This is a genomic window from Limnohabitans sp. MORI2, from assembly GCF_027925025.1.
GTDB lineage: Bacteria > Pseudomonadota > Gammaproteobacteria > Burkholderiales > Burkholderiaceae_C > Limnohabitans.
This window is the reverse complement of record NZ_AP027058.1, coordinates 450,016-507,686: the sequence shown is the minus strand read 5'-3', so window position 1 is coordinate 507,686 and position 57,671 is coordinate 450,016. Positions and strand designations below refer to the sequence as shown.

Here is a 57,671-nt window from a genome sequence, read left to right as displayed (position 1 = left end):
CACAAATGCTAGTTGCTACCTTATCAGTTTAGATGCACGCGAGGATCGTCGAGCACTGTTTGTTGCCAACACTGATACGCAAGGCTTTGCACTCAATACATTTGAGTGGATTCGTGCAATCGAAGATCAAGATTTTGGAGGCTTAGGATGCGCCAAGTCGCATTTGCTCGCCATGACTAAATTTATGACGGAAACTGAGAATGAATGGTGCTGCATCTTTGAGGATGACTTCAACTTTCGCGACACAAGAGAAACTACCGAGCAAACGATTGACTACACACTAAAGAAATTTTCTGATCTCGATGTATTTTTACTAGGTGGAACAAAGTTGGTTCCAATGCCTACCAACGCCGAAATCGGGATGTATAAAGTGAATCAAGTATTTGAATCTGCCACAACTTCAGGCTATATCGTGCGACGTCGGTATGTAAAACAGTTGATGATTAACTGCATGGACTCGATCATTGGAATGGAAAAATTCAGAGCAGCTTCTCCACGAAGTGTGATTTATCACAAATTTGCAATCGACCAAACATGGAAAAAGCTACAACGCACGGACAATTGGTACTGCACCACACCCATGTTAGGCGCTCAAATTCCTTCCTACAGCGACATTGAAAAAACTGACATTGACTACACCCATACATCAGCTTAATTTACAAAAATAAATACTATGAAACTTGCCGCGCTAGAAGTTAGTTTTGGAAATAAGCCCATTAGGTTCTCATACCGAAATCAAAGCCTTGGAGACAAGGGCGTCGTTAAACAAATTTTTCAAAACTCAGACTACAACATTGCTCATTGGCCCCAAGGAAAACGTTTTGTGGAGTACTTCCATGAGCACACGCAAAATCAGCAAGGTCTGATCATTGATGCTGGCGCAAACATAGGTGCATCAGCTGTCTATTTTTTAGAAATTTACAACAACTCATATGTTTATGCGATTGAACCAGATCGTGAGAATGTAAGCCTTCTAACCTTGAACACTCAGCCGTACGAAGCTGTTCATATTTTCCACGGAGCGATTGCTGGACAAGATGGTGACCTTTATCTAGAGGATCCTGGACATTCAGACTGGGGGTTTAGGACACGCAAAAAGGATCAGGCGAACTCTGAAAGCGTGAAAGTTTCTGCGATTTCACCGAAAACCATCCTTCAAAAAACTAAACACATGAAACCTATGATGTTCAAAATTGACATCGAAGGAGGTGAAGAGAGTTTGTTTGAAGGTGACACATCTTGGATGCGAGAGTTCCCACTGTTAATCATCGAACTGCACGACTGGATGCTTCCGTTCTCAGGATCATCTAAAAACTTCTTTAAGGCTATCGCTCAATATGAATTCGACTTTGTTCATAAAGGCGAAAACATATTTCTATTCAATCGAGAACTACTATGCTGAGTGATTGACGGCGTTTAAATAGCCGCCAATCACACAGTCATCTCAAGCCCTACTAATCAAACCGTACAGCTGAGTTGCAGTCAACGAACTAATCTGCGTCGTTGTCAAAGCCCCTACCTGAGCGCTAGTCAGTGATGCCAACTGTGAAGTCGTCAAACTGCTGACTTGATCGGTCGTCAAGTTTGTCACTTGGTCGGTCGTCAAGGCTCTCACCTGAGTTGAAGTCAAGCTTCGCAACTGAGTTGTATCGATGATCGCCACTTGATCGGTCGTCAAAGCTGCAACCAACGCAGTCGTCAGGGCGCGCATTTGATCAGTCGACAAAGCAGCAATCTCATCCGTTGCGAAGGCTGCAATATCTGCCCCCTCCAAAGCTTTGATTTGATCAACTGTCAGTTTGGCCACCTGATCAGAGGTCAACGCCGTCAACTGCGTATCAGACATAGCCCTGATATTTGTTGTACTCAGCTTAGTGATTTGATCGGTCGTCAAAGCAGCCACTTGGTCCGTGGTCAAGGCTTGTGCAGAGACAGTCGTCAAATCTTGGACTTGAGAAGTCGTCAATGCAGCTACCTGATCCGTTGTCAACGCCGCTGTCTGAGCCGATGTCAATGCCTTGATTTGAGTCATGGCATTGATACTGGTGGTCAAGGCAGTCACTTGATCTGTGCTGATGGCTTTGACCATAGCAAAGGTCAAGGCGGCCACTTGATCTGTGGTCAGTGCGCCAACCTGATCAGTAGACATGGCTGTGACATCCACCACATCCAAGGCAGCGATTTGGTCTGTACGCAACGCCACCACTTGGTCCGTACTCAAATTCGTCACAGAAGTGGAGGTCAATGCACGAACTTGTGTTGTGGTCAACGCATGCAGCAGCGCAGTATCCAAGTTAGAGACTTGGGTCGTATTCAAGGCTGCAATCACTGGATCAGACAAATGCTGAACTTGTGTGGTTGTCAAATAGTTCACTTGATCAGACGTCAGCGAAGCCACCGTGTTGTTTGTCAAATTCGCCACTTGCGAGGTGGTCAAAGCTTGAACTTGATCTGAGGTCAATGCAGCAACGCCGCTAGAGGTCAACGCTTGAATTTGCGATGAGCTCAGCGCTCTGATCTGCCCCGTGGTCAATGCAGCAACTTCGTCGGTCGTAAAGGCATTCAGCTGATCCGCAGAGAGTGCTCCAATCTGTGTCGTGTTCAATGCAGCCAACTTAGACGTATCCAACGCAGCAACCACTGCTGCTGAGATGGCCGCTATTTGTGCAGTTTCCAGCAAGTTCAAATTCGTTGAACTCAGGGCGTTGACCTGGTCAGAACTCAAACCAGCCACATTTGTGGTGCTCAATGCACGTAATTGTGAGCTATTGAGCTTCTCAACTTGACCCGTTGTCAACTTGGAGACTTGATCCACATTCATCGCTTGGATCTGCGCCGTGCTGATGACTTGGATCTGGTTAGTGCTCAGGCCCACAATTTGATCAGACGACAAGGCCGCCACTTGTGCTGTGGTGATCGCTTGAATCTGGTTGGTCGTATCAAAGCCAGCAATTTGCGTGGTGCTCAATGCCGCCACGTTACCCGTCGTCAACGCTTTGATTTGCCCAGTTGTGAGCTTGCTGATTTGCGTTGATGTCAGCGCTTCCACTTGTGCTTGTAACAACTGACTGACAGCAGCAGTGCTGAGAGCAGCCAAGTTGCCAGTCGACAAATTAGCCATTTGCGTGGTGGTCAAGGCCACGGCTTGTGCTGTGGTCAACGCGCCAATTTGCCCAGTGCTCAAAGCATTCACTTTGGTTGAACTCAACGCAGCCAAATCTGCGGTTTCAAGCGCTTGTACCTGTGTTGTGTCTAGCGCACGTAATTGATCTGTGGTCAGGTTTGCCACTTGATCAGTGCTCAAGTCACGTACCAGGGCGGTGGTCAACGCACCAATTTGCCCAGTGCTGAACTTCGCGACTTGGCTGGTGCTCAGGGCTGCAAGCTGCGTGCTAGTCAGACCTGCAACAACAGACGTATCCAACTTGTCAATTTGTGTGGTGGTGATTGCCTGCATTTGCGCAGTAGAAAGCGCTGCGGCTTGCGATGCGCTCAACTTGGCAATGTCGGCTGTTTCCATATTGGCCACTTGCGATGTCGTCAACGCCGCCACTTGGTCATAGGTCAAATGGCTGACTTGATCGGTGGTCATCTTGGCAATTTGATCGGTGCTCATCGCCGCGATTTGATTGCCGCGCATTGCTGCCAACTGAGTCGTGGTCAAGCGAGCCACATCGCTGGTAGACAAGCCTTGCAACACTTGTGAGGTGGTCAACGCACGAACTTGACTTGTGGTCAAAGCATCAATGTCCGCATTCTCCAGCGCCACCACCCCATCGGTGGTCAACGCTGCCACTTGCTCAGTCTTCATGCTAGCAACCTGCTCGGTGGTCAATGCCACCACTTGGTTGGTACTGAGCGCAGCAATTTGAGATGTAGTCAAGGCATTGATTTGCGCAGTAGACATTGCCGCCACTGCGTCCGTATTGACAGCAGCGGTCTGCGATGTCGTCAAAGCCGCCACCTGGGCAGTACTCAAATTCTTCACCTGATCACTTGAAAGCTTGGGCACTTGTGTGGTGGTCAGTGCTGTCAACTGTGTCGTGTCAAACTTAGAGACAGCTGTTGTAGTCAATGCGATCACTTGGTTTGTTGTCAAGGCAGCCACTTGGTCTGTCTTGAGTGCTGTCACTTGGCTGGTCTTCAGGTTCGCGATGACCGAAGTATCCAACTTAGCTACTTGCGTAGAGGTGAATGCTTGCAACTGTGTGGTGGTCATTGCCCTGACTGTGTCGCTCGACAAGCCAGCCACCTGTGTGGTGCTCAATTTCTCTAGCTGAGAAGTGGTCAAGCTCGCGACACCAGAAGTCGTCATGGCGTTGATTTGAGCCGCCAACAAGTCCGTCACTTGAGAAGTAGTAATGGCACGAATCGCATTGGTTGACATTGCACCCACTTGGGTTGTTGTCAATGCTGGTAGCAAGGTGGAACTCAGAGATGCAACTTGTGTCGTGGTCAAACGAGCCACTGCTGATGTAGACACTTTCACCAATTGCTCAGTGGACAGTGCATTGAGTTGTGCCGTGCTGAAACCAGTGACTTGGTCAGAACTCAGAACCGCCACATGCGCTGTCGTCAACGCCTGCACCTGGCTTGTGCTGAATTTATCTAAGCGATCATCCAAGGCTTGAATGTCACCATCTTCTAGCTTCGCCACTTGCGCTGTGGTCAGCGCCCCAACTTGCGCATCATCCAAACGGGCAAAGTCTTCTGTCTCGAGCGCACGAATTTGATCAGTGGTCAATGCTGCCAATTGACCAGTCCCCATGGCAGCAACACTAGTGACAGTCAGAGCTGCCGTCGCACTTGTGCTCAATTTTTTGATTTGATCGGTGGTGAACGCAAACACTTGTTCAGCACTCAGCGTGGATGCGCTGGCTGTGGTCAATTGAGCCACTTGGGTAGTCGTCATGGCCGCAATTTGTGCGGTGCTCAGGGCTGCTATTTGTGCCGTACGCAATTCAGCAATGCTGTTGGTGGTGAGCTTAGCAATTTGCGCTTCGGTCAAGGCAGAGACTTGATCCGTGGTCAACGCTTTGACACTGTCTGTCGTCAGCTGTCCCACTTGTGTAGTGGTCAAACCTTTCACTTGATCGGTCGTCAACGCCACCACTTGGGCTGTGCTGAGTGCTTGCAACTTCGCTTGATCAAAAGCTTGCAACTGCGCCGTCGTCAGCGATTGAATTTGCCCCGTGGTCAAGGCGACCACCTGATCGGTAGTCATCGCAGTAATTTGGTCTGTATTCAGCGATGCAACATCCGCAGTCTCCATCGCCTTGACCAAGGTGGTGCTGAGCCCATGCACAACCGCTGTATTCAATGCAGCCACCTGTGATGTGGTCAGTAACTGAATTTGGCTGGTCGACAAACCACCCACTTGTGTCGAGTTCAGTGCATTGAGCGCCGCAGTCGTCATGGCTTGCAGCTGACTGCTGCTGAGTGTGCGCATACTCGCTGTGGTCAAACCTGCAACCTCAGAAGAGTTCAGTGCAGCCACCTGATCAGTTGCCAAACTGGCAACCTGAGCCGTGGTCAGAGCACCAAGTTGTGTGCTACTCAAAACAGCCACATCCGCAGTTTCCATGGCACGTACTTGATCGGTACTCAGCGCAGCCACTTGAGTGCTGGTCAAGTGGTTCACTTGATTGGTGTTAAGTCCTGCCACTGCCCCCGTCGACAAGCTAGCCACCTGTGCGGTTGTCAATGCGGCCACCTGATCTGTGGTCATGCCAGCCAGGGCGCTGGTCCCCAACGCTTGCAGTTGCGAAGTACGCATCGCAGCCACGCGATCTGTGTTGATCTTGGCCACTTGTGATGTTGTCAACGCTTGCAACTGTGCACTACCCAATGCCAAAACTTGGTCTTTGCTCAAGGTCTGGATTTGGTTGGTGTCCATCGCACGCACATTCGCAGTCGAGAATGCGCTGATTTGATCTGTCGTCAGTGCCGCCATCAAGCTGGTGGTCAACGCCTGAGTTTGTGTACTGGTTAAGTTGGCAATCGCCGCTGTGCTCACACCTTTGATTTGCGAGGTGGAGAAGTTAGCAACTTTGGTTCCCAGAGCCTTGATGCTATCGGCAGTCAAGGCGTTGATTTGATCGGTCCCGAGCTCAGCCAATTGGTTGGTAGACAAACTGCCTGCTGCAGTCGTTGTCAACGAGGCGATTTGATCAACCGTCAAAGCTTTGACTTGTGCTGTGCTCAACGCGGCCATCTGTGTGGTGTCTAACGAAGCAACAGCAGAGGTGTTGAGGTAGCGAATTTGTGTTGTATCCAACTTGGCCACTTTGGCAGCCAACGCATCCACATGACCAGCAGTCAAGGCACCTACGGCACCATTAGACAGAGCTCCCACTTGATTGGTGTCAAATTTCGCCACTTGCGCGGTGCTCAATGCGGCAATGTTGGCGGCTGAAATGACAGCCACTTGGTCTGTCGTCAGTTTTTCAATCTGTGAAGTTTTCAATGCTGCCATGTCTTCGGTCGACAAGGCTTTCACTTGGTTGGTGGTCAAGGCCTGCAACTGGGTCGAATTCAAGCCTGCAATTTCATCAGCTGCCAAGGCTTTGACGTGGGCCAAACTCAAAGCGCGAAGTTGCGTTGAGCTCATGGCAACAACTTGCGCAGAGTTCAAAGCTGCGATGTCATCCGTTGCCATAGCAGCCAACTGATCGGTCGTCAGCGCATGAACCTGAGCCGTTGTCATGGCTGCGAAGTCAGAAGCCTCAAGCCCCGTAATTTGGGCGGTTGTCAAGGCCGCAACCTGATCGGAGCTCAGTGCTGCAATTTGTGAACTCGACAAACTATTGACTTGGGTTGTCGTCAGTGCCGCAATTTGATTGGTATCCAAAGCCTGCAGCTTGGTGGAATTCAAAGCGTTCAAGCCCTCAGCGGTCAGCCCTTTCACTTGCGCTGTGGTCAGGGCTCCTAACTGTACAACGCTCATGGACGCCAACGCCGTGGTCGTCATTGCTTTGAGCTGGTCCGTCGATAGTTTTCTCACCTGCGTTGTGTCGAGCTGACCAATACCTGTTGTGGTGAGGGCTTGTACTTGTGCGGTAGTTAGCGCAGCCAAATTGGTCGTACTGAGGTTATGCATGGCCGTGGTAGACAGCGCCGCAATTTGATCACCAGACAAGGCTTTGATTTGTGAGGTACTCAGCGCATTGACTTGGCTCGATGTCAAAGCTGCCGTCGCGGCAGTCGTGAGCGACTTGACTTGCGATGTTGACAACACCTTGATTTGCGAGGTGGTCAAAGCACCCACGGTGCTTGAATTCATGGCCTGCAATTGCGCCTCACTCAAGACTTTCAATTGCGCATCGACTAAACCAGGAGCTTGTGTGGTTGTCAAGGCAGCCAACGCTGCAGTGCTCAAACCTTTGACTTGGGTGGCTGTCAAAACGCCAACTTGACTAGAAGTTAGCTTAGAGATGCCTGTTGTCGTAAAGGATTTCAGCTGAGCCGCGCTCAAATTTTTCACTTGATCATTGGTCAGTTTTTCAACCTGTGATGTGCTGAGCTGCCCAAACTTATCAGGGGTCAACCCTTTAAGTTGAGTAATGGTGATGGCCTGTATCTGGTTGGTGCTCAATGCTTGAATTTGGGTTTCAGTGAACGCCGACAAAGCAGAGGCAGACAGGTTTTGAACTTGATCGGTTGTCAAGTTACGGATTTGTGATGTGCTCAAACCCGCCACAAAGTTAGAGCTCAAACCTTTGATTTGAGCCGTGGTCAATGCGGCCACTTCCGTGGTCGTGAGCGACGTCATGTCGGTACTGTCCAACGTCTCTAAGGCCGTAACGCTCAAGGCTTTCAGCTGAGTGCTGGTCAGGGCTGTCAACTGCGCACTGCTCAGCGCATTAACCTGGCTGGCCTTCAGACGGCTAACTTGGGTGGTATTCAAATTGGCAATCTGAGCCGTTGTCAAAGATTGAATTTGTGTGTCATCAAGGGACGCCAGTTGTGTGACGGTCATCGCGTTGAGCTGCGCGCTGGTCAAGCCTGCCAACTGAGTGGAGGTGAACGCGTCCAACTGAGCTGCGCTCATGGCCACGAAGTCCTTGCTCTCAATGGCTTGAATTTGATCGGTGCTCATGGCACGCAACTGCCCTGTACTCAGAGACTTGATGTGGTTCAAGCTCATGGCCACCACTTGGTCTGTTGTCAACCCATTGATGTCGCGTGTTTCAATGGCTTTGATTTGAGAATCTTTGAAGCTTGCAATCTGTGAAGTCCCCAAAGCACCCAACTGATCGGCGATCAAATTGACAATTTGATCTGTGGTCAAGGCTTGAATTTGGCTAGAAGTCAGTGCACTCAGTTGCGCGTTATCGACCTTACCGATTTGGTTCGCCTTGAGAGATGCAATTTGGTTGCCTTTGAGCGCCGTGAGCTGTGACGTCGTGAATGAATTGATTTGTGACGAGGTCAACGCCCCCATTTGCGTTGCGCCAAAACCCGAAAGCTGGGTGTTGCTCAAGGCGGCCACTTGGGCATCACTCATCGCCGCGACATTGGCAGCGGACATGACTGAGAGCTGTTTCACCGTAAAGCCCGACATGGCGGAAATGCCAACAGAAGACACCTGGTCTTCTGTCAACCCTGCCACCTCTCCTGCCGTCAAAGCTTTGATCTGGTCGGCCGTGTACAAAGAAATGTCTGTGGTGGCAGTGACTTTAGCGGGCGCCGTGACATTGCGGAATGTGACAGCTGGATTACTAAAGTTATTAATTGTGTTGGCCATGATGTGCTCTTTTCTCACTAATGGAGGGGCAACAGCAGCGTCTTGCTCAGCAAGATGCTGCCCTTGCAGGGTTTCGTCTCTTCCATATCGACATGAGTTGCCAGAGCTTTAGTGAATTTTGAAAATAAAAAAAGCGAGCACAGGGCTCGCTTTTTTTGTCACGCCCAATCGCTTGGGCTGGATACGCTTCTTGATTACTTCAAGAGCGACAAGACAGACTGGGAAGATTGGTTCGCTTGCGCCAACATCGCTGTGGCAGCTTGCGAAATGATCTGGTTACGCGCCATGTTGGTGGTTTCTGTCGCGTAGTCTGTGTCCAAGATACGGCTGCGAGAAGCAGACATGTTTTGGTTCGACTCAGTCAAGTTAGACACCACGGCTTCCAAACGGTTTTGGAAGGCACCGGCACGGGCTTGGTCAGCAGCCACAGTGGTCAGTGCTGCATCGATGGCCTTCAAGGCTTCGGTGGCACCCGCTTGTGAGGTCACGTCCAAGTCAGCAATCTTGAGGGCGTTGTCTGAGCCACCGAACGTGCCGCGACGGAAACCGAGGTTGGCAAAGTTGTCGTTGCCTTCAGAACCGCTCTCAACTGAGAAAGCTTTGTCAGATGACAGTTTCACGGTCGAGTAGTAAGCCACAGCAGCTGTGCCGTCACCGACTGCACCGACATCCACACCTGTCAGACCCAAGGCATCAGCACCGCCTGCACCGGCCACGTCAATCGTGATGTTACGACCATCGGCTGCAGTCAAGGTAATGCCGTCACCCCATGCAGTGGCCACCACACCAGTTTGACCTTGGTAAGCATTCAAGGCATTCAAGACATCGTCACGCTTGGAATCAGCGCCCAAATTCATGGCAATGTCAACACCGTTCAAGTTGACGTTGGTCACCACGCCAGCCGTAAAGCTAGAACCGCGCAATGTGTTGGCTTCAGCAGTTGCTGTCACGCCAGTCATGCCAGTTTTCTTGTTGATCGCTGCAGCGATTGCAATCGCGCTAGCTGATTTAGAAGAGGAACCAACCACAGACTCATCCACAGACGCTTGATCGTCGTTGGCATTGGCTGCATCGATACCCACACCGTTGATCACCAAGGTGTTGCCTTTCAAGGCGCCTGCTGCGTCACCGCTGACTGGGCCTGCTGTGCCAGTGTGGCCAGCGCGTGTCAATGTCACTGCTTGAGCTGTATCGGCTTTGAAGCTGCCAAAGTTCAAACCAGAGTTAGACAAGGTACCTGACACATTGCTAGACACATTGATGGCACGACCATCTTGAGTGTTCAACTCATAAGTACCTTCGTAAGTCTTACCAGTCACAGCCAAACCTGTCACAGCTTCGGATGTGGTTGTTGTGATGGTGATGTTGCGACCATCTTCCGCCACCAACACCACGCCTTTGCTGTCGTCGTGTGTGTTGATTGCTTTCACACCCGTTTGACCGGAAATGTTGTTGATCGCTGTCACAACTGAAGCACGTGAGAGTTCTGCATCATCCGATGTGGCGAATGCAGCGGTATCTACACCGTTGATCTTGACTGTGATGCCAGTTGTTGCGGCCGCAGTCATCACGCTACCGTGAACGGTCGTTTGGTTGACAGTGGCTGTCACGCCGCTTTGGGCAGACACGCGGTTGATAGCAGCAGCTTTAGAAATCGCGCTAGAGGCATTGCTGTCGAAAGACTTGGTGTCGTCAGTGGCCAAAGAGGCACCGACCACCACGCCGTTCAAGATCAGGTCGCCATCGGCCAATGCTGGCGCAGCAGTGGAGGCAGCGTCATAGTTTGTTGCCACAGAAGACAACGAAGCACGTGAGCCCATACCGATGTCTTTGGTCTTCACAGAACCGAAAGCGATGTTCATGGTGTCGTTGGCGTTGGTGCCAGTTTGCAAGACGATCTTGCCGGCGCTGCCGTCCAACAACTTGATGTTGTTGTGGTTGGTCTTGTTCGCGACGTTGTCGATTTCGGCCTTGAGTTGATCCACTTCTTGTTGGATCGACACGCGGTCTTGGTCGTTCACAGAACCGGTAGCAGCTTGCACAGACAGTTCACGCATGCGTTGCAGCATGTTGGTGACTTGACCCATCGCGCCTTCAGCGGTTTGAGCCATCGAGATACCGTCGTTAGAGTTGCGGATGGCAACTGCGTAACCACGGATTTGCGATGTCATGCGGTTGGTGATAGCAAGGCCAGCAGCGTCGTCTTTGGCGCTGTTGATGCGCAGACCTGTGGAGAGACGCTCCATGGTCGTTGCAGTCAATTTCTCGACATTGCTCATAGATGCTTGCGCTGTCAATGCTTTGACGTTGGTGTTGATAACGGACATGGTGTTTCTCCTAAAAGTCCAGAGAGAGGGTTAAAGATTTCAAGAATTTCATTTCCTGATAGCCAGTGATTCGGTATGCTGGGAAATTACTTGAGTGGTTTTCTGAAAAAATTTTGTAAAAAATGGGCAATACACCACTTGGCGTATGGCTTAAGCAGCCGCGTTGTGCAGCATGCCTTTGAAATCTTCAATGCCATGTGCAACACGCACCACCACTTCATTGGGGATTTGGCGCACCACTTCGCCATTGGCCATGTTTTTGACGAAGACGATGGGACGACCTAACTTGACGTCCATCGTGAAGCTCAACATGCGACCGCTGTCTTTCATCATGTCATTGAGCTTTTGCAGTGCCTCTTCTAAATTCTTGCGTGCGTGCTCTTCATCAAATTTGATGACAGGCTTAGGAATGCTTGGCACTTCTTTGTCTTTGGGATGTTCAGACGGCGTTGTACCCACAGGCGCTTTAGAGCCCATCGCCATGACAGCCACCTCAGGCCGAGCTAGCGCTGGCTGAGGTACTTTCGGTTGAATTTCATTTCCCATAAGAACCGCCTTTACCCCATAGAAATAGCGGGGTTCGCCTTCAATCGGCGCCAGCAGGAAGAACTTTAGGAAAAATTTAAAAAATTATTTATTTGTGTAGACGGACATCATGCCGTCAAAACTAGATTTAAGGCTTGTTTTCTGGCTATTGACGCTGCCCACAATGCTTTCCATGCTGGCGAATTGCTTGTTATAGCGGGCCAACAACGTGGTCATGCGGGTTTCAAGCTTGGACAAATCAGCTTGGTATTTGGTATTTTGGGTTTCAGCGTTTTGGCTATTGCTGAGCAAAGGTCCGTTGGGGCCAATCAACTTGGACAACTTACGCATGGCCTCGCCAGCAAAACCTGCAGGCTGTACGCTGTACGCACTGAGACCATTGGTATTACCAGTCATGGTCTTGACGACATCGTCGAAGTTGTCAGTCAAAGCGGCATCCAATTTGGCTTCGTCCAACGTCATCACGCCGGATCGATCGATGCTCAACCCCATTTGCCACATGGCTGTGATCTTGGTGCCGGGGGTGTTGGATTCACCTTGCACCAAATTGCGCATCAAAGACTTCACGCTGCGCGTGGTGGAGTCTCCGACCAATGTGGCGCCATAGGTGTCAACCGTTGATTTAGGGTCAGACACCACATTCAACATGGAGGCTGCATCGTTGTAGGTGGTGACCAGCGTTTTGAATTTTTCTTTCAACGCAGTGGTATCGCGCACCAAGCTCAAATTGGCAGCACCCTCAGTGGCAGAGGTTGGCGCTTTCAAGTCAATCGTGACACCTGCCAAAACATCGGTCAAGGTATTGCTGCTTCGTTTGATCGTGATGCCATCAACTTTGACCATGGCATCGGTAGCCACTTGGTTGGCCGTATTGGCTGGAAACGACAAACCTGAAGAACCCGCATTCGGCGTGCTGCTGACGGCGCCCCCGACTTGCGTATAGCTGCTCGACAACGAAAAAGCACCCGCCGCGCCTTTGGGCCCCGTGAGCACAATTTGAAAAGCGGGTCCGGACGTGTCACCCGTGTTCACCAACGTTGCGGTGACACCTGTTTTGGCCAAATTGATGGCATCGACAATGTTCTGCGGTGTGTCTTTGCCTTCAGCCAAATTGATGGCAGGTTTGGCGACGCCACCCACGGTCAGTGTCAACGACATGGGGTTGCCACCGTTGACTGAAGCACTGGCAGAAGCAAAACCTGCACTGATGGTGCGCTGGGATTTGGCGAGTTGCAGCACCTCGATGTCATGCGATCCTGCCACTGCTGAGGCAGTGGTGGTGACTGAAAATGCGTTGGGCTGCGTGTTGGTTGCGGCCAGGGAGCTGAAGCTGTTTTGGTCTTTGAGTGCCGTGAATGCGTTGTTCAACTCAGAGGCGACAAATGAAACAGCGGCGTAGCCAGAAATACGCGCCTCGTTTTTTGTGATTTTTGCGTTGATTGCATTCTTCTGGGGAACGCTTTCTGCATCAACCAAGTTCTGAGCCAATGAGGCAACATCGACACCTGAACCAGCATTCAATGATGTCAGTAGCTTTTGGGCTGCAGCACGGTTGGCTGCCGCAATATTGGCGGCACTACTAGTAGCAGTCTTAGCGGCCGTTGATGAGGCACTCGTACTGGTCGATGAAACTGCGGAGGTGGCCATGGTTGCGATGCTTTATGTGGGCTAATCGGTGGAGTGATCGACAGGAGTTAGAAAAACTTGAGTCGCATCACTTGATGTAGTTGAACAAGCTCAACTGAGAGATTTTTGAAAAGCCACTCTGTGCAGCTTGTAAAGCGAGTTGGTCTTTGTTCATGCGGGTAATGGCTTCGGTGTAATCCAAATCCTCCACATCCGAACGGGTGGCCTTCAAGCGCAAAACCACTTCATCTAGGACGCTGTTTTGCATGTCGACCACCGTCAAGTCGGTACCCACTTGAGCCAAGCCATCACTGACGCCTTGTTGCAATGCATCGACCTCAGAAATACCGCGCTGAATGTTGGTGTGATCGCTCGATTTCACAGCAGTCACCAAATCATCTAAGGCTTGGAAAAAGTCCACGCCCGTTTTGCCACCTTTACCGTCATCGCGGACAACGCGCACATAGGCATCTGAGCCTGGCATATTAAGGTTCATGCGGCGGCTGTCGCCCACGTTGACTTTCATCCGTGCTTGATCGCCTTGGTAATACACCACACCTGCACTGTCTTTGGCATAAGGCGGTGTGCTGGCTTTACTGCCGGAAAAGAGGTAGTTGCCATTGCTGTCTTGGCTATTACCGAGACTCATGATTTGCTCACGCAAAGCGCCCAATTCCAAGGCAACGCTTTGGCGATCTGCACTACTCAAGGTGTCGTTGGCGGCTTGGGTCGCCAACTCTTTGATGCGATACAGCACATCGCTGGTGTTTTTCAGCGCCGTTTCCTGCGCTGTTAAACGCACGTTCACCGCCTTCAAGGTCTCTTGGTAGCTGGTTTGACGCGACAACTCCGACTCCATACGGGTCACCAAGGCTGCTTTGTCAGGTGCATCGCTTGGCTTGACAATTTGCAGGCCCGTCGACATTTGCTCTTGGACTTTGGACAAATTGGCTTGCACGTTTCCCATTTGCTGGGTGGCACGGTCAAAGTAAAGAGTGGTGGAGATTTTCATAAAAACTCGCCTTCATCAGCGGATATTTGCAATCGTGTCAAACAAGGTGCCCGAGACTTGCAATGCTTTGGCACAAGCTTGATAAGCCTGTTGGTAACGGATCAACGCAGCGGCTTCATCATCGAGATTGACGCCAGAAACTTTGTCACGAGCGGCAATGGCTTGGTCATTCACCACCGTCAACGCTTGTTGCGTGATGATGGCCTGCTGCGCCAAGTTACCGACGTTGTTGATTTGGTCGATGTAGGTGTTGGCAATGGTTTTGCCATTGGCCACGGGCTTCTTGTTCAGATCGACCATGTCCAACATATTGACGTTGTTGGCCAAGCCATCGTAGTTGCCATCAATCGTGAAGCTATCGCCCACCGAAGCTGCATGGGTCAGCTTGATGTTCAGCCCTTGAAATTCGATGACAGGCTCTAAGGCCGTTGGGTCGTACTGACGACTGGCCAGTTCGGTCCCTGTTTTGGCATCGAAAATACTGTATCGATCGGCAGCTGTGAACTTGACTTCCAGCTTTTGGCTACGCAAGTTGTCGCGTGCGTTGTCTGGTTCTCCGCTGTAGGTAGCTGCCACCTTGGCCGCGCCCTTGCCCGTGACGAACAACAACAAATCATCGGGGCAGCCACCCTCGATGTACGCGCCTGTACGCAAACCCAATTTAGCCAAGTCGGCAGGGTTGCCAAACGTGTCTACTTTAGGGTCGCCATAGGTATAGGTGCTGAATGAGAAACGGATGTCTGTTTTGGTGGGGTCTTCGGCCAGCATGCGCTTGAGGCGCTCGGTGGCCGAGTAATCCATGGGCTCTACGCCCAAAGCGTTGGTGGTGTAGCTACCGTCTGTGTTTTTGCCTGGACCGATGGAGATGCTGCGCACCCCCTTTTCGTCAGTCACCGTCAACTGCAAATCTAAATTGCTGTCCAATGAAGCGGTCACGCCTGTGTCGGCTTGTTTGCTGTTGATGCGAGCGATCAGATCATTCATCGATGACATGCCTGGCTTTGCATCGACCGTCAAGGTTCCCAACTTGATGTTGAACTTGTTGGCAATGTCAGCATCACCCATCTTGGCATCAAAAGCAGTGATAACGAATTCACCATCCACATAGGAGGCTTGGTATTCATCTGCAAAACGTTGATCCACATTACCTACACGTGCACCCGCTTTGTAGGCCTCGTCACTGGTGGTCAAACTGACTTGTGTCAAATTGCGACCCAAATCATCCGAGAAGATCAGCTGATTGCCCGACACCGTCACATGTAAGGCGTTGCGGTTGGCATCAGCCCCATTCAGGCGGGATTCCAACTCGGAGGCCAAACCTGTCAAATCAGCGGTCGCGGGATGCAAGTTATCTAACTGAACATGAACCCCATCGATCTCGATGCCGAACGAAGAAAAGGCTTGATCAGCAGGCGCGTTGCCAAAGTTCACATCCGAGATAGAAGCCTTCGTACGATCACTCATCGCAGCCATCAGCTCTTCGGGTGTTCCGACAAAAGTCTGCTGTGGATATCCGAAGTTCACGGTGTAGGACACATCTTGCCCCAAGCCATAACTAGCTTGGTTCAAATTGACACCATTGATTTGCAAGGGTTTCGAATATTGCAAATCACCACTTGAGATGTGCATGTCACGCACAATTTGGGTCATGCGGACTTGACCGTTGTAGGTCCCCAGGGCCAAATTCAAAGCATTCGCGCCTGGCTCTAAAGCACCCACGTTGGCATTGATTTGAATGGGGTTGCCATCCGCATTTTTCAAAATCAACTCGCCCGACGAAGTGAGTGAAGCTTCGACGTGTTTGCTGGCGTCCAAGGCCGAACCCACATCCGGATTCAATGTGTGATTGATGGCATCGACCAAGCCTTTGAGGTCTTGGTAGCCTTGAATGACTTCACCATTGATGGTGAGGCTTTTCTTCAAATCGATTTGACCTGTGGGAACACGAATCTCGCTGAACACCTCAGCGCGAATATCGGTTTCTGAAGTTTTGTCATTGACCCACTTCGCCACATCGGCGGGTGTGGCCAAGGCCTTGAGCTCGCCCATCTTCACGCCATTGAGGGATAGCGCGCCTTCTGGGATGTAGTCACCGGTACCAGGAATGCGAGCTGTTTCCATCACAGCTGGCAGTGGAATCGGTTTGCCTGCTGCGCCGTATTGATCAAAATTTTGACCATACAAAACGGTTGCCTTCGCTCCATAGAACAAATCTAAGTTGCGGTATGCAGCGGAGCCGGTTTTGTTCAAATACGCTTCGCTGTAGGTGGCATTGGCTGCAAATCCGTTGTCTGTTGTGAACAGCTGATGCTTGGCTGTCTCATCGAGTGATTCACCCATCAACAAGCGCCCATCACGGGTCATCACTTGCAACTGTTGACCAGGACCAGCTTCGTCTAAGTAAAAGGTCGCCCCAACGCCAGCGGACAAAGTAGTCACGGGCGAATACACGCGTGCCCCGTCAACCTTGAAGCTCACGCCGGCTGTGGGGTTGGGGTTGTTGACCAAATTGGGGTTACTCAGCGCTGTGCTGGGCGTGGTACCTGTGAACTTGACGGTGGCGCGTGTGGTGGTGATGTTGGTATTACCTTCGCTCACACGGAACTGCGCAGCCGTCGCGACTCGCATGCCATCGTTCATGGCCAAGCGCATACCTGCAGCAGGGCTGCTGGCTTTGGGGTCGAAAGCAAACAAGTCCTGACCCATTTGGCCATAACCATCAATGCCATTTTTTTGAATCGCATTGGTTTCAGCCACAAAGGTCTGCGCCAGTGCACTCAGGTTTTTTTGTGCAGGCTCTAACACTTGGCTGATGAAGCTCTGGTAGCCACCCAGCTGACCGCCGCTGGCACTTGCCAATGATTCAGTTTTGCCGTACGGATCCAAAATCAGTTCCGTTTTGCCTGGAACGCTGGTATCCAAACCAATGGGACGAGGCTTATTGCCATTGACCACCAAGCCTTGAGTCATCGTGGTGCCCAAGCTGACATTCACGGTGCCATTGGTGGTGAAGCTGGTTTTGATGCGCACCAAGTCAGACAACTGACGCAAGGTGAGATCGCGACGATCCAACAGCTCAGGCGCTTGCCCCTCCAGCGTGGGCGATTTAGACAGACTCTGGTTGATCAGTGCCAATTGCGATGTCAGGGTGTTGACCTGCTTGGCGACACCTTCAATGCCAGTGCGGGTTTCGGTCGCAATCAGGTCCAGCTGCGTGTTGAGCTCACCAAAACGAGAGGCCACGCCATCTGCTGTGCGCATGAAGCTGGTACGTTGTACCGATGAAGCGGGATCGGCAGACAAAGAACTGGCTGCAGCAAAGAAATTGTCAAACGCAGAACTCAGACCAATGCTTTTGTCACCCATGATGTCCATCACGCGCTTGGCGTAATCCACCATCGGTTTTTGGCTTGAGAGGTCGCTGGTGCTGTTGCGCAGATTGGATTCTGCGAATGCATCAAACTGGCGCTTGACCGTCTCCAACATGACGCCAGTACCAACGTACATGCTGGCCATCTTTTTAGGCGCAGAGTCTTTGAGCACCACGTCTTGACGCGAGTACCCCTCGGTGTTGACGTTTGCAATGTTGTTACTGACCGTGGTCAGCGCACGTTGATAAGCACCAATGCCGCCGCTGGCGATGCCGAGCATGTCACTCATTTAACACCTCCAGAGAAAGGCATCTTGAACTCTTGCAAGCTCTTGAGTGGCAGTTCTTTTTCCAGTGCAAGACCTTTATACAGGTCTGCCGCGGTAGGCAAGCGCATAGGCTCTTGCTTAGGATTCAAAGGAATCGATTTCTGACGTGCACCCAACATGGCCGCAGCCGTGGGGGGCGGCGAACTTTGTTGCTTGACCGCGCGTTCCATGAATGCACCCACGCCAATGGCGCCTCGCTTGGCCATTTGCAAAGACACTTCTTTGTCAAACATGCCCTCAAAGGTTTCCATCGCGTGCGACTGGTTGTCTTCGTCCTTCATGGGCGCATTGGCCTCACGCATGGACTTCATCATCATTTGGATGAAGAGGCCCTCAAACTGTTGTGCCGACTCTTTCAGAGCCTTGTCTTGGTTTTGCTGAGCTTTGCCACGTAATTCGCCCAGCGCCGAGAAGTCCATATAGGACTTGGCGGTAGAGGTATCGACTGGGCTATTCATGACATGCTCGCTTAGATGATGACCAACTCGGCGCGTAAGCTGCCAGAGCTCTTCAAGGCTTCAAGAATGGCAATCAAAGCAGAAGGCGTGGCACCCACTTGGTTGACGGCATCCACAATTTGACGCAACTCGACGCCGGGCTGGAACAAGAACATGGGCTTGTTGGGCTCCGCCACTTTGATGTCAGCGTTTTGCACCTCGGTGGTTTGCCCACCCGCGAGTGCATTGGGTTGAGAGACTTCGTTGGTGGCTGTGATGGCCACGGAAATGGTGCCGTGTGACACGGCCGCGGCTGTGACACGTACGGAACGGTTGATGACCACTGTGCCTGTGCGAGAGTTGATGACCACACGTGCAGGTGGTTCACCGGGAGTAACTTCCAAGCTCTCCACCATGCTCATAAAAGCAACGCGTTGATTCAAGTTTTGGGGGGCACGTACCGATACCGAAGTACCGTCAATGGCTTGTGCAACATCACCGCCAAATTTTTTATTGATCGCATTGACGATGGCAGTCGTGGTCGAAAAATCGTTTTCACGGATGTTGTAGATCACGTTTTCAGATGTTTCAAACGGCGTATCCACAATGCGTTCCACAATCGCACCACCGGGAATGCGGGCCGAGGTAGGCACCCCAATTTGTACTTTCGATCCGGCCGCACTGGCGTCAATGCCGGTGGCTGTCAAAGCACCTTGCGCCAACGCGTAAATTTCGCCGTCCACACCGCGCATGGCGGTCATGATCAAGCTACCACCACGCAAGTTAGAAGCTTTGCCGATGGCGGACACATTGACGTCAATGCGTTGGCCGGGCTTAGAAAAACCTGGCAAATCAGCCGTCACCAACACCGCGGCGGTGTTTTTGATGTCCACACGCGCTGCCGTGGCGGCTTGTTCAAAGTCGGTTAATGGGCCGTCAATGCGCACACCCATTTGCGAGAGCATGGCTTTCATGCTTTGTGTGGTGAACGGCACCGAAGCGTCATCACCCGTGCCTTGTAAACCGACCACCAAACCGTAACCAATCAATTGGTTGGGACGTTGGGCAGCCAGTGTGGCCAAATCTTTGACGCGATCAGCCTGCGCAGCACTTGTCGCCACAAGGCACAAGCTGACTAACGCGAAGCGAAGAAATTTAGACATCGTGTTCATGATTAAAACGGCCAGTATTTGTGCATCAAGCTGGTACCCCAGCCTGCTTTGGTGGCGTTGGCCAAGTCACCTGAACCGCGGTACGCGATTTGTGCATTGGCCAAGCGGCGTGATTGAACCGTGCTGTTGGGGCCCACGTCTTCTGGACGAATCACGCCAGAGACTTGAATGACTTCGGTGCCTTCAGACAGGCCGAGTTTTTTCTCGCCACGGATGACCAAATTGCCGTTGGCCAGAATTTCAACCACCGTCACAGCTACGGAGCCTGACAGTGACGCTTGTTGATCGGCTTTTCCAGCGCCTTTGGAACTGTTGTTGTTGTTATTGATGTCAACCCCATTAAAGAATGGGTTGATGCTGCCGATCTTGGTATTGAAGCCTGATGGCAATGAGTTTTTAGACTCACGGCTCACATCAGTGTTTTGTGTGCGTGCGGCTTGTGTCGATTCGTTCAACAACACGGTGATGATGTCGCCGACTTGGTAATTGCGACCACGGCCAAACCAAGCGTCACTTTGACGGTTGCTGTAAATGCCGCCGGTGGCAACTTTTTGCCGGTCGCTGGCCAAGGGATAGACCGGCTGGAAATCGGGCGAAGGACGCAGAACCATATCGACAGGTTCTGTGGCGCAGCCCTGCAGCAAATAAACAATGGCGACCAGAGCGAGAAGACGAAGAGCAATCATGGTGAACCTCGCTCAGATGTTTTGATTCAAGAACTTCAACATGCCGTCCACTGCAGAGATGGCCTTGGAGTTGATTTCGTAAGCGCGTTGGGTTTCGATCATGTTGACCATTTCTTCCACCACGTTCACGTTAGATGCTTCGAGCGAGCCTTGCTTCAGCGCCCCTGCCCCGTTGAGGCCTGGCGTGAGAATTTGAGCTACACCACTGGCTTGTGACGCTTCGAACAAGTTGTTGCCAATGGGCTTTAAGCCACTGGGATTGACGAATCGTGCAATTTGAATTTGGCCAATGTTTTGAGAGCCAGCGCCCGCATCTAACTCAGCAGACACAGTGCCATCTTGACCAAAGGTCACAGCGGCCGTGTTGGCTGGAATGGTGATGGCTGGAATCAGCGGAAAGCCGGATGCGGTCACGACTTGACCGGTGTTGCTGATCTTGAAGTTACCGTCGCGTGTGTACGACGTGGTGCCGTCTGGCATTTGAATTTGGAACATGCCGTTGCCCATGATCGCCAAATCGAGTGGCGATTGGGTGTTGACCAAGTTGCCTTGCAAGTGGAGCTTTTCAGTGGCATTGATCTTCACACCCGTACCCAGCATCAAGCCGGTGGGGGACAAGGTGTTGTTGGTCGTTTGACCGCCGGGCTGTTTGACGTTTTGATAGAGCAAGTCCTCAAACACAGCACGGTCGCGCTTGAAGCCAGTCGTATTCACGTTGGCCAAGTTGTTCGAGATCACGTTCATACGCGTTTGCTGCGCGTCAAGACCCGTTTTGGCTACCCACAATGATGCGTCCATGGCTTTAAGCCCCTTTTAAACTGTCAAATTAGGACACCTTCATCATGGAGGCGCCCGACTCATCGTTGGATTTGCTTTCCTTGATCATTCGAATCTGATGCTCAAACGAGCGACTCTGTTCAATCAGCTTCACCATCGATGCCATTGGATTGACACTGCTACCCTCTAGGGCCTTCGGTGTCAAAGAAACTGGCTCTGGACCTGTTGCAAAGTCCGTGCCAAGTGGTTTTTCGTCAACCCGAAACAAACCGTCTTCACGCTTGATAAGGTTGGTAGTACTGGCGTCACGCAGCATCAGCGTGCCGATCAGCTGTTCTTGAGGGACACCTTGTTGAGTCGGGTCAGCGGCAAAAATTTGCCCCGTGTTCGTAATGTTGACGGTTGCACCGACAGGAATCGTGATCGGGCCGCCGTCTTGGCCTTGGACAATGTGGCCCGAACCGGTTTCTAAAACACCGTTGTTATTGACATGCAGGTCACCTCGGCGGGTAAATGCCAGTTTTCCGTCATTACCCATCACGCCCATCACGGTTTTGTGGTTCAGAGAGATGTCTAAATCACGCCCCGTGACCATCAGGGGGCCCGCATCCAAACGAACGCGGTCTGTGGTGTACAGACGAGGTTGCAGACGTGAGTCAAAGCCCTCACCCACCGCTTGATGCGGCTGGATGGTGGCTTCAAACGTGCGCTTGAAACCTACAGTGGTCACGTTGGCCAAGTCGTTCGACAGTTGTTGTCGAATCAAGCGATCTTCGTTGATCGCCGCCATCGCGTTGAAAGATAAGCGGTCCATATCAGGCTCTTAATGCAACTTATTAGTTACGGATCTGAATGATGGTGTTGGTCATCGAGGTGCTGGTTTCCATGGCCTTGGCGTTGGCTTGGAAGTTACGTTGCTCGGTGATCAAGTCCACCAATTCTTGGGTCAAGTCGACGTTGGCACGCTCGGTCGCGCCTGAGCGCACCGTACCGAAACCTGCAGAACCGGCTTCGCCGTACTTAGGCACACCTGAATCAGATGTTTTGTAGTAGTTGGTGTCGCCGATCTGGCGCAAACCAGAGGGGTTTGAGAAGTTCACCAACACCACTTTGCCCAAAGACTTCTGTGAACCATTCGAGAAACTGGCAGAAACCAAACCATCGTCGGCAATGGCCAAGCCCACCAAGTCACCTTCAGGCGCACCATCTTGCGACTGTGACAACACGGAGAAGGGAGACGCGAACTGCGTTGACTTGGCGTAGTCGATGTTCATGGTCAAAGCGCCTTTACCGTTTGGCAAGTACACGGTGTCTAACTGAGCACCTTGCTTTGGTGAAATCAAATTACCAGCGGTGTCAAACGTCAGCTCACCTTTGTCAAAGTAAACCGGTGACCATGCAGGCAGCGTATCAAAACCAGTGGCGGTGGAGGATTCGGCACCAAAGCCGTCGATGTAGACCGTTGCGCCTTTGTCATCTTTGAAAGGCGTTGGTTTGATCCATGTGGTGGTGGAACCAAACTTGGCATCCAAACCATCCAAGCCCCAACGTGCATCGCCAGTGATCTTCACATAAGAGCTGGTCGATGCCGTTCCTGTGGTGAATTCAAGCGCGTTGCTCTTGCTGTTGTAGCTCACCTTCACGCCGTTGACAGACTCAGGTGTTAAACCATTCTTTGATGGACCTTGCAGGTTGTTGATGCCGTTTTGCAAAGCCTCCATGAACGTACCCAGGGTGTATGTGTCCTTGGGTGGAATGATCACGGTTCCAGTGATGCCGTTAACGGACACCACAAACTGGTTGTTGGTGCTGTCGACCGAGAAGTTGTTATCGACGTTCACTGCCAATGGGTTGCCTGTGAGCACCGCGGGCTTAGAAGCGACGCCGCGTAGGGCATCGACCGTCGAAGGCGTGATGATGTAGTTGGCGGGGTCACCCGTCATGCCCAAACCTTTGGAAATTTGTGTTGCCAAACTGCCGGGACGAATGCCCGTGATGGACAAGCCAGAGGCATCGCCTGTCGTACCAGACTGGAAAACAAAGGATTGCTTGACGGCGTCGTATTCAACCTTCATGCCGTAGCGTTGATCGTTGAGCGCACGGAACGGCGATGTAGAAACAGAGGGCGACAAAGGCAAGCCAACGGATGAATCATTGACGCCCTGCACTAAAGGATCTGCCAAATTCATAGCCGTTTGATCGCTGGACACCGTGACTTTGGCATTGTTCGTAGGCGTGAAAACCAGCTGCTGCTTGGCCGTGTCATAGCTCACGACCAAGTTGCCACTGTATTGAGGATCATCATCGATTTGTTTTTGAACTTCACGCACCAAATCCTCATTGCGCAAATCTTTCAACGTCGACAAATCAATCGGCAACTTAGGAAGTGTGGATTTGTCTGCGCGAGTCAAGGACAACGAGAACGTCGGTGCGCCGACCGTTGAAAAATTGAAAGGCTTTTCGTCACCATAGGCACGCGCAATCACATTGGTCAATTCAGCGGCAATTTGGGTACCTGAGAGCTTTTTGCTGGCACTGGCTGGCAGCTTGCTCATGCTCTCAATCAAGTGATCCAAGCCCACGGTGACGGAGTCGATCGAGTTATCCACATTAACTGTGAACAGATTTTTCAAATCATCAATGCTTCGTTTGCTGCTGTCCAAGGCAGAGGCAACACCGGTTGTCAACACGGGATTGTTGGATACGCCCGTTGTTGCATCAATGTCTTCGATTTGAACAAATGGGCCCGTAGCTTCCGTCACGCTTTGCAAAACCTTGACCGAGTTGGCAATGGTTTGAGCGCTTGCGCTCGATGGGTCTTTTGCGGTGATGGTGAGGGACTTGTCGGCAGCTGAATACGTGGCAATGTAGTCCGCCACAAAGGTGGCGTTCTTGTTCAGCTTGTCGGCCAAGTCTGAGCCAGATGTCGCTTCTTCAAACAGCGGCGGTGTTGCTGTGCCAAAAGTGGCTTTAAACCCGACGGCCGCGTCGGCAAATGTGAACGCCGCCGTGGCACGTGTGTACGGTGTCTCTTGCAAAGCAATTTTGTCTGCAGCGACAACGGCTGTGCCTTGCGTCACGACCACACCTTTGGCAGATGTCGTGCCCTTGATATCGGAAGCTGAGACGTTGGGGTCTAAGGCCGTGATCTTCAGAATTGAATCCGCATATTTAATGGCATTGCCAGTGGATACATCAGAAGCTGCAGAGGTGACCTTGGTCAGAGTTGCGCCACTGATGTTGCGTTGTGCCGAATCGGTGATGGTCAAGCTTTTGGTGGCATCATCCCAGGCCACGGAAATGTTTGAACGACCTTCGTCCATGGCTTGCAATTTGGTTTGCAACTCAGTGGCCATATCAACCCCGGAAACGGTATTCACCGACAAGGAAGTCAAGTCCATTTGTTTGCCGCCAATGTTGATGCTGAAGCTGGCAAAGGGGTTGGTCGTCGGCGCAGTGGCGCCAAAATTAATGCCCTCAAACGCGACCGCTGGTTTTGCGGCCTGTGCGACATAAGTTGACGCAAAGCTGGCGTTGAGGTTCAAGGTCGAAGCCACCTGCTCCACGGTGGGGGGCGTAGATCCTGTGGCGGGAATATCAACCGTCACGCGTGCAGCATTGGGGCCGAACTCAATTGAACGCGCACCGACCACATTGGAATCCAAGGTGTAGGTGACAGCACTGCTACCTTGTTGACGCAGCAAATCAGACTTACTGATGTTGAGGTAATTGGCGAAATCAATGCCGTCGTTGGAACCTGTACCCAAATCGGTGGCCATGCCGCCGTTGACGGTCGCAGGCTTAGATACACGCACATCCGTCAATTGGTCCAACGAGAACTTGATGGTTTTCTTCGAAAAACTACTGTTCAATTCAGCAATTTGTTCTGGTGTTTTGAAGTCACTTTTAGCTTTGAGCTCACCGTACTTGTTGACGTACATCTCTTCGCCCAAGTTGTTGGTTGCTTGCTGCAAAGAAGCGTTCACCAACTTGTCACCCACATACACATAGGTTTGCCATTTGTTGTTGGGTGTTTCTTGACTTGCGTTTTGGGTCTTCACGTAATAAACAGAAGCCAAATAAGAGTTACCGCCAGCGTCATACACCGTAAGAGCTGTACTCTTGTTGTATGTTTCTGGATCGTTGCGGTTGAAATCTTTGGTAATCACAGCGGCATCAGCGGGGAAGTTCAAACCCAAAGACACTTTGCTGGTTTGTTTGGCCATGCCCGTGGTTTTTTGCGGGATGGTGAGCACGTTCATGTCATCCAAATTCGCTTTGCCGGACGAGTCAACTGACGCTGCCATCAATTTCTGTCCTGCTGAGTTCACCACGTTGTTTTGGTCGTTCATCATGAACACACCGTTACGCGTGAAGATGTCTTGGAAACCGTCTTGGGACTTCAGTGGGAAGAAACCGTCACCGCTGATCGCCAAGTCCAAAGTGTTTGATGAGAACACCAAGTTACCTTGACCAAATTCTTGTGTCACCTTTTTCAAAGCCACACCTTGACCAATCGTGGCCGAGGCTTTTTGGAGGGGTGAAGTCGCAAAAATATCGCCAAAGTCAGTACGGCTTCGCTTAAAACCGGTGGTGGAAACGTTGGCAATGTTGTTGGATGTGACACCCATTTGGGCAGTGGCAGCGTTCAAACCTGTGAGTGCGGTATAGAAAGACATGGTGCTTTAGCTCCTGAGAGAAATTCTTGTATTTGAAAATTAGTTGCTGATGCGTTTGACATCTGCCAAATTGACGGTCTTGCCACCCGTGACTTCCAACAACATGGTGCCATCTGACGTGCCTGCGCTGCTGACGCCCTTGACCGTGGCATAGGTGTTGATCGTGGGTTTGGTGACGGTGCCATTGCTATTGACGGAGGCCACATAGCGATAGATACCATTGGCAGCGGCGGTTCCGCCGTCTGTCATACCGTCCCAAGACAACGTCACATCACCCACAGGTTGTGCGCCCATGATTTGGGTGCGAACCAAAATACCTTTGTCGTTGAAGACTTGCAGCTTGATGCCATCGGCACCAGTTGGCAAATTCATCACACCTTGAGAAACTGTGGTGTCGGTCACTTCGACAGGACCATCAGGTACGCCCACAGTTTTGCCAATCAGAGATGTCGCACCCAACAAACGATCGTTCGCCAAGCTGCTGACCAAACTTTCCATGCTGGTCTTCATCGCGGTGGTCGCTTCGAGTTGAGAGAACTGAGCCAGTTGCGCCACAAAGGCTTCGTTTTTCACTGGATCGGTGGGGTCTTGATTTTTCAGCTGTGTCGTGAACAGTGTCAAAAACTCTGTTTGTCCCATGCTTGTTTTTTGAGGCGTGGCCGCTTTTTGCGCGTTGTACTGCGCCGTGGTCATGATGCCGCTAATAGAAGACGAGGTATCGATAGCCATGTGAGACTCCTAATTAGCTCTTGGTGATTTCGAGGGTGCGCATCATCAGCTGACGTGCGGTGTTCACCACTTCAACGTTGTTTTGATAAGAGCGAGAGGCGGCCATCATGTCGACCATCTCAGACATTTCATTCACGTTGGAGTGAAAGACATAGCCTTCTTTGTCGGCGAGTGGGTTGCCTGGCTCCCAAGTCTTGCGAATCGGGGCTGGGTCGTTGACGATGCGGTCTACCTTGACGCCACCGACGAACTGCGCGCCAGCGTGGGTCATTTCTTCTTGCATCAAAGCTTTGAAGAGTGGACGGCGGCCACGGTAGGCCTCTTCCTCCGAACCAGCCACTGAGTTGGCGTTAGCCAAGTTAGAGGCCGTGGTGTTCATGCGAATGGCTTGCGCGTTCAGCGCAGTGCCTGCAATACCAAAGACGTTATCGAGTTGCATGGTTTATTACTCCCCGCGCATGGCTTTACGCAAGCCGCCAATGCGGTTTTGCAAGAACTGCAAGGTGGCTTGATAGTCACCCGCCGCCTTACCGTATTGGGCTTGTTCGACGTTCATTTCAACGGTGTTGCCGTCGAATGAGCTGTTAAAAGGTGTGCGATAGCGCATGCCGTTGTCTGGCGCTTCGGTCAGGCCGGCATAGTGCTTCTCGTTGGTGGCTGTCAAATATTCGGTCTTGGCCTCTTTGAGCATGGCCTTGAAATCAACGTCTTGGGCTTTGTAGTTAGGCGTGTCAGCGTTGGCGATGTTGCGCGCCAATACTTCCATGCGCTGGCTTCTGACGCCAAGCGCACGCTCGTGTATTCCGAAAGCTGAGTTGAAAACGTCCATTACTAGACTCCTGTTTATTGACACATGGCCTCAAGTTGTGAGACCTCGTGTCGATTAATGCAAGAGCCGTGCCACGGCGGTTTTGACGGTGGAAGCGGCAAACTTTTGCCGCTGACGCGAAATTAACGTGATTCCGTCACGGCCGCTTGTGCGGCATAGGCGCTCAAGCGAGCGGCCTGCAGGGTTGTGCGTGGTTGCTGTTGTGCCAACACATCTTTGCCCAATCGTTCATTGGCGTTTTGGTGTAACCCAGCAAGTATGGAGTTACGCGTGATGGGTGCACGGGTGTCGCGGTTCACGTGCAAGTAAGCCGCTTGTTGACCTGGAATATTCAATGCTGCATTGGGCCTTGTCTCACTTCGCGCAGCGGGCGTGAGCACGGTCAAGTACAGATCATCCAAACCAACTGGTCCAAAGTTCTTCAGACCTGTGTCGTCAAAATACTTCCCCACCATGTCGAGCTGCTGCAACACGCTATGACCCAAGATCGCTTTGGGGTTGGCGCCAAACCCAGCACTGGCCGCACCGCGATCAGGACCATCACAAAACTGAATGATGCCGTGGCAACGATTATTGGTGGCCTTGGGGTTCATGCCATCACTTTCCATCAAAGTGAGGCGAGCAAAGTCATCGGGGGCAAAGCGGTGCTCTTGGGAGAGTTGAACAATTTTGTTCATCACCGCTTGTTTATCTTGGGCGGGAATGAAGCCTTTTTCAATCGCACGATCAATGGTTTTTTCTAACACCACATTGCCACTGCGATCTGAGCGTGTCAGCAACTGCACTTGTGCAGTGCCCGCCAAAGCTGTTGCACCCATGGGTGTATTGGTGTTGAGGGTGTTCACATTGGCAGCGGGCGTCACCGCAGGTGCGGCGGCGGCGGCCACAGCCGCTTTGTTCGCTGCGATGGCTTGGTTCACCGCCTGCGCTTGTTGAAGCGAGAAATTCAAACTTTCCAGGTTCAGCTGTTGACCTGGATGGATCATGTTGGGATTGGCAATATTGTTTGAACGCGCCAAGGTTTGCGCCAAACGCATGGCTTCGTTGTTCGAAATAGTTACACCACGCGAGGCCATTTGCTCACGCACGATGCCCGTCAACGTTTGCCCCGACCGAACCGACGTGCTCCAAGGAGTCGTACTGCCCTCTGGTGCCAAAGCACCTGATTGATTGGCGCTGGCCAACGCACGCGCGAAGGCAGGCGCCGTACGGGCGTACGCCAACTGGCTCCGTGGCAGCTTTGGCATGCCGGAGGCGTCGGTGGTGTTCACCTGTGGGCTATAGGACGGGTCGAGTTGCATGGGCTGCTCCGTTTAATCGGTCCTTGAAAAGTTGGCTTCGTTCTTGCATAAAGGGTTGTGTCTAAACAAATGTCAAAACATCAACACTGACCCGAATGACTATGCAAATGCTGTGCCTAAAAAATGCCGACACCCAACGCTTGAAGCGCTGGGGCATGGCGCTGGCCGCATGCGTGCTAAGCCACGCCCAGCTTGGTTTTGCAGCCGATTCAGCGTCAATGGACAGTGGTTTTGAGGCCTTGCAAAAACAAGCTCAACAATGGGCCAGCTCGCACCCCTCTTTTCGCGGTAAACAGGTGCAGGTTGCGCCTGTTGACCCACGCATTACGGTTCAAAACTGTCAACAAAACCTGCAGTTTGAGCACCCTTTTCCAAACCAACCGGCCGTACGCGTGCGCTGCGCCCAACCGGCTTGGCAGCTTTTCGTCAATCTGACGGCTGGGCCGACGCCTTCACGCGACACAACATCCGGCCAAGCTCTGCACAGAGTCTTGGTGTCCAAAGAGCTGCTCAAGCGCGGTACGGTGATTTCCCCTTCCATGTTCAGCTACGCGGAAATGCCAGCTGCCGGCATGGAAAACCAAATCATTTCTGATGCAAATTTATTAAAAAACATGGAGTTGGTGCGCGACCTCACGCCCAACACCCCTCTGCGTTCGTATGACGTGAAGACCGCTGTGTTGGTCAAGCGCGGACAAGAGGTTTTGGTCACAGCAGGCGAAGGACAAGGCTTTTCCATCACAATGCGTGCGGAAGCGTTGCAAGACGGTGGTTTGGGTGAACAAATTCGCTTAAAAAATTCGGAGTCGGGTCGATCACTCTATGGCGTGATTACTGGACCGAATGCCGCGAAAGTGAAGTGAAAAGTGGTATTTAAAAAATATTTCAAAAAAACGCTCAAGTTCTAAAATTTGGGGTCGATTGAAGTGTTGTGAAAAAGTTTGGCCCACTCAATGGGCTAAGAAAGTGAAAACATCATGAATGACGCTATTTCAAACTACGGTCGTATGACGCAATCGAACGCTGCCATTCGCAGCGCCATCGATAAAGTCGAAAAACGAAGCCCTTCTGCCGCGCAAGCCAAAGAGGACTTGGCTCCGTCCATGGATAAAGCATCTTCCGCAGGAGCAGACAAAGTGAGCTTGAGCAACGTTGCCCAAAAAGTCATGGCACAGCCAGACTTTGACCGCTCCAAGGTTGAAGCGATCAAGCAAGCCATCAAAGACGGTAACTATCCTGTGAATCCACGCCGCATCGCCGAAAACTTTGTGGCGTTGGAAAAAATGATCGGTAACTGATCGTTCGTTGACTCGCATGACATCACTCGCCACGGACACACAAGCCTCCTCACTTGAGCAGGCTTTGGCTTTGGTGAAAACGCTGGAAGATATGCTCGAACAAGAGTTCGAGCACCTGAAAGCGCAAAACCTTGACGCATTCGAAGCGTCGCAAACATCTAAAACTGAGCTGTTGCAACAGCTCGCGCAGTTGGCTGGGATTGATGGCCCAGAGTCTGCTGACGCCCTAGGCCCAGAGTGGGATGGTTTCAAAGAACACATGGCACATTGCCGCGACATGCATCGCCGCAACGAAGTGTTGATTGTTCGAAAAATTGACGCCATTCGCGGCGCATTACAAAGTTTGCAAATTCAAGACCCTGCAAGCTCCGTTGAGATTTATGACCGTTTGGGCAAAGTCTCGCGTGGCGGACGACGCGGTGGCGGTCGAGGTTACGCAGAGGCGTAACCCACTAGGCTTTTTGGGGCTTTTCATCCCCAGGCTGCATGCCCTTGAGCCAATACACCCACGCCAAAATCACGGCGACCGCGGTGAACATATCTTCTGGGATTTCTTGCCCGATATCGAGTCGGCTCAACATCGCTAACAGACGTGGATCTTCGGCCACATACACGCCTTGCTTTTTGGCTTCGGCCACGATGCGACGTGCAAGCTCGTCATCGCCTTTGGCTGTGAGTACAGGCACTTTGTTGCGGCCATACTCCAACGCCACTGCTTGGGTGTAGTGTTTGTCGTTCATACGCGTGTGTCCACCACGCTGCCGTGTTCTGGTGGAGGATGGTCTGGTGTCGCATCTGGACGTGGTGCGTTGTAAACCTGAAAACTGCCCATGTGCAAGCCTGCACTTTCGAGCTCATCGGTCAGTTCGGTGGCATTGAACTTGGCCAGATCGGCCACGTCTTTACGCAACGCCCACATGGTCAAATCCACTTGCGCATTTGCGCTGATGGTGGTTTTAAGCCACACCTCGCCCAACACGCGACTTTGTGTGTGCATATTGACCACCAAAGGCGATTTGGGTTGCCCGGGCTGATTGCCCTTTTGCTCAAAATGCAGCTCCACCGGATCTGCGTCTCGAAAGGGAATGACAAAAGCGAAACTCAAGTCACCTTTGTTGACCGCTGGACTGGCCTGCAACTGCGCCGCCTCTAACTCATCCAACGCATGCTTGAGTGAGTCTTGGGTCTCTACGCTGTCTTGTTCTTCGACACGCTCACGTTCGGCCATGAGCAAGCGCAACAACACCTTGGTGTTGTCTGCCACAGGCTCACCATCCGCCAAACTTGCTTCGCTCGATCTGGCATGCCCCAAGATAAAACGCTTCAGTGCTTGAGGTTGCAAACTACTCATGCTCAAGCGCTGCGCACCGATGCGTTTCTTCAGTTCTGCTGCATCTTGAACCGGTGGAATCAAAGCTTCCAACACGCCAGGGCGCAACAAAGCCATGAGGTTTGTAAACCCTGGTGGTTGAAACAGCAAGGTATTCAAGCGGGTAGGGAGGCCAGTAGGCAATGGCTCCGTTCCTGCAAAACTGCCGGTATGCAAGAGTTGCAAAGCCCATTTACCCGTGGGTAACAAGTGTGCACGCAGCTGCACCACGTCGCCATCTTTGATGTAGGGAAACAGTGGCACATTAAAGCTGTGCTCATTCAGCACCAACTTGAGATGCTCATTGCGCATGGCCGCGACCGCCTGCACCACCTGACCATCGTGTAGACCCAGCTGACGTGCCACTGGCGCCTCAACATAGGCCGTGCGCATTTCCAAATGAACAGGCGCCACACGCGGAATCGCGTGGACGCCCTCAGGACCCAAGATTGACACAGCGGCCCCTTAGGGGAATCGCACCCAGTTCTTGCGCTCGTTCATATTCATATCGGCCGTCGAATAACCGCCGCCACGGTGCATGCCGCTGTTGCCGGGGGCATGACCAGGCACCATATAGCTGCGAAGCAGATCGTCATGGTTGGGCACATTCAAAACAGCCCCAGCCATCAATGAGCGAGGTGGCGCCTTGGTGAAGGCTTGTGGATTTTGTTGCACAAACGCATTGCGCAAAATATCAACGCGCAAGGGGCTGTCGGGCATGGTCTTGCGAATCACTTTGTCTAACGTGTCACCCGACTCAACCACATACGTGGCATGCGCAACCGGTTTGGCTGCTAGACAAAGCATGGGTGCGCTCGCAATCATGCAGCACAGCAAAGCGCGAACGGAAGTCATAGGCGTTTTCATGGTCGGTTCTCCCGTTGATGGTTTAGTACGTGTAAGGCCAAGCAACCCAAGCCCCTTTGAATTTTTGTTTTCGTCCTGCCACTTGCTTGATTTCAGCTTGATAAGGCGTCACCGATTTAACTTCGGCCAACACCGCAGCGTCAAGTGCGCTAGGTTCAAGCGTATGGCGAGGCAGAACCGACGGATCGGCGATCATGAGTTTGTCGCCCACACGCAGTCCTGCGTTACTGCCTGCATTGAGTGCCAAACGTCCGTTGGTTTGTTCAACCGCAAACGTTTGAGGCTCACATGCCAATTGTTTCTCGAGCTGCGCTGTCATGGCTGACACTGCACGCGAGATGGCAGCATTGGTATCGGTATCCATTTTTGGTGTGCCATACGCTTGCGTGGTGAGGCTAGGCACCACCACCTCTTCGGCAAGGAACCATCCCTGACGCTGGCCTGGGCCACTGACTTGCAAGGTCAAACCAAAAGCAGAGTAATCATCAGAGACGCCGCTCAATGGCACTGGCGTCACAGTGAGCTGGGCGTGCCATTGAATGTGTTCTTCCCCATGACCATGAATCAAACGGTCATACGTACGCGCCTGCGCTTGTGTGCTGACCAACCGCCAACGCTCTGAACGTGCCGCAGATTGAATGAGCCGCGTGCGTGCCGCAAATCCGAGCTGTTGCGCAAGATAGCGTTGGGTGGGAACCAACCCAGGAGATAAATCCATGCCCACCGTCATGACTTGACGCAAAGGCGCTTTCGCCTGAGGCGCCTCACAGCGGCCTGGTTGCACGGACTCAACTTGGTTGGCCGCGACCAACTCTGCTTGTGGTTGTTGCCCTGCGTCACGCACGTATTGCGCAACTTGCAAGTCACGCAATTTGATTTCAGATGAAAACCGATTGAGCTCTCGCAACTTGCCATCGCTCTCCATCCAGCTCGTGGCACTGACGCGGGTGTTGGACTTCATGGCTACCTCAACCATGGCTCTGCGAATGGCCTTTAAGCGCTCTTCTGCACTCAAGTCAGCCGCAGCGACGGAAAAATTGACACCTGCCAGCCCCCAAAGAACCGTCAAGCAGAGGTGCTGGCGCAACGAAGTCCACATCTTCACAATCTCGTCACATTCGCTCAGTTACGTTTGGCGCTCAAGCTAGCAATGTACAAAGCACGCAAGTCATTGACCACATTACGGTCCAGCGACATGGTGGTCTCGTACGTGTCATCCCCAACAGGCGTGATGCTGACCAAGACGGCACCGTAGATCACGCCCTCGACGCGCGCGCGGAAGGTATCGCTCATCACCGTCATATCTGCCACGGTGGTACTGGCGTCCAATTGCTGTCCGTAGACCTGCTCAGTCAAAGCACGGTAGGCGTCAAGCTTGGATGCGCGGATCGCAAGCAAGCGTTGCTGCGCAGGATTACGGTGATTTTGAATACTAATCACCGCATAACCCGTAGCCACCAGCGTCTCACGCTTTTGTGTCATGGGTGTGATCATGTTGGCGCTCTCGTCCAAGCGGGCTTGCGCGGGCATGGGTGGAGGCGTGTTAGCGCAAGCGGTCAGCAAGAGGGCGGAGGCTGTGGCAGCCCAAAAGGTGGTGCGGTTCATATCTATGTCCTTGAGAGGTCTCCCCCATGATTCGGCACCGACTCGGGCATCTTTAACAAATCTAAATACGAATACTTTTTCTGTCTTGTGAAATAGGCAGAGTCGCCGACAATCATGTGTAGGAATTTTTGACATGACATCCACGACAAACTTCATCGGCTCCAGCGAGTCAGCGGTCTCTTTGCGCCAACTGGTCGCAACCATGGCCAACTCCAACGCCACGGTGATGATCACGGGCGAAAGCGGCACGGGCAAAGAACTTTTGGCCAGGCTGCTGCATGAGCAATCAGACCGCTGTGGCGCCAACTTTGTGCCAATTAACTGTGCGGCAATTCCTAAGGATTTGCTGGAAAGCGAGCTGTTTGGCCACCGCAAAGGCGCTTTCACAGGGGCTGTCGCCGATCGAATCGGACGATTTGAGCTAGCCCATGGCGGCACGATCTTCTTAGACGAAATTGGCGACATGTCGCTCGACATGCAAGTCAAGCTGCTGCGTGTCTTGCAAGAACGCACGGTCGATCCCATTGGTAGCACCCGCCAAGTACAGGTGGATGTACGCGTGGTGGCAGCGACTCACCGCGATTTGGAAAACGAAATTGCGGCGGGTCGTTTCCGTGAAGACTTGTATTACCGACTCAATGTGCTGCCCATGGTGACGCCTCCGTTGCGCGAACGCAACACTGACATCCCCGAATTGTTGGCATTTTTCGCAAAAAAATGCGCCAACTTTGGCAAGCAACCCATTCGCTTCAAACCCGACTTCTTGGCGGCTTTGCAAAAGTACCCATGGCCAGGCAATGTGCGTGAACTCTCCAACGTGGTTGATCGCTTCAGCACGCTCTATGCAGGCCAAGAACTCGACTTACGCGCGATCCCACCTACCCTGCTGCCCAAAGGGTTGGTCTCTGCTCAGGCCGAGTTGCAAGCGCAAGCCCCTTTGTTGGCCAAGCTCGAAATGACGCCACCTCCCGAGGTGCTGGCCGAGATGAACGAGGAGCCGGAAGAAGAGGAAAACGAGATCGAAGGCCTCATCATGCTGGCGCAAGGCATGCCTCAATTACCACCAGAGGGCCTGTCGCTCAAAGAGCGCATGGCTCAGATTGAGCGCAGCATCATTGAGCAGGCGCTCAATCGCAACTCGGGCAATGTGTCTCGTACCGCTAAGTTATTGAATTTGCAACGCACCACCTTGATTGAAAAGATCAACAAGTACGAGCTGCGTCCAGCGGCATAAGCCAAGGCGCCTGACACAACACTGCGGTCCATGCAAGAAAAAAGGCAGCTCTGTGAGCTGCCTTTTTTTACGCCATCGCGGGGCTTAATCTTGGTCGTTGTAGAGCACCGTGATACTCATCCTGCGGTTTCTCGGATCGCGAGGATCTTTGGGATTGAAGGGGTCGGTATCGGCCACACCCTCAATACGTGCAAAGCGACTTTCTTTGATACCGCTTCTTTCGAGCAATGCACGCGTTGCCTCGGCACGCTCTGCAGACAAGGACCAGTTATTGCGACCTTCTTTGTTGTTAAACGGCACACTGTCGGTATGACCTCGGATCGCAATCTTGTTGGGCATTTCGGCCAAAGATGCGGCGATTTCACTGATCAAACTAGAGGCTTTGCCTTGCATGCCAATGCCGCCACTTGGGAACATCGCAAAATCAGCTTTATCGATGATCTCAATGCGCAAGCCTTGCTTGTCGCGCGTCACGGACACTTGATCTTTCAAGCCACCGAGTTTTTTATTTTCAGACAGCTTTTGTTCAATCTCTTTTTCGAGTTTGTCAAAGTCAGCCTTCTCTTGCGCTTGGGCAATTTCTTTCTTTTGCTCAGGCGTCAGCTTGTCAGGGTCTGAATAGGGGTTGTTGTTTTCCTGTCCGGGATCCGTGCTGGGGTTGGGACCACCTTCTGAGCGAGGTGTCAAACGTTCGAGCAATGCCGTTTGCTTGGCTGCAAAGGGAAAGCCATCGGGATCGATGATGGAGCGACCACCCAACACACCATTGGAACCAGCCAACTGACCAATGGCCACCAAACTTTGTGAAGTGGGTTTGAAGTAATCCGCAATACTTTTACGCTGATCTTCGTTGGAAGCGCCTAACAGCCACATCAACAAGAAGAAGGCCATCATCGCCGTCATCATGTCGGCCAACGCGATCTTCCAAGCACCGCCGTGTGCACCGCCATGGCCGTCATCAATGATTTTTTTGATGACAATGACGGGCGCAGGTGCTTCGTCTTTTTCTTCTTCCGTTTTCTCAGGCGCAGCTGCAGCCGCTGCTGCGGCTTCTGCTGCTGCCTTTTCGGCGTCTTCGGGCGCGGCGGCCGCGTCTTTTTCGTCAGCCATTATTTCCTCAACGCATCAAAGAGTTCACCAAAGGTGGGTTGTGCATGATGGTTGATACACACGCGCGCCGCTTCGATGATCAATGGAACAGGATACCCATGCATATTGCCAATGATCACCTGTTGTGCCACCTTCAAAGCTTCGCTGTCTTCATCAATGATTTGCACCAAACGTTTGCCAAAGGGTTCAAAAATACCGTAGGCCAAGAACACCCCCAAGAACGTACCCACCAACGCGCCACCAATCAGGGCACCCAGTACAGGAGGAGGTTGGTCAATCGCGCCCATGGTCTTCACCACACCCAACACACAAGCTACAATACCCAGCGCTGGCAAAGCGCCAGCCAGTGTAGAGAGTGCGTCTGCGTTTTGCATTTCGCTGTGGTGGTGGTGCTTGATAGAGGCAGTCATCACGTCTTCCACCGCATAGGGACTCAAGGTACCTGAAGACACCACCATCAAACGGATGGTGTCACACACCAAGCCCACCAAGCCATGGTCGGCCAACATCTTGGGACATTCACCAAAAATGGCACTGGCCTCGGGGTTCTCCACGTGCGATTCCATCGCCACAGCACCTTCAGCCTTCAAGGTTTTCATCAGTTTAGAGATAACCGCAATGATGCCGATGTAGTCTTCCTTGTGGTAGCGAGGGCCTTTGAGCACACGCCCCATACCTCCCCAAGCACCTTTAAAAATCGCGCCAGAGTTACCGGTGATCATGCCGCCAACGCCAGCACCACCAATAATGAACATCTCGAATGGGGTGGCTTTGATAATGGGCGCCAAGCTACCGCCGGCGATCACGAAACCGCCGAACACGCAAATGAACAAAACGACCAAACCAATAATTGCTGACATCTAACTCTCTCCCCATGCAGGTCGGCGCACCCAAGTCCAAACTTGGATGCGCCTTAAAACTTTCCCGTACAGCCTGCTAGATTAACTGATAAATCAGCCAATTCCGCTAAAAAGCGGAAAAGCTTGATCAGTTCATCATGCTGGCTGGGCGGTTACTTGCCGGCACCAGAGAAGGCATACCTTCCCAAGCGTCGCGAATTTCGCGCATCAAACCATAAATCTCATCCAACACCGCCAAATCATTGTGGGCGTTGGCGTGGAACAAACGACGGGTCACATAGCTGTACAACTCATTGAGGTTGTTCGCCAGATCACCACCTTTTTCAAAATCCAAGGCGCCTTGCAAACCAATCACGATACGGCTGGCACGCGCAATGGCTTTGGATTTTTCATTGATATTTTTATGCTGGATATGACCACGCGCAGTGGACAAACTCTCCAACAAGCCATCAAACAACATCTGAATCAATTGCACATTGTTAGCCGTGGCAACACCACTGCTGACTTTGACATCGCCGTAACTTTGAATGGCTCGTGAATTGGCTCGCATTTGATAACTCCTGTGTATTTCTTAGCGTACACAAGCAGTATCGGAAGCGTGCCAGCAAACTTGAGCCTCATTCATATCAGGCAGGTTTCACTTCAAGCTCAGCCTCTTGCTCAGGGGCTTCTTCGGCCAAAACTTCTGCCTCAGGCTCGGAATACATCACAGCCTCAACCGTTTCAGCGGCAATTTCTTGCCGCTGCTCGTCCTCGTAGGCTTGAACATGCTCGAGCCCTTGAGCCAACTCCTCTGGCGTGATCTCGCGCTCTGTGCTGTTCTCAACCAAGCCCTCACCCAAAGTGCTGATTTGAGCTGACTCATCCGTCAGTGCCAGCAAAGTGCTGTCGTCGTGTGACGCCTCTTCATGGATGGGCGCTTCTTCAAACAAGAAGTCAGAAAACGGCACTTCATTGGTGATGCCAACACGTTGGTAAAGCATATCCACCACGCTGTCTACCGTCTGCTTCAAACGAACCAAGACATCAGGGTTGGGATTGTTGGCATAGCTACCCGCAAACTCTAGGGCGGAGCGATAAACGCTGCCCAAATGCTGTGGTGGCAACCAAGACACGATGTGCCCACGCACAGTTGGAATCTTTCGTGTAGAACTCGGAACTTTGCTTTCATCTCCGCCCACTTCCTCCAACCCATCTTTGAAGGTGGCCACAATGTGTTCACGCAAGATAGGCTCGTAGTGCGGGCGTAAAGCATCGATCATGCTGGCATCAAAGCCTTCGACCTGTTTGCCGTTCATGGCATCCCATAGCTTTTTGCCCTCGAGTCCTGAAAACAGCAAATCGCCAGGAATTTCAGCCCCCAACTCTGGCAGAGCGGGCACATCTGGCTTAGGCGCCTCGTACATCTTGGCCAAGTTGTTGATTTTGTCAATCAAATACAGCGTCAAAATCACCAAAAGGAGCAAGATCCACGAGATCATGTTCATCATGAAGTTACTCATGCGCGTCTCCTTGTCTCAACCTTCTCGGTTTCGGCAGCGTTGTCAACCTTGAGAGTGCCACGCAACTTCTTGACTACGGAGGACAAGATTTGACTCACGCGCGATTCACTCACGCCCAGTGTCTCGCCAATCTCTTTGAGGTTGAACTCTTCAACGTAGTAAAGCTGCATGACGAGCTGCTCACGTTCAGGCAACTGCGCAATCGCATCCGTCACCGCGTCCATGAATTCGGCCTCTTCCACAATCACTTCTGGTTGCTGCGAGCTGTCATCGGCAATGGTCATCACCTCTTCGGTCACCACTTCCATCGAATAAGTCTCAAAGCGCTTGGCTTTGCCGCGCTCTTTGTGAAACTCTTCAAGATCTTTGCCCATGTACTCGGCAATTTCTGATTGGGTCGGCGTGCGACCCAACTCAGCTGCTAGCGCATGCACCGTGGTGTTGTGCTCTTTGTTGAAAGCCACTGCAGAGCGAGGCAAAAACGACAATCGCCGCACTTCATCCAGCATCGCACCACGCACACGGCTGTGTGCGAAGTTTTCAAACTCGATGCCCTTGGTGGGATCAAAAGCACGAGAAGCTTCGAGCAGACCAATCATGCCCACTTGAACCAGCTCATCGAGCTCCATGAATGCAGGAATACGAGCCTTCAAGTGCAAAGCCACACGTTTGACCAAGCCCAAATGGGCCATGACCAAATCTTCGCCTTTAGGCTTGCAAGATTCGTACATTTGTACGGGGGATAGTGTTCTCATGTGTCAGACGAACTGTTTTGCATCAGTCGCTCCATGAAAAATTGAAGACCACCCGAGGGGTGATCAATCGGACGCAAGTGCGTGCATGCCTCAGCTAAGCGCATGTAGTCACGAGCGGCTGCCGTACCGGGGGCGAGTTCCATCACCGACTGGTATTTTTTGAGTGCACGCAAGACCATCTCATCTTCTTCGATCGAGGTCAGGTAGTGCACCGATTCGCCCAAGAAACGCACACAGACGTCGTTGAGCTTTTTATAAAGTTTCCAGCCTTCTGACTGGCTCTTGACCATGTTGGGCAAGAGATAGATTTCATCCAAGCCCATCTCTTTGCTCAAGATTTTGATGGTGCCATAGGCGTCAGCAATAGACGATGGATCGTCTTTGACCACGATGAAGCGGCGCTGGCAGGCTGCCAAGAAAGACAACACGGAGGGCGAAATACCAGCAGCCACGTCAACGATCAAATAATCTACGTCGTCAGACAACACACCAAACGACTGCACGATGCTGGCCGCTTGTACGTCGCTCAGGCCTGCCAACTCTTGCATACCCGAAGCGCCGGGGATGAGCTTCACGCCTTGGCGAGTTGTCACGAGAATTTCTTGCAACGACTTTTGTCCTGCCAAGAAGTGTCCCAAGTTGTATTCCGCACGGGCACCCAAAGCAATTTGCGCGTTGGCCAAGCCGAGGTCGGCATCGAACAGCATGACGCTGTGGCCCAGCTGCGTCAGCGCCACAGCCAAGTTGATAGAGGTGGTGGTTTTACCGACGCCACCCTTGCCGCTGGCAATGCCGATGACTTCTGTTCTACGTGTATTACTCATGGGTCAAGCCTGTGGTTTCGGTTTTAAATTTCGCGGCAATTTGTGCCAATTTGGAAGATGCGATGTCGTTCACTGCGGCATCGCGTGCATTTTGTTGAGCTTGTTCTTCGGTCTCAGGCAATGGCAAGTTGTCCAATGCACATTGAACCAAGCCGGCCAATGACACGTCTTGCACCAAATCGCTGGTGCGGTCACCGTGGCTGGCCACAGACACGCTCAACGATTTGTCGGTCAAGAACTGCAACAAGGCCCAAGGCTGGGTGGATTCGTCCAACTTGCTCAGCATCAAGGATGCCCAAACGTTGTCGGTGTTGTCAAACACACGACGGATGTTGGCCGCTGATGCATCAGCGGGAATCACAGCATGGCACTGAACATTCAGGTTCATGGCGCGAATCTCAGCCAGGCGTTCGTTCATTTGCACACCGGCGGTGTCAATCAAGATGAGTTTGCGATCGGTGTGCTCATCCAACAACAGCTTCAAGGTGGAAGCGTTGGTGGCGCGGAAGGAATCCACGCCAGACTGTGCGCACAGCAATTGGGTTTGGTTCCAAGCGCCAGCACGCTGGTCCTGGAAGCTGATGACCATGACTTTTTCGCTGCCATGCAATTGCGCGGCATGTTGTGCCAAGCGGGCCACCATCATGGACTTGCCAGCGCCTGATGGGCCAGCCAAAGCATGAATGCCAGACACAGGCGTTTGCGCTTGTTCTTGCTCCACAGAGTGCGCCAATTGGCGGCTCAAAGCACCCATGGCGTCTGCCATGTTGTCGTGGTCTTTGATGTTGTCAATCAGCAAAGCACGCAAAGCGACAGGAATCGGTGCATCGTTCAGGGCATCGCGCAAAGGCAGGACAGCGGCAGGCAATGGCATACCGCCTTGTTGCCAAGCTGCCATTTGTTGGCCGAGCTTAAATTCGCGGCGCAAAGAGTTGAGCTCTTCACGTACCAGCGCCACGATTTCGCGACCGCGCAAAGTGTCGTGCTCTTCGGCGGCCTGCTTGGCTGATTCGTCCATCGCTGAGGCTTGCACTTTTTGCGCGGCCTTGACTTTGGGTGCAGTTGATTTGGCAGCCACTTCCACGATGGGTTTAGCCACCTTGGTGGCTTGACGCTCGCGGGCTTGGCGTTTGTTTTGCTCAATGGTTTGGCCTAGGAGCACATCAAACTTGCCACTGGGTTTGCCTACTTGCGCGAACTCTGGCTTCACATGGGGATCCGCTTCTTCTGGCGACAGAGGTGCCAAATCAACAGCCACGATCAGCTCAGTCAATCCATTGACTTGGCCGCTTGAGATGACAAGCACGTCAGGGCCGTATTGGGCCACGGCCTTTTCGTTGGCAGCGCGGATGTCGCGGGCAAGGATGCGTTTGAGTTCCATAGGTCAGCTCACTCTGTCTTTTGTTATAGGTTTTCGGGTTATCGGGCTTTGGCGTCCACGGTGTGGATCACTTTGACGGCCTGATCGTCCGGAATTTCGCTGTAAGACAGCACAGTCAAATCGTTCACGCGGAATCGTGCGGCTTTGGAGAGCCATCCACGAATCACGGGGGACACCACCAACACAGCGGGGTGGCCCATGTCTTCTACGGTGCGCGATCCTTCGCGCAAACCGGCAAATAAGTTTTCTGACAAACCAGGCTCAAGCACCACAGCTTGACCAGGTTGGCTTTGTTGCAGTACGTTGTGCAGCAATTGCTCTAAGGAAGGTTCCAGCGTCATCACTTGCAAGCTGTTGTCTGCATCAATCAAGCTTTGCATGATCATGCGACCAAGCTTGGGTCGGACCATGGCTGTCAGTTGTTCTGGGTCTTGGGTGCGCGTGCTGGCTTCGGTCAAGGCTTCGGCAATCGTGCGCATGTCACGAATGGACACTGACTCAGACAACAAGTTTTGCAAAGTACGGGTCAAGATGCCGAGCGACAACTTGCCAGGCACCAAGTCTTCGACGATCTTGGGTGACTTGGCTGCTAATTTGTCGAGCAACTGCTGGGTTTCGTCATGGCTCAACAAGTCAGAGGCGTTTTCACGCAACACTTTGTTGAGGTGGGTAGAAATAGCTGTCGCAGCATCGACCACGGTGTAACCGAGCGTACGAGCTTGATCGCGTTGCGAGGGTTCAATCCAGACGGCTTCTAAACCGAAGGCGGGTTCGCGAGTCGGAATGCCTTCTAAGTGGCCATACACATGGCCGGGGTTGATGGCCAATTCACGACCGACTTTGACTTCACCCTTGCCACGCACCACACCTTTGAGGACGATGTTGTAGGCATCTGGATCGATGTTCAGGTCATCGCGGATACGCACGGGTTGAACCAAAAAGCCCAACTCGGCAGACAATTTTTTACGCACGCCCTTGACGCGTGTCATCAGCTCACCGCCGGTTTCGGCGTTGACCAAGGGAATCAGGCCATAGCCAATTTCCAAGCCAATGAGGTCGACTTGGTCCACATCGTCCCAATCGAGTTCTTTGGGTGCGTCGGTGGGGGTGGCATCTTTTTCGGCTTGTTCGGCTTGCTCTTCCTGAACTTCGCGGGTGATGATCATCAAACCCAAGCCTGCAGACGCGAGGGCCAAGGTGATGAACATCAGATGAGGCATGCCGGGCACCATGCCCAAAATCAACAAAATAACAGCAGAGATAAAGAGTGCGCTGGGGTTGGCCAACTGAACCGAAGCTTGTTCAGAAATCGATTCGGCCGTGGTCACACGCGTCACGATGATGGCGGTGGCCAGTGACAAGAGCAACGAAGGAATTTGCGCCACCAAGCCGTCACCGATGGTGAGCAGGGTGTAAATGCGGCCAGCTTCAGCCACAGGCAAATCATGCTGTGCCACGCCAATGATCAGACCACCGACCATGTTGATCAACAGAATCAACAAACCGGCCATGGCGTCGCCGCTCACGAATTTGGAAGCACCGTCCATCGAACCGAAGAAGTCAGATTCTTGGGCCAATTCAGCGCGGCGTTGTTTGGCGGTCTCTTGGTCGATGATGCCGGCGTTCAAGTCGGCGTCGATCGACATTTGTTTACCAGGCATGGCGTCCAAGGTGAAACGGGCGTTCACTTCCGAGACGCGGCCTGCACCTTTGGTCACCACCACAAAGTTGATGATCATCAAAATCGCGAAGATGATGAAGCCCACCACATAGTTCCCTGCAATCACGAATTCACCAAAGGCCTGCACCACACGTCCTGCGGCATGCGACCCTTCGTGACCATTAACCAGCACCACACGGGTGGATGCCACGTTCAGCGCCAAGCGCAACATGGTGGCAAACAACAACACTGTGGGGAAGGATGAAAACTCGAGTGGTTTACGGGTGCCGATGGCGATCATGATCACCACCAAGCTGCAAAGAATATTAAAAGTAAACAAAAAGTCCAATAAAACTGGAGGCAATGGCAAGACCAACATTGCCATGATGACGAGCACCACCACCGGAATACTGAGTCCGGAGAGGTCAAATTTCGACAAGTTGTGTCGAATCGTTGACAGAGTGAGAGTGCTCATTTGGAAAATCCAGTTTGAAGTGGAACGTTTTGGTTTCTTTTTGCCTTGAAAACAGATTCGAGGCATGTTTGTTAAGCAATCGATGTGCCAAGTCAAACTGACACTGATGTGCCTGCTGAGTGAAAGCGGCAAGAACTAACCTGTCACGGTTCTTGCTTAACTCCTTGGCAAACTCGTTTAAAGACCACCATGAACCTGTCCAGTTACCTTCAAATGCCACCAGCCCCGCTGGTGCCAAACAACACCAGCAACGCGGCGGCGCAAGGCGCCAGCGCAGGTGTGAGCCCGTCTACGGGCAACAGTTTGGGGTTTGATTTCGCAGATGTCATGGCGCGTCAACTACAACGCTTAGTGCCCCAGCAGCGGCAAACTATTGCCGCTGACGCGCCTCACGAGGCTCAGACAGCCTCAGACACACAAGATTCGCGCCCAGTGGTGCACGATCGCCACAGCATCGATCGACCAGATCAGCAAGCACGCAACACACGGACTGAAGACGAGGCAAACGCTCAAGACAGCGAAGATCGCCCCACGACCCAAACTCGCCCTCGCAAACAAAGCAACACTACAAAAACAGTCAACACAGACGTCGATGCGTTGCTCGAAGGCTTGATGCAAGGTGCGCCCATCACACCAGCCCCAGCCCCGCAAGCCGTGACTACGGCCGAAGTCACCGTCTCTTTGAAGGTTGCAGAGGTCAGCTCAGTTGTCGCACCCACTCCAGCACCCGCATCAGATGGCTCCGAACTCACCGCCAACGCCGCATCGTTACAAACTGTCGCGTTAAGTTCGCAGATGCGCATCATCACAGACCCCAAAGCGGCACCCAGTCCTGAGAGCCTGATCGCTTTTGCCCAATCCATGGGCATCGATGAATCCGCTATTCAAGATTTGCTCGCCCAACAGCCTGCGACCTCAGCCACACTGATGACCAGTGCAACAAACGCTGGCGTGACAGCGACGGGTTCAGGACTGACGCCCTCCCCTACGTTGCAAGCAGGTCTAAATGCCACGCTCAATAGTCAGATACAAGGCATCGTCCCCACCGACAGCGACATTGCCACACAAATGGCAGCCATGACCGCCACCACCGCGCAACCTGCGGTGATTTCTGGCGCAGGCTTGGCAGCACCCGCGACCACCTTGACGACCCCCTCAGTACCAGGCTTGACGCCCACTGACATGGCAGCGATCCAACAATTGCAAATCACCGTCTTGCCTGCCGCCGTGTTGCCCATCAACACCCACGCAGTCAACACACCTGCACCCAGCACGATAGAGATGTTGTCGCTCTTTGGCACGGGTATTGATGAAAACGATGTGAGCGCCCTCCTGTCTCGCTTCTCAGAAGAAACCAGCAGCGGCCAAGATCAGCCGTCGTCACAAGGCGAAGACCAACATTTCAGCAGCTTTGCTCAAGCGCTGAGCACGAACAAAAATGCCGCAAGTGCAAGCCCTACAAACGCAGCACAGGCCACCAGCGCTCATATGAGCGAGGTCTATGACCAACTCAGCGACAAGCTGGCCACCGAGATGGCAGCACGCATGCACAAGCAGCTGAGTGATGGCGAATGGAAGATGAAGTTTGCACTGCGTCCCTCTAATTTAGGCGGCGTTGAAATCCATCTCGAAATGAAAGATGGCCAACTTGATGCCGTTTTCCATGCCGACAACCCTCTGACCCGCGACTTGCTGCAAAACAGTAGCCAGCGTTTGCGTGAAGCACTTGGAAACTTTGGCATTAACGCCGGCCAAGTCAACGTCGGTCAAGGTGGTGGTAACACCCAACACAACAGCTCTGGAAATTCCAACAGGAATACCCAAGTTAGAGACAATTCATCATCGCAAGTCAGCGGTACAGGCAGCCCTTCTGGTGCCACCTCAACCCGTAACAAGGCCAATGCGTCCTTGCTTGACCTCTATGCATAAATTACGCATGACAATCTGAACATTAGGAGAACGATATGGCAGAAGCAGAAGCAGCACCGGCAGAAGAAGTTGTCGAAGGCGAACCCAAGAAAAAGAAACCGATTCTTTTAATCTTGGTCATCGTGTTGTCCGTGATCGTCTTGATCATGTCCGTGATGTTCGGTACGTTGTATTTCTCAGGCTTCTTTGAACACAAGAGCGAAGCCGCCGCCCACGAAAAAGTGGACGAGTTAGAGAAAGAGGCCGAGAACGCGCACAACGCCACCCCCGAAGGCCCATCGAAAGTCAAGAAAGAAGCCGAGGCCACGCGTTTTGAAAACACGTACTTGGAAATTGACAAAGAGTTCATGACCAACATCACGAACTCGAAAAAAATCATGGTGGTCAAAGTGGCCGTGATGACTCACTACGACTCACGCGTTTTCGACAACGTGAAAAAGCATGAATTTGCCATTCGTTCGGCTGTTTTGGACGTCATGCGCCAAAGCACTGAAGCAGATGTGGCCAAGTCTGACTTCCGCGTCGAATTGGCAGCCAAGATCAAGGTCGTGATGAACGACATGCTGATGAAGTACGAAGACTTCGGTGGCATTGAAGACGTGTTCTTCACCTCTTTTGTGATGCAGTAAGCACTTAAACCATGAAATCAAACCTGCTCTCGGACGAAGAACTGGCCGCGCTGTCGGAAGGCGTGCGCGACGGTTCGATCGAGACCGACACTGGCTTCAACAACAGCGTGCGGGTGCGCAAGCACGACCTCGCCAGCGAAGACAGCAGCTTGGGTGTGAACGTTTCGTCGATCGACATGATCAACGAGCGTTTCATCCGACTGTTCCGTCTTGGCCTGCTCGAAGTGCTGCGTACCAGTCCACGCGTGAACCCCACACGCGTGCAAATTTTGAAGTTTGGTGATTACCTCAAAGGCTTACGCCCTCCGTTGTCCGTGAACATGGTTCGCATGAGTCCGCTTCGCGGCAACTCTGTGATCATCATCGACCCCAACGTGGTGTTCAGCTCACTCGATAGCTTCTTCGGTGGTTTCGGCAAAGGCGTGGGCGAGCTCCCACCCGGTCGCCTGTTCACCCCAACAGAATCACGCATCATCAAAATCATTTTGGAAGTGTTCTTTCGCTCGCTCACAGAAGCGTGGGGACCCTTGATGCCCATCGAATGCGAACATGTGAGCTCTGAGATCAACCCTCAGTTCGCACAAATTGCAGATGAAAACGATTTGGTGGTTTTAAGCCGCTTTGAAGCTGACGCTACTGCCAGCGGTGGCAAGGGCTTTATAGACTTGGTCTACCCCTATGCCACATTGAAGCCTGTGCGCGAACTGCTCAGCAGCCGTGTACAGAGTGGCGAAGGCAACGAAGAATCCGACCGCAAGTGGCGCAAAGACTTGGCTGCTGCTGTTGGCGATGCCAAGCTCGAATTGCAAGTCACGATGGGTGAGATCAAAACCACCTTGCATCACTTGAACCATTTACAAGAAGGCGATTTGTTGTTCTTCAAGAAAGACGATACCGCCCTGATGACAGCCAATGGTGTCCCCGCCTTCCATGTGAATGTAGGTACACGAGGCTCACAAGTGGCAGTGCAAATTGACCACGAACACGTTCACGGCAAACCCTGAAACAGGAAACCATCATGACAGACGAAAAAGAAAACCCAACCCCCGAGCACGACGACACTGAAGTCGAAGCCACAGCCGTCGAAGCGACTGAGCAAGAAAGCCACGAAGAAGTAGCCGCGCATCCCGCTGAGGAAGTCGAGCCAAGTTTGGAAGACTTCAAGCCCACCATGCCAGGCAACATTAACCCAGAAGTGTTGCAAAACATTGTGGTGAACTTGTCCATCGAAGTGGGCCGTGCACAAATCAAGATCAAAGACTTGATGCGTTTGACCCAAGGCAGTGTGGTCGAACTCGATCGCATTGCAGGTGAGCCGCTGGACTTGTTGGTCAACAACTCGGTGGTGGCGCAAGGCGAAATCGTTTTGGTCAACGACCGCTATGGTGTACGCCTGACGCGTGTGGTGCCCTCTTCAGAGCGCCTCAAGATGATTTAACGCTGGATCATGTCACCTTTGACTTGACCACCACGTTCAATCTCAATTTCTCCGTATGTCACAGTGCCGTTCACACGGCCTGTGGCTCGAACAATCAACAATTCACGGCTGGTGACTGACTCATTCAGCTCACCTTTGACATCCACAAACTGGGCCGTGGTTTTTCCTGTGACTACGCCAGAAGCGCCAATCAACACGTCGCGCGCATCTAACTCCCCCTCAAACTTGCCTGAAATGACAGCTTGATTGGGCGCTTTGATCGTCCCACTGAAGACGACACCTTCTCCGATGTAGATGCTGTTTTCTTTGGTCATATTGTTTTGATCGTTCATAGTGACTTTCTGGGCTGCATTCAGTTCTGACCTCAAGCTGCAAAAGCTTCAAACAGTTTGAATTCGAGGTTGAGTAATTGACAAATCTGTCGATATTGTCAAGAGAACTTAGTTCATGGTCTATACGCCACAGGGTGTACAGACCGTCCTGTTGACGCAACTCAGAAGAGATACGCCATGCACGCAGACCTGATTGATCCACAAGCCATGCTTCGCCTTCGGGTGCTTTGCAAACTCAGCCATGCGCGCGTCGCACAGCTGTGTGGACTGAGCGAGTCACAGGTTCGCGAGCTAGAAGATGGTGGCTACAGCCAATTTAGTCATCGCGACGCCAAGGTCCAAGCTGCCTTGAAAGTCGCCATCACGCTGAGTGGCTCTCAGCCCAACGGCATGCCAGTGATCAATGTCTTTCGATCACACGCCACAACAGATCACATGGGAAGCGTTTTGCCGGCTTTTCGCATTGAAACGCCCGCAGCGCCTAAGCAAAAATTTCCTGACTCACCTGAGTTCTTCAAATTGCTTTTGATTTTTGTGGTGATGGTGTTCTTGCTGGTTGCTGTCGCCATGCCTTTGCTCTACACCTTGCCATCCCCTCCCCCAAAGTTGGTGTAACGCATCACCTCAAGGCTCCTGATATCAGGGCTTTTTGTGGATGACATAAAAAAAAACGCCTGCTCTATTCAGAGCAGGCGTTTTGACTTGGAAGATGACGTTATATCAGTGCATCAATTTGCGTTGATCTTGCGACCATTCAATGGCTGCACTGGACGCGCATTACGCTTGAAGGGGAACTCAATCACTTGCTTCTTACCAATGTCCACCGGTGTCTTCAAGATGTAGAAGTTCACACCTTCGGTACAAGGTGGCGTGGTCAATGAGCCTTCGTAGCTGTAGTGAGTCAATGCTGCAGGCACCAAGCTACTGGGGTCAAACTTGACCTTATCCACCACAACTTCAGGGCCTTCAGCTTTCGGGGCGTTGTCCCACAATGTCTGAATGGCGGCGTTGTCTTTGCCATCGTTGAGCAACACGCCCAACACGGCCAACTTGCCATCGGCGTTCTTGTGCACAAAGTGCGCCACCATGGCCATGGGTTTGCCGTCGATTTGCTCTTCGCTGGGACGGTGGAAGTGGAATTGCAACAAGTTATACACGTCCTTGTTGATCTTCAATGTGCTACCTGGCTCCACGTTCACTTGGATGGTGTGGCCGTTGTTCAAGATTTTGAGCGGACCTTCTTTGTAGTTCACCACCAACACGTCTTTGGATTTCTCGAAAGGACCGGTGATGTTCAAAGGTGATTGTTTTTGACCTTTGCCGCAGGTAGGGAACTCGTCACCCCAGTTTTCTGGGCCCATGTCACCCGCGTAATCCCAATGAACAGCATGGCCTTTTTTGTGGGCTTTGTCTTCTTTCTCAACCACGCAATCAGCCAAAACTTTCACTTTTTGACCGGCAGCGGCCAATGCGTTTTGCGCTGCACAAATCGACTTCACGCGTGATGACCACTCAGCCATTTCCAATGCTTTTTGGAATGCGCTCACAGTCTCTGGATCTTCAGCACCTTTGGTCAACAAACGCAAGGCGCCTAAGCCCAATTGGCGTTCGCTGGTGGTTGGGCCTTTTTGCGCCTTGATGAAGGCTTCATAGTCTTGCAAGACCACGCCGTTGGCAAACGACTCTTTGACCGCCGCGAACTGTTTGGCGGCTGGCTCGTATTCCTCGAGATGCTCTTTGGCTTCTTCCAATTCCTTGGTCAGCTTTTCGAGTTCTTCTTGCGCCTCAGTGGCGCCTTCACTGGCTTCTGTGAGCTCGCTCATGATGTGGTTCTTACCAGAGTAGCTCCAGTAACCAAACGCCAAGGCGCCTGCGAGCAGCAGACCCATGACGATTTCAATGATCAGTCTTAAATGTTTTTTCATGGCCATTCACTTGAGTGGGTGCATTGGATAAAGCCAAACAGGCACGCACAGCGCACGCGCCTATTCGGGCAAGTCAGTGGGTATCGGCTCGATTTGACACAAGCTTTAATCACCACAGATGTCGGCAAATTATTGCCGCAAATGATAAAAGCAAGAAACGTACGCAAAAGAAGCCGACACTACAATGACGGACTTCTTCAACAGCCTCTGGATGAACACCATGAAACGCTGCACTTGCCCCCACTGGGAGGCTCAATCATGAGCCGCAAAGTCTTTATTAAAACCTTCGGCTGCCAAATGAACGAGTACGACTCGGACAAGATGGCCGATGTGCTGGGCGAGGCCCAGGGTTACGAAAAAACCAACGACGTCGAAGAAGCCGATTTGATCGTCTTCAACACCTGCTCGGTGCGCGAGAAAGCGCAAGAAAAGGTGTTTTCTGACCTCGGCCGTATCCAACACTTGAAAGCCAAGGGCGTCAAGATTGCCGTGGGCGGCTGTGTGGCCAGCCAAGAGGGTGACACCATCATTGCCCGCGCGCCTTATGTCGATGTGGTGTTTGGGCCCCAAACCCTGCATCGCTTGCCCGATTTGCTGAACCAACGCGAAAGCTTGGCCAAGCCACAGGTGGACATCAGCTTTCCTGAAATCGAAAAGTTTGATCACTTGCCGCCTGCTCGCGTGGAAGGTGGCAGCGCCTTTGTGAGCATCATGGAAGGCTGCAGCAAATATTGCAGCTACTGCGTGGTGCCCTACACCCGCGGCGAAGAAGTGAGCCGTCCGTTTGACGACGTGTTGGTCGAAGTCGCGGGCTTGGCCGCGCAAGGCGTGAAAGAAGTCACACTCTTGGGCCAAAACGTCAACGCCTACCGTGGGGCCATGGGCGGCACGGCTGAGATTGCCGACTTTGCCTTGCTCATCGAATACGTGGCCGAGATTCCCGGCATCGAGCGCATTCGCTACACCACCAGCCACCCCAACGAGTTCACGCAGCGCTTGATTGATGTGTACGCCAAAGTGCCGCAACTGGTCAGCCACTTGCACCTGCCCGTGCAGCACGGCAGCGACCGCATTTTGATGGCCATGAAACGCGGCTACACCGCCATGGAATACAAAAGCACAGTGAAGAAGTTGCGCGCCATCCGCCCCGACATGGCGATGAGCTCAGACTTCATCGTGGGATTTCCCGGCGAGACCGAAGAGGACCACCAAAAACTCATCAAGCTCATGCACGATGTGTACTTTGACAACTCGTTCAGCTTCATCTTCAGCCCCCGCCCCGGCACGCCTGCGGCCAACTTGCACGACGACACACCGCACGAGGTGAAGCTGCGCCGTTTGCAAGAGGTGCAAAAAATCATTGAAGACAATATGCGCGACATCAATGTGCAGCGCGTGGGTACGGTACAACGCGTGTTGGTGGACGGCTACTCTAAGAAAGACGCCACCGAACTGCGCGCCCGCACCGAGTGCAACCGCATCGTCAACTTCAAAGCAGGCCCTAACCCTGAGCGCCTGATGAACCAACTGATTGACGTGAAGATCACAGAAGCCAACCCGCACTCCTTGCGCGGCGAGGTGTTTGTGAAAGAGTCAGCTTAACGCCACATTCAGCGGCCACATGCGACCAAGGTTGCCATCCACCAGTGGGCATGCGCCATGAAAAAAAATCCCTGAAGCTGCAAAGCATCAGGGATTTTTTTTGACGTGCAAGAAGCTCAGCGCATGCCTGGAAAACCACCGCCGCCAAAACCGCCCATGCCTTTCATGGCGCCGAGCTTTTTCATCATCTTCATCATGCCGCCGCCACTCATCTTCTTCATCATGGTTTGCATTTGCTCAAATTCTTTGAGCAGACGGTTCACGTCTTGCACCTGCACACCCGCACCAGCGGCAATGCGGCGCTTGCGCGTGGCTTTGATGAGCTCGGGCTTGGCGCGCTCTTTGGGTGTCATACTGTGGATGATGCCTTGCTTGCGGCCAATGTCTTTCTCGGCCTTGTCCATATCGACTTGGCCGGCTTTGGCCGCCATCTGTGTGGGTAATTTATCCATGATGGTGGACAAGCCGCCCATCGAGCGCATTTGTTGAATTTGCGCCAAAAAGTCGTTGAGGTCAAAGCTGTCGCCGCGCTTGACCTTCTCGGCCAGCTTTTGCGCAGCCGCCATGTCCACGCCGGCGGTGACTTGCTCGACCAAGGCCACGATGTCGCCCATACCGAGCACGCGGCCTGCATGGCGGTTGGCATCGAACAACTCCAAGCCATCCAGCTTCTCACTGGTACCGGCAAATTTAATGGGCGCACCCGTGATTTGCTTGACCGACAAGGCCGCACCACCACGTGAGTCGCCATCGAGCTTGGTCAGCACAATGCCCGTCAAAGGCAGCGCATCGCTAAAAGCCTTGGCTGTGTTCACCGCGTCTTGACCTTGCATGGCATCGACCACAAACAAGGTTTCAACAGGGTTCAACACACTGTGCAGTTGTTTGATTTCGGCCATCAAGGCTTCGTCAATCGCCAAACGACCGGCGGTGTCGACCAGCAAGACATCAAAGTAATGTTTGCGTGCGTAGTCCAGCGCAGCGCGGGCAATGTCGGCGGGTTTTTGGTCGGGCGAACTGGGGAACCACTCGGCACCCGCTTGCGCGGTGACAGTTTTGAGCTGCTCAATCGCAGCAGGGCGATACACGTCGCCGGACACCGTCAGCACTTTTTTCTTGCGCTGGTTAATCAACCAACGCGCCAGCTTGGCGGTGGTGGTGGTTTTACCAGCACCTTGCAAACCCGCCATCAACACCACGGCAGGCGGCTGGGCGGCGAGGTTCAAGTCGCTCACCCCCTCGCCAATGGTGGCGGCCAACTCTTGGTTGACGATGGCCACCAAGGCTTGACCGGGCTGCAAGGAGCCAATCACTTCTTGGCCAAGGGCTTTATCTTTGACGCGTGCAATGAAGTCGCGCACCACGGGCAAAGCCACGTCGGCTTCGAGCAAGGCCATGCGCACCTCGCGCAACATATCGGCCACGTTGCTTTCGGTGATGCGGGCCTGTCCGCTGATGTGTTTGACGAGGCGCGAGAGTTTGTCGGTAAGGGCTGAGGCCATAGGTACCCCTTGATAGGGCTTGGTTTTTCGTGTGTAGCGAAACGCTAAACTGTTGGACATGATTTTAGCCAGCGACATCCCGCTCAACCTTTGGCTCGCACTGCCCACAGCGGCGGCGTACACATTGACAGCGCTGATGGGGCCACGTGTGGCACCCGAGATGGGTCACCGACTGCTCAGTGTGCCTTGGGCATTGCACGGTTTGGGTTTGATATTTGCGCTCTTCGCCCCGCAAGACGGTGGCTTGCGATTCGGTTTTGCGCCAGCGCTCTCAGTCACAGCTTGGCTGATGCTGACGTTTTATGTGCTGGAGCACCACTGGTTCCCGCAGTTGCGCACACGCTGGACCTTGGCCATGGTGGGGGCCGCTGTTGTGCTGCTGGCGGCGGCGTTTCCGGGCACAGTGCTGCACACCCAGACATCGCCCATGCTGCCGCTGCACTTGGCCTTGGGCGTGGCGTCTTATGGCTTGTTTGCCGCGGCCGTGGTGCACGCATGGCTGATGAGCCGTGCAGAAAAAAACATGCGCATGGGTGCTGACACGCATGTAGGCTTGCCCTTGCTCACGCTCGAGCGCTTGACCTTTCGCTTTGTCACCGCAGGCTTTGCGCTACTGACCGCCACGTTATTGGCGGGCTGGGTATTTGGTGATTTGCTTTACGGCGCACAAGCCGCATGGCGCTGGGATCACAAAACTGTGTTCTCGTTGCTCTCGTGGCTCACGTTTGCGCTGTTGCTCATCGGACGGTGGCGCTTTGGTTGGCGAGGCCGTAAAGCTGTGCGTGTGCTCTACATTGGCACAGGCTTGCTGCTCTTGGGCTACGCAGGCTCTCGCTTTGTGTTGGAAGTCATTTTGGGACGTGTGGCATGAAGTACTTGGTGCTGCTGCTCATCGTTGTCGGCGGCATTTGGTGGATTCGCCAACAACGTCGCCCACACACCCACACCAATAAGCCCTCAGGCCCACAGGTGATGGTGCCCTGCGCACATTGCGGCACACACACACCTGAAAGCGATGCAGTTCGTGGCACCCAAGGCACCTACTGCAGCGCTGCACACCGCGATGCACACGAAGGCTGACCCGATGACTTCTCTGTGGCGCGATGGCTGGTACCGCTTTGCCAAACACACGCCCTCGCCTAACTTTGGGCCACGTCCAATTGGTGTCGCCATCGACTTGGTGGTGTTGCACTCCATCAGCCTGCCTCCAGGCGAATACGGCGGCCCCGAAATTGAAGCGTTGTTCACCAACACACTCGATTGGGATGCACACCCTTATTTCCAACAAATTCGTGGCGCGGAGGTCTCCGCCCACTTTTTGATTCGTCGAGATGGCGCGCTGATTCAATTTGTCAGCTGCGATGACCGAGCATGGCACGCAGGACGCTCGAGCTACCAAGGGCGCGACAACTGCAACGATTTTTCGATTGGCATTGAACTCGAAGGTTTAGAGGGACACACCTTTGAAGCGCCACAGTACGAAACTTTAAGCTCCTTGTGTGCTGCCATCTCACAACACTACCAACTGCATCGCATTGCTGGCCACGAACATGTGGCGCCCGATCGCAAACAAGATCCGGGCGCAGGATTCGACTGGATACTTTTGCAGCAATCTTTAGGCTGGGGCGACGCACAGTTCCCGCAGAAAAATTAATTTTTCATCATTTGCGAAAAAAAATTTGTTTTGCACAGAGTTTGTGCATCTCAATTTCATACTCAGACGCCATGCGCATCAGCGCCTCAAAGAACTTGGAATGTGGCGTCAGCACTCAATTTTCAACTCAAACTCCCGCAGTCACGGCCCTCAAAGCACTGTCAAAAATCGCACCAGTCAAACACTTCATTTAGTGAAATTTAAAATGTAAGCATTTCCTACCAAAACACTACCTGTAGCGTGTTGGCACACAACCGAACACCAGATATAGTGTCGACCTGAATTTCAAAAAAGCGGTCCAAGCACCGCTTTTTGTTCGCACTATCGACCTGCTCAATCGAAAGAAAAAAACATGCAAACAGCTGAGACCTCTGTGCACGCCACCTCTCCTATGGCAAACCCAACACTTGCGCACGATCGCGCCGCGCAAGAAAACCCCACCATGCTGACCCACTACCAAATCATTCGCCGTAACGGCGCTGTGGTTCCCTTTGAACCCGCCAAAATCGCAGTGGCCATGATGAAAGCCTTCTTGGCTGTGCACGGCACACAAGGTGCAGCATCGGCCAGCGTGCGCGAAATGGTCGAAGCACTCACGCAAGGCGTGGTACGCGCTTTGATGCGTTCACGTCCAGGCGGCGGCACCTTCCACATTGAAGATGTGCAAGACCAAGTGGAATTGGGTTTGATGCGTGGTGGCCACCACGAAATCGCCCGCGCTTATGTGCTGTACCGCGAACGTCGCAACCAAGAGCGCGCCCACATCAAAGAAGAACAAACGCCTGCCGCACCCGCTTTGCACGTGATTGACAACGGCCAACGCGTGGCTTTGGACTTGAACCACCTGCAACGCCTGATCCAAGATTCATGCGCTGGCTTGGGCGCAGACGTCAAACCCGACCCCATCTTGGCTGAAACCATGCGTAACCTGTATGACGGCGTGCCTATGGACGAGGTGTACAAGGCCGCCATCTTGGCCACCCGCACACTCATCGAAAAAGACCCCGACTACACCTACGCCACAGCACGTTTGTTGATGCACACCATCGTCAAAGAAGTGTTGGGCAAAGAAGTGGTGCACGCCGACATGGCCCAACACTACGCCGAGTACTTCCCTCAGTTCATCAAAAAAGGCGTAGAAAACGAGTTGCTCGACCACGCCATGTTGCAGTTCGATTTGAACCGTTTGGGCGCAGCCCTCAAGGCCGACCGCGACTTGAAGTTTGATTACCTCGGCCTGCAAACCTTGTATGACCGCTACTTCTTGCACGTGCGCAAGACTCGCATCGAATTGCCACAAGCCTTCTTCATGCGCGTGGCGATGGGCTTGGCCTTGAACGAAGTGGATCGCGAAGCACGCGCCATTGAGTTCTACGAAGTGTTGTCGTCGTTCGACTTCATGTCGAGCACACCCACACTGTTCAACAGCGGCACCTTGCGTTCACAGCTCTCGAGCTGCTACTTGTCGACTGTGCCTGACCACTTGGACGGCATCTACGAGTTGATCAAAGAAAACGCTTTGCTGTCTAAATTTGCTGGCGGCTTGGGCAACGACTGGACTCGTGTGCGCGCTTTGGGCAGCCACATCAAGGGCACCAATGGCGAATCACAAGGCGTGGTGCCATTCTTGAAAGTGGTCAACGACACCGCCGTGGCGGTGAACCAAGGCGGCAAGCGCAAAGGTGCGGTGTGTACCTACCTTGAAACTTGGCACTTGGACATCGAAGAGTTCTTGGAATTGCGCAAGAACACCGGTGATGACCGCCGTCGTACCCACGACATGAACACCGCCAACTGGATTCCAGACTTGTTCATGCGTCGCGTCATGGAAAAAGGCGAATGGACGTTGTTTTCCCCCTCCGACGTGCCTGACTTGCACGATTTGTTCGGCGCCGACTTCGAAAAAGCCTACGTGGCCTACGAAGCCAAAGCCAAGCGCGGTGAAATCAAGCCTTGCAAAACCGTGCAAGCGACTGACATGTGGCGCAAGATGCTGACCATGCTCTTCGAAACTGGCCATCCATGGATCACGTTCAAGGACCCCTGCAACGTGCGCTCACCCCAGCAGCACGTGGGCGTGGTGCACTCGTCCAACCTGTGTACCGAAATCACCTTGAACACCAGCGACACCGAAACTGCGGTGTGTAACCTGGGCTCCGTCAACCTGTCTCAACACTTGAAAGACGGCCCCAACGGCAAAGAACTCGACCACGATAAGCTCAAGCGCACCATCGCCGTGGCAATGCGCATGCTCGACAACGTGATCGACATCAACTACTACGCCGTCAAGAAAGCGCGCGACTCCAACCTGCGCCACCGCCCTGTGGGCATGGGCATCATGGCTTTCCAAGACAGCTTGTACGAGATGCGCGTGCCTTACGCTTCACAAGAAGCCGTCGAGTTCGCCGATCGCTCCATGGAAGCGGTGTGCTACTACGCTTACTGGGCATCGTCTGAGTTGGCCAAAGAGCGCGGTCAGTACGCCAGCTACAAAGGCTCGCTGTGGGACAAAGGCATCTTGCCCATCGACTCACTGGACCTGTTGTCACAAGCACGTGGCGGCTACCTTGAAGTGGATCGCAGCAAGACCATGGACTGGGACGCCTTGCGCGCCAAGATCGCCAAAGACGGCATGCGTAACTCCAACTGTGTGGCCATTGCACCCACAGCCACCATCTCCAACATCATTGGTGTGGATGCCTCGATTGAGCCTTGCTTTGGCAACTTGTCGGTGAAGTCCAACTTGTCAGGTGAGTTCACCATCATCAACAGCTACTTGGTGCGCGACTTGAAACGCTTGGGCTTGTGGGATGACGTGATGGTCATGGACCTGAAGCATTTCGATGGCTCACTGCGCCCCATCGACCGCGTGCCACAAGAGATCAAAGCCTTGTATGCCACCGCGTTTGAAGTGGAGCCACAGTGGTTGGTGGAAGCTGCGTCACGTCGCCAAAAGTGGATTGACCAAGCACAGTCACTCAACATCTACATGGCAGGTGCATCGGGCAAAAAACTCGATGAGACTTACAAGCTCGCTTGGTTGCGCGGCTTGAAGACCACGTATTACCTCCGCACATCCAGCGCACAGCAAGTTGAGAAATCAACTGTGCAAGCAGGCTCACACAACGCGGTGTCTGCAGGCCCTGCAGCAGGT

The 57,671-nt window shown here is 52.7% G+C and carries 48 protein-coding genes (2 of these 48 only partly in view); 16 read left to right on the top strand and 32 right to left on the bottom strand.

All coding sequences use genetic code 11. From position 1 onward, the window contains the following. Both QMG27_RS02530 and QMG27_RS02525 read left to right on the top strand, forming a co-directional pair. Nucleotides 1-655, top strand: partial view of a glycosyltransferase family 25 protein gene (locus QMG27_RS02530; RefSeq protein ID WP_281812844.1) — the 3' portion only. The gene continues 14 nt to the left of window position 1, outside the view; the window shows 655 of its 669 coding nt (coding positions 15-669); its start codon lies beyond the left edge, outside the window; it ends in the stop codon at nucleotides 653-655. 18 nt (nucleotides 656-673) lie between these two features. Continuing rightward, nucleotides 674-1,402, top strand: coding sequence for an FkbM family methyltransferase (locus QMG27_RS02525; RefSeq protein ID WP_281812842.1), 729 nt, complete (start codon nucleotides 674-676; stop codon nucleotides 1,400-1,402). A 42-nt stretch (nucleotides 1,403-1,444) separates the two neighbouring features. On the opposite strand, the gene QMG27_RS02520 is transcribed toward QMG27_RS02525, so the two are convergent. From QMG27_RS02520 to QMG27_RS02445, 16 genes are all read right to left on the bottom strand, one after another. After that, nucleotides 1,445-8,746 (bottom strand): heme utilization protein, encoded by a 7,302-nt coding sequence (locus QMG27_RS02520; protein WP_281812840.1) that lies wholly within the window; start codon nucleotides 8,744-8,746, stop codon nucleotides 1,445-1,447. A 194-nt stretch (nucleotides 8,747-8,940) separates the two neighbouring features. Further along, the gene (locus QMG27_RS02515; RefSeq protein ID WP_281812838.1) at nucleotides 8,941-11,073 is read right to left on the bottom strand and encodes a flagellin; all 2,133 of its coding nucleotides are present in this window, start codon (nucleotides 11,071-11,073) and stop codon (nucleotides 8,941-8,943) included. Between the two features lie 150 nt (nucleotides 11,074-11,223). After that, on the bottom strand, nucleotides 11,224-11,619 hold the full coding sequence (locus tag QMG27_RS02510) for a flagellar protein FlaG (RefSeq protein WP_281812837.1): 396 nt from the start codon (nucleotides 11,617-11,619) through the stop codon (nucleotides 11,224-11,226). A gap of 84 nt (nucleotides 11,620-11,703) precedes the next feature. After that, the gene (gene fliD, locus QMG27_RS02505) at nucleotides 11,704-13,266 is read right to left on the bottom strand and encodes a flagellar filament capping protein FliD (RefSeq protein ID WP_281812834.1); all 1,563 of its coding nucleotides are present in this window, start codon (nucleotides 13,264-13,266) and stop codon (nucleotides 11,704-11,706) included. 67 nt (nucleotides 13,267-13,333) lie between these two features. Beyond that, entirely contained in the window at nucleotides 13,334-14,257 is a 924-nt protein-coding gene (gene flgL / locus QMG27_RS02500) for a flagellar hook-associated protein FlgL (RefSeq protein ID WP_281812832.1), read from the bottom strand. Between the two features lie 15 nt (nucleotides 14,258-14,272). Then, nucleotides 14,273-17,917 carry a flagellar hook-associated protein FlgK gene (gene flgK, locus QMG27_RS02495; RefSeq protein WP_281812830.1) on the bottom strand — a complete coding sequence of 1,215 codons (3,645 nt, stop codon included), beginning with the start codon at nucleotides 17,915-17,917 and terminating at the stop codon, nucleotides 14,273-14,275. Beyond that, nucleotides 17,914-18,414: a rod-binding protein gene (locus tag QMG27_RS02490; RefSeq protein WP_281812829.1), complete on the bottom strand. Its 501-nt coding sequence runs from the start codon at nucleotides 18,412-18,414 to the stop codon at nucleotides 17,914-17,916. Before QMG27_RS02490 ends, flgK begins: the two co-directional genes overlap by 4 nt. Nucleotides 18,415-18,425: 11 nt before the next feature. Continuing rightward, nucleotides 18,426-19,556 (bottom strand): flagellar basal body P-ring protein FlgI, encoded by a 1,131-nt coding sequence (locus QMG27_RS02485; protein WP_281812827.1) that lies wholly within the window; start codon nucleotides 19,554-19,556, stop codon nucleotides 18,426-18,428. 11 nt (nucleotides 19,557-19,567) lie between these two features. Continuing rightward, nucleotides 19,568-20,251: a flagellar basal body L-ring protein FlgH gene (locus QMG27_RS02480; protein WP_281812825.1), complete on the bottom strand. Its 684-nt coding sequence runs from the start codon at nucleotides 20,249-20,251 to the stop codon at nucleotides 19,568-19,570. Between the two features lie 12 nt (nucleotides 20,252-20,263). Then, nucleotides 20,264-21,049 (bottom strand): flagellar basal-body rod protein FlgG, encoded by a 786-nt coding sequence (gene flgG / locus QMG27_RS02475; RefSeq protein WP_281812823.1) that lies wholly within the window; start codon nucleotides 21,047-21,049, stop codon nucleotides 20,264-20,266. 28 nt (nucleotides 21,050-21,077) lie between these two features. Further along, a complete protein-coding gene (locus tag QMG27_RS02470; RefSeq protein ID WP_281812821.1) occupies nucleotides 21,078-21,842 on the bottom strand; it encodes a flagellar basal body rod C-terminal domain-containing protein in 765 nt (254 codons plus the stop codon). A 22-nt stretch (nucleotides 21,843-21,864) separates the two neighbouring features. Beyond that, nucleotides 21,865-25,707 (bottom strand): flagellar hook-basal body complex protein, encoded by a 3,843-nt coding sequence (locus QMG27_RS02465; RefSeq protein ID WP_281812819.1) that lies wholly within the window; start codon nucleotides 25,705-25,707, stop codon nucleotides 21,865-21,867. A 39-nt stretch (nucleotides 25,708-25,746) separates the two neighbouring features. Then, nucleotides 25,747-26,436, bottom strand: coding sequence for a flagellar hook capping FlgD N-terminal domain-containing protein (locus QMG27_RS02460; protein ID WP_281812817.1), 690 nt, complete (start codon nucleotides 26,434-26,436; stop codon nucleotides 25,747-25,749). A 13-nt stretch (nucleotides 26,437-26,449) separates the two neighbouring features. Then, complete coding sequence (gene flgC, locus QMG27_RS02455; RefSeq protein WP_281812815.1) at nucleotides 26,450-26,875, bottom strand: flagellar basal body rod protein FlgC; 426 nt, start codon at nucleotides 26,873-26,875, stop codon at nucleotides 26,450-26,452. A gap of 6 nt (nucleotides 26,876-26,881) precedes the next feature. Next, nucleotides 26,882-27,265, bottom strand: a complete 384-nt coding sequence (flgB, locus tag QMG27_RS02450; RefSeq protein ID WP_281812813.1) for a flagellar basal body rod protein FlgB — start codon at nucleotides 27,263-27,265, stop codon at nucleotides 26,882-26,884. A gap of 122 nt (nucleotides 27,266-27,387) precedes the next feature. Further along, on the bottom strand, nucleotides 27,388-28,566 hold the full coding sequence (locus tag QMG27_RS02445) for a LysM domain-containing protein (RefSeq protein WP_281812811.1): 1,179 nt from the start codon (nucleotides 28,564-28,566) through the stop codon (nucleotides 27,388-27,390). A gap of 95 nt (nucleotides 28,567-28,661) precedes the next feature. Between QMG27_RS02445 and flgA the strand changes: the two genes are divergently transcribed. The 3 genes from flgA (at nucleotide 28,662) to QMG27_RS02430 (ending at nucleotide 30,312) form a co-directional block, all read left to right on the top strand. Beyond that, a complete protein-coding gene (gene flgA, locus QMG27_RS02440) occupies nucleotides 28,662-29,429 on the top strand; it encodes a flagellar basal body P-ring formation chaperone FlgA (protein ID WP_281812809.1) in 768 nt (255 codons plus the stop codon). Nucleotides 29,430-29,543: 114 nt separating this feature from the next. Continuing rightward, nucleotides 29,544-29,864, top strand: coding sequence for a flagellar biosynthesis anti-sigma factor FlgM (flgM, locus tag QMG27_RS02435; protein WP_281812806.1), 321 nt, complete (start codon nucleotides 29,544-29,546; stop codon nucleotides 29,862-29,864). A 16-nt stretch (nucleotides 29,865-29,880) separates the two neighbouring features. Continuing rightward, nucleotides 29,881-30,312 (top strand): flagellar export chaperone FlgN, encoded by a 432-nt coding sequence (locus tag QMG27_RS02430; RefSeq protein WP_281812804.1) that lies wholly within the window; start codon nucleotides 29,881-29,883, stop codon nucleotides 30,310-30,312. Between the two features lie 4 nt (nucleotides 30,313-30,316). On the opposite strand, the gene QMG27_RS02425 is transcribed toward QMG27_RS02430, so the two are convergent. Genes QMG27_RS02425 through QMG27_RS02405 form a run of 5 tightly spaced genes read right to left on the bottom strand, consistent with a single transcriptional unit; the run spans nucleotide 30,317 to nucleotide 33,705 of the window. Continuing rightward, nucleotides 30,317-30,604 (bottom strand): EscU/YscU/HrcU family type III secretion system export apparatus switch protein, encoded by a 288-nt coding sequence (locus tag QMG27_RS02425; RefSeq protein WP_281812802.1) that lies wholly within the window; start codon nucleotides 30,602-30,604, stop codon nucleotides 30,317-30,319. Next, nucleotides 30,601-31,689: a hypothetical protein gene (locus QMG27_RS02420; RefSeq protein ID WP_281812800.1), complete on the bottom strand. Its 1,089-nt coding sequence runs from the start codon at nucleotides 31,687-31,689 to the stop codon at nucleotides 30,601-30,603. Before QMG27_RS02420 ends, QMG27_RS02425 begins: the two co-directional genes overlap by 4 nt. Before the next feature lie 9 nt (nucleotides 31,690-31,698). Further along, on the bottom strand, nucleotides 31,699-32,088 hold the full coding sequence (locus QMG27_RS02415) for a hypothetical protein (RefSeq protein WP_281812798.1): 390 nt from the start codon (nucleotides 32,086-32,088) through the stop codon (nucleotides 31,699-31,701). A 34-nt stretch (nucleotides 32,089-32,122) separates the two neighbouring features. Then, nucleotides 32,123-33,169 carry a hypothetical protein gene (locus QMG27_RS02410; RefSeq protein ID WP_281812796.1) on the bottom strand — a complete coding sequence of 349 codons (1,047 nt, stop codon included), beginning with the start codon at nucleotides 33,167-33,169 and terminating at the stop codon, nucleotides 32,123-32,125. A 53-nt stretch (nucleotides 33,170-33,222) separates the two neighbouring features. Further along, on the bottom strand, nucleotides 33,223-33,705 hold the full coding sequence (locus QMG27_RS02405; RefSeq protein WP_281812794.1) for an LPP20 family lipoprotein: 483 nt from the start codon (nucleotides 33,703-33,705) through the stop codon (nucleotides 33,223-33,225). Nucleotides 33,706-33,838: 133 nt separating this feature from the next. On the opposite strand from QMG27_RS02405, the gene QMG27_RS02400 reads away from it, so the two are divergent. After that, nucleotides 33,839-34,939: a sigma-54 dependent transcriptional regulator gene (locus QMG27_RS02400; RefSeq protein WP_281812792.1), complete on the top strand. Its 1,101-nt coding sequence runs from the start codon at nucleotides 33,839-33,841 to the stop codon at nucleotides 34,937-34,939. A gap of 84 nt (nucleotides 34,940-35,023) precedes the next feature. Here QMG27_RS02400 and QMG27_RS02395 read toward each other — a convergent pair whose 3' ends face one another. The 8 genes from QMG27_RS02395 to flhA all read right to left on the bottom strand — a co-directional run bounded on the left by QMG27_RS02395 (nucleotide 35,024) and on the right by flhA (nucleotide 43,506). Further along, nucleotides 35,024-36,049 (bottom strand): flagellar motor protein MotB, encoded by a 1,026-nt coding sequence (locus QMG27_RS02395; RefSeq protein WP_281812790.1) that lies wholly within the window; start codon nucleotides 36,047-36,049, stop codon nucleotides 35,024-35,026. Then, complete coding sequence (gene motA, locus QMG27_RS02390; protein WP_281812788.1) at nucleotides 36,049-36,909, bottom strand: flagellar motor stator protein MotA; 861 nt, start codon at nucleotides 36,907-36,909, stop codon at nucleotides 36,049-36,051. The genes QMG27_RS02395 and motA overlap by 1 nt, the downstream gene beginning before the upstream one ends. Nucleotides 36,910-37,036: 127 nt before the next feature. Beyond that, entirely contained in the window at nucleotides 37,037-37,459 is a 423-nt protein-coding gene (gene fliS / locus QMG27_RS02385; RefSeq protein WP_281812786.1) for a flagellar export chaperone FliS, read from the bottom strand. A gap of 76 nt (nucleotides 37,460-37,535) precedes the next feature. After that, entirely contained in the window at nucleotides 37,536-38,411 is an 876-nt protein-coding gene (locus QMG27_RS02380) for a hypothetical protein (RefSeq protein WP_281812784.1), read from the bottom strand. After that, the gene (gene fliA, locus QMG27_RS02375) at nucleotides 38,408-39,166 is read right to left on the bottom strand and encodes an RNA polymerase sigma factor FliA (protein WP_281812782.1); all 759 of its coding nucleotides are present in this window, start codon (nucleotides 39,164-39,166) and stop codon (nucleotides 38,408-38,410) included. The genes QMG27_RS02380 and fliA overlap by 4 nt, the downstream gene beginning before the upstream one ends. Next, nucleotides 39,163-39,990 carry a MinD/ParA family protein gene (locus QMG27_RS02370; protein WP_281812780.1) on the bottom strand — a complete coding sequence of 276 codons (828 nt, stop codon included), beginning with the start codon at nucleotides 39,988-39,990 and terminating at the stop codon, nucleotides 39,163-39,165. The genes fliA and QMG27_RS02370 overlap by 4 nt, the downstream gene beginning before the upstream one ends. Beyond that, nucleotides 39,983-41,371 carry a hypothetical protein gene (locus tag QMG27_RS02365; protein ID WP_281812778.1) on the bottom strand — a complete coding sequence of 463 codons (1,389 nt, stop codon included), beginning with the start codon at nucleotides 41,369-41,371 and terminating at the stop codon, nucleotides 39,983-39,985. The genes QMG27_RS02370 and QMG27_RS02365 overlap by 8 nt, the downstream gene beginning before the upstream one ends. Nucleotides 41,372-41,409: 38 nt before the next feature. After that, a complete protein-coding gene (gene flhA / locus QMG27_RS02360; RefSeq protein ID WP_281812776.1) occupies nucleotides 41,410-43,506 on the bottom strand; it encodes a flagellar biosynthesis protein FlhA in 2,097 nt (698 codons plus the stop codon). 189 nt (nucleotides 43,507-43,695) lie between these two features. On the opposite strand from flhA, the gene QMG27_RS02355 reads away from it, so the two are divergent. Genes QMG27_RS02355 through fliN form a run of 4 tightly spaced genes read left to right on the top strand, consistent with a single transcriptional unit; the run spans nucleotide 43,696 to nucleotide 47,502 of the window. Next, nucleotides 43,696-45,435 (top strand): flagellar hook-length control protein FliK, encoded by a 1,740-nt coding sequence (locus tag QMG27_RS02355; RefSeq protein WP_281812774.1) that lies wholly within the window; start codon nucleotides 43,696-43,698, stop codon nucleotides 45,433-45,435. A gap of 35 nt (nucleotides 45,436-45,470) precedes the next feature. Beyond that, nucleotides 45,471-46,064, top strand: coding sequence for a flagellar basal body-associated FliL family protein (locus tag QMG27_RS02350; RefSeq protein WP_281812772.1), 594 nt, complete (start codon nucleotides 45,471-45,473; stop codon nucleotides 46,062-46,064). An 11-nt stretch (nucleotides 46,065-46,075) separates the two neighbouring features. Further along, entirely contained in the window at nucleotides 46,076-47,068 is a 993-nt protein-coding gene (gene fliM, locus QMG27_RS02345; RefSeq protein WP_281812770.1) for a flagellar motor switch protein FliM, read from the top strand. 14 nt (nucleotides 47,069-47,082) lie between these two features. Next, entirely contained in the window at nucleotides 47,083-47,502 is a 420-nt protein-coding gene (gene fliN / locus QMG27_RS02340; protein ID WP_281812768.1) for a flagellar motor switch protein FliN, read from the top strand. Here fliN and QMG27_RS02335 read toward each other — a convergent pair. Continuing rightward, a complete protein-coding gene (locus QMG27_RS02335; protein ID WP_281812766.1) occupies nucleotides 47,499-47,834 on the bottom strand; it encodes a polymer-forming cytoskeletal protein in 336 nt (111 codons plus the stop codon). The genes fliN and QMG27_RS02335 overlap by 4 nt on opposite strands. Before the next feature lie 177 nt (nucleotides 47,835-48,011). On the opposite strand from QMG27_RS02335, the gene QMG27_RS02330 reads away from it, so the two are divergent. After that, nucleotides 48,012-48,449 carry a hypothetical protein gene (locus QMG27_RS02330; RefSeq protein WP_281812764.1) on the top strand — a complete coding sequence of 146 codons (438 nt, stop codon included), beginning with the start codon at nucleotides 48,012-48,014 and terminating at the stop codon, nucleotides 48,447-48,449. A 113-nt stretch (nucleotides 48,450-48,562) separates the two neighbouring features. Here QMG27_RS02330 and QMG27_RS02325 read toward each other — a convergent pair whose 3' ends face one another. Continuing rightward, entirely contained in the window at nucleotides 48,563-49,759 is a 1,197-nt protein-coding gene (locus QMG27_RS02325; RefSeq protein ID WP_281812763.1) for a carbonic anhydrase family protein, read from the bottom strand. Between the two features lie 258 nt (nucleotides 49,760-50,017). Here QMG27_RS02325 and miaB point away from each other — a divergent pair, with 258 nt between their 5' ends. After that, nucleotides 50,018-51,361, top strand: a complete 1,344-nt coding sequence (miaB, locus tag QMG27_RS02320; RefSeq protein ID WP_281812761.1) for a tRNA (N6-isopentenyl adenosine(37)-C2)-methylthiotransferase MiaB — start codon at nucleotides 50,018-50,020, stop codon at nucleotides 51,359-51,361. 116 nt (nucleotides 51,362-51,477) lie between these two features. On the opposite strand, the gene ffh is transcribed toward miaB, so the two are convergent. Continuing rightward, on the bottom strand, nucleotides 51,478-52,863 hold the full coding sequence (ffh, locus tag QMG27_RS02315) for a signal recognition particle protein (RefSeq protein WP_281812759.1): 1,386 nt from the start codon (nucleotides 52,861-52,863) through the stop codon (nucleotides 51,478-51,480). 58 nt (nucleotides 52,864-52,921) lie between these two features. Here ffh and ccsA point away from each other — a divergent pair, with 58 nt between their 5' ends. The 4 genes from ccsA to QMG27_RS02295 all read left to right on the top strand — a co-directional run. Continuing rightward, nucleotides 52,922-53,734 carry a cytochrome c biogenesis protein CcsA gene (ccsA, locus tag QMG27_RS02310; protein ID WP_281812757.1) on the top strand — a complete coding sequence of 271 codons (813 nt, stop codon included), beginning with the start codon at nucleotides 52,922-52,924 and terminating at the stop codon, nucleotides 53,732-53,734. Beyond that, complete coding sequence (locus QMG27_RS02305) at nucleotides 53,731-53,943, top strand: PP0621 family protein (protein WP_281812755.1); 213 nt, start codon at nucleotides 53,731-53,733, stop codon at nucleotides 53,941-53,943. Before ccsA ends, QMG27_RS02305 begins: the two co-directional genes overlap by 4 nt. Nucleotides 53,944-53,947: 4 nt before the next feature. Beyond that, the gene (gene ampD / locus QMG27_RS02300) at nucleotides 53,948-54,517 is read left to right on the top strand and encodes a 1,6-anhydro-N-acetylmuramyl-L-alanine amidase AmpD (RefSeq protein ID WP_281812753.1); all 570 of its coding nucleotides are present in this window, start codon (nucleotides 53,948-53,950) and stop codon (nucleotides 54,515-54,517) included. Nucleotides 54,518-54,908: 391 nt separating this feature from the next. Beyond that, nucleotides 54,909-57,671, top strand: partial view of a ribonucleoside-diphosphate reductase subunit alpha gene (locus QMG27_RS02295; RefSeq protein ID WP_281814481.1) — the 5' portion only. Its footprint extends 117 nt past the window's final position; the window shows 2,763 of its 2,880 coding nt (coding positions 1-2,763); its start codon is at nucleotides 54,909-54,911; the stop codon falls past the right edge of the window.

Coding starts and splice junctions, on each gene's coding strand:
- QMG27_RS02430 (WP_281812804.1), top strand. CDS start 29,881: ATGACATCACTCGCCACGGACACACAAGCCTCCTCACTTGAGCAGGCT.
- QMG27_RS02415 (WP_281812798.1), bottom strand. CDS start 32,088: ATGACTTCCGTTCGCGCTTTGCTGTGCTGCATGATTGCGAGCGCACCC.
- QMG27_RS02515 (WP_281812838.1), bottom strand. CDS start 11,073: ATGTCCGTTATCAACACCAACGTCAAAGCATTGACAGCGCAAGCATCT.
- QMG27_RS02480 (WP_281812825.1), bottom strand. CDS start 20,251: ATGATTGCTCTTCGTCTTCTCGCTCTGGTCGCCATTGTTTATTTGCTG.
- QMG27_RS02355 (WP_281812774.1), top strand. CDS start 43,696: ATGAACCTGTCCAGTTACCTTCAAATGCCACCAGCCCCGCTGGTGCCA.
- QMG27_RS02525 (WP_281812842.1), top strand. CDS start 674: ATGAAACTTGCCGCGCTAGAAGTTAGTTTTGGAAATAAGCCCATTAGG.
- QMG27_RS02335 (WP_281812766.1), bottom strand. CDS start 47,834: ATGAACGATCAAAACAATATGACCAAAGAAAACAGCATCTACATCGGA.
- QMG27_RS02400 (WP_281812792.1), top strand. CDS start 33,839: ATGACATCCACGACAAACTTCATCGGCTCCAGCGAGTCAGCGGTCTCT.
- flgA (WP_281812809.1), top strand. CDS start 28,662: ATGACTATGCAAATGCTGTGCCTAAAAAATGCCGACACCCAACGCTTG.
- ccsA (WP_281812757.1), top strand. CDS start 52,922: ATGATTTTAGCCAGCGACATCCCGCTCAACCTTTGGCTCGCACTGCCC.
- QMG27_RS02305 (WP_281812755.1), top strand. CDS start 53,731: ATGAAGTACTTGGTGCTGCTGCTCATCGTTGTCGGCGGCATTTGGTGG.
- miaB (WP_281812761.1), top strand. CDS start 50,018: ATGAGCCGCAAAGTCTTTATTAAAACCTTCGGCTGCCAAATGAACGAG.
- QMG27_RS02425 (WP_281812802.1), bottom strand. CDS start 30,604: ATGAACGACAAACACTACACCCAAGCAGTGGCGTTGGAGTATGGCCGC.
- QMG27_RS02510 (WP_281812837.1), bottom strand. CDS start 11,619: ATGGGAAATGAAATTCAACCGAAAGTACCTCAGCCAGCGCTAGCTCGG.
- flgM (WP_281812806.1), top strand. CDS start 29,544: ATGAATGACGCTATTTCAAACTACGGTCGTATGACGCAATCGAACGCT.
- ampD (WP_281812753.1), top strand. CDS start 53,948: ATGACTTCTCTGTGGCGCGATGGCTGGTACCGCTTTGCCAAACACACG.
- QMG27_RS02520 (WP_281812840.1), bottom strand. CDS start 8,746: ATGGCCAACACAATTAATAACTTTAGTAATCCAGCTGTCACATTCCGC.
- fliN (WP_281812768.1), top strand. CDS start 47,083: ATGACAGACGAAAAAGAAAACCCAACCCCCGAGCACGACGACACTGAA.
- QMG27_RS02460 (WP_281812817.1), bottom strand. CDS start 26,436: ATGGCTATCGATACCTCGTCTTCTATTAGCGGCATCATGACCACGGCG.
- flgC (WP_281812815.1), bottom strand. CDS start 26,875: ATGCAACTCGATAACGTCTTTGGTATTGCAGGCACTGCGCTGAACGCG.
- QMG27_RS02370 (WP_281812780.1), bottom strand. CDS start 39,990: ATGAGTAATACACGTAGAACAGAAGTCATCGGCATTGCCAGCGGCAAG.
- fliS (WP_281812786.1), bottom strand. CDS start 37,459: ATGCGAGCCAATTCACGAGCCATTCAAAGTTACGGCGATGTCAAAGTC.
- QMG27_RS02350 (WP_281812772.1), top strand. CDS start 45,471: ATGGCAGAAGCAGAAGCAGCACCGGCAGAAGAAGTTGTCGAAGGCGAA.
- fliM (WP_281812770.1), top strand. CDS start 46,076: ATGAAATCAAACCTGCTCTCGGACGAAGAACTGGCCGCGCTGTCGGAA.
- flgL (WP_281812832.1), bottom strand. CDS start 14,257: ATGAAAATCTCCACCACTCTTTACTTTGACCGTGCCACCCAGCAAATG.
- QMG27_RS02380 (WP_281812784.1), bottom strand. CDS start 38,411: ATGAGTAACTTCATGATGAACATGATCTCGTGGATCTTGCTCCTTTTG.
- flgB (WP_281812813.1), bottom strand. CDS start 27,265: ATGGACGTTTTCAACTCAGCTTTCGGAATACACGAGCGTGCGCTTGGC.
- QMG27_RS02365 (WP_281812778.1), bottom strand. CDS start 41,371: ATGGAACTCAAACGCATCCTTGCCCGCGACATCCGCGCTGCCAACGAA.
- QMG27_RS02490 (WP_281812829.1), bottom strand. CDS start 18,414: ATGAATAGCCCAGTCGATACCTCTACCGCCAAGTCCTATATGGACTTC.
- QMG27_RS02325 (WP_281812763.1), bottom strand. CDS start 49,759: ATGAAAAAACATTTAAGACTGATCATTGAAATCGTCATGGGTCTGCTG.
- QMG27_RS02330 (WP_281812764.1), top strand. CDS start 48,012: ATGCACGCAGACCTGATTGATCCACAAGCCATGCTTCGCCTTCGGGTG.
- flgK (WP_281812830.1), bottom strand. CDS start 17,917: ATGAGTGACATGCTCGGCATCGCCAGCGGCGGCATTGGTGCTTATCAA.
- fliD (WP_281812834.1), bottom strand. CDS start 13,266: ATGGCCACCTCCGCAGTTTCATCGACCAGTACGAGTGCCTCATCAACG.
- QMG27_RS02465 (WP_281812819.1), bottom strand. CDS start 25,707: ATGTCTTTCTATACCGCACTCACAGGTTTGAACGCTGCCACTGCCCAA.
- QMG27_RS02445 (WP_281812811.1), bottom strand. CDS start 28,566: ATGCAACTCGACCCGTCCTATAGCCCACAGGTGAACACCACCGACGCC.
- motA (WP_281812788.1), bottom strand. CDS start 36,909: ATGTCAGCAATTATTGGTTTGGTCGTTTTGTTCATTTGCGTGTTCGGC.
- QMG27_RS02405 (WP_281812794.1), bottom strand. CDS start 33,705: ATGAACCGCACCACCTTTTGGGCTGCCACAGCCTCCGCCCTCTTGCTG.
- ffh (WP_281812759.1), bottom strand. CDS start 52,863: ATGGCCTCAGCCCTTACCGACAAACTCTCGCGCCTCGTCAAACACATC.
- QMG27_RS02485 (WP_281812827.1), bottom strand. CDS start 19,556: ATGTCTAAATTTCTTCGCTTCGCGTTAGTCAGCTTGTGCCTTGTGGCG.
- QMG27_RS02395 (WP_281812790.1), bottom strand. CDS start 36,049: ATGGCTGACGAAAAAGACGCGGCCGCCGCGCCCGAAGACGCCGAAAAG.
- fliA (WP_281812782.1), bottom strand. CDS start 39,166: ATGAGAACACTATCCCCCGTACAAATGTACGAATCTTGCAAGCCTAAA.
- QMG27_RS02470 (WP_281812821.1), bottom strand. CDS start 21,842: ATGGACCGCTTATCTTTCAACGCGATGGCGGCGATCAACGAAGATCGC.
- flhA (WP_281812776.1), bottom strand. CDS start 43,506: ATGAGCACTCTCACTCTGTCAACGATTCGACACAACTTGTCGAAATTT.
- flgG (WP_281812823.1), bottom strand. CDS start 21,049: ATGGACGCATCATTGTGGGTAGCCAAAACGGGTCTTGACGCGCAGCAA.